The sequence below is a fragment of the Pseudomonas sp. FP1742 genome (assembly GCF_030687145.1).
Lineage (GTDB): Bacteria > Pseudomonadota > Gammaproteobacteria > Pseudomonadales > Pseudomonadaceae > Aquipseudomonas > Aquipseudomonas frederiksbergensis_D.
The window spans coordinates 2,928,806-2,986,476 of sequence record NZ_CP117460.1 but is presented as its reverse complement, the minus strand read 5'-3'; the positions used below and the strand labels follow the sequence as shown (position 1 = coordinate 2,986,476).

Here is a 57,671-nt window from a genome sequence, read left to right as displayed (position 1 = left end):
GGTCAGCCCGGTCAGCGTGCCGGCCGAACCGACACCGACCACGATGGCATCCACATCATGCTGAGTCTGCGCCCAGATCTCCGGCGCGGTGCTGCACTCGTGGGCCAGAGGATTGGCCGGGTTGTTGAACTGATCGGCGAAGAAGGCGTCGGGAATGTCCTTGGCCAGCCGCGCAGCGACGTCCTGGTAATAATCCGGATGCCCCTTGCCGACGTCGGAGCGGGTGATATGCACCTCGGCGCCCATCGCCTTGAGGTGCAGGACTTTCTCGGTGGACATCTTGTCCGGCACCACCAGCACCACCCGGTAACCCTTGGCGCGACCGACCAGGGCCAGCCCCAGGCCGGTGTTGCCGGCCGTGGCCTCGACGATGGTGCCGCCGGGGCGCAGGCGACCGTCGCGCTCGGCGGCGTCGATCATCGCCAGGCCGATGCGATCCTTGATCGAACCACCGGGGTTCTGCGATTCAAGCTTGAGGAACAGTGTGCACGGGCCGGTATCGAAGCGGCTGATACGCACCAGCGGCGTATTGCCGATCAGTTCGAGCACGGCGGGACGGGAGTTGTTCGGCATGTCGTCACCTCGTTGCGGTAATCCGCCTTTGGATGGACAGCAACCGGCGCCCAGTCAAACGCGCCAGTCGCAAGCAAACCTTCGCTTGGACCATAGGCCGGGATTGCGCCCCTCGCAACTTTTCGCAGCCCATCGGTAGCGTCGTTGCCTGAACGCCACTGCCGAGGGCTTATCGGTTTCAGGCGGAAACTTTTCCCTGACGGTGATCGGCAAAAAACGCCTTGCCCTTGCCGATCCGGTCGGAGGCCTTGGGCATATTCGCCGACTGGGTATCCTGGCCATCGACATACCAGTAGCAATGGCTCACCGCCCGAGTGATGCCCACATAGGCCAGTCGCAGGATCTCGTCCTTCTGTGCGCTGTCGTAGGGCTCGCTGTCACCGGCCTTGCCGAGTCCGGCCATGCGATAGACCTGATTTTTATAAGGCGAACTGGTCAGATGCTGGCAATCGCCCAGCAGAAACACCGCGTCGGCCTGCAGGCCCTTGGCGCTGTGATAGGTCAGTTGCTTGAGCCGCCGTGCGTCGTACGGCAAGCTAGAATCTACATTAACTACTGACTGAATATGTTCTTCAATCAATGACTTATCGCTGCTTTTTCGATAAAGCATCAAGATCGAATCGCCTTTTCTGTAGTGTTCGATCAAACGCTGGGCCATGCCCTGGTCATCCCGATCGAGCACATTCACCGGCAGCAAGGCCTTGGGTTCACCGCTGGCCTTGGCTTTCTTGCCGGCGATCGCCGGTGCCGCACGGACGATATGTTCCGCCGCGTCGATGATGTGCTGATGGCTGCGGTAATTGTCGCTGAGCATCACCTTGGTCGTGCTCGGTGACGGGAACTCCTTGTTGAACTCCATGAAGTAGCTCGGCGAACTGCCACGCCAGCCGTAGATCGATTGCCAGTCGTCCCCCACACACAGCAATGACGAACGTTGCGCCCCGCGCCCTACGTGCATGGCCGGGCCACGACTGCGGATCTCGGCCAGGCTGGCGCGAATCCAGGAAACGATCTGCGGCGACACGTCCTGGAACTCATCGATCATCAAGTGCGACATCGGCCTGAGCAGTTCATCGCTGAGCAACTTGAGATTCTCCGGTGAATGCTCGCTGAACAGGGCAAACATCCGGTTGTAGGTCATCACGGGTGGCGATTGATCCAGCAGATGATCTTCCAGCGCTCGCCAGAACAGACTCAAGGCCTCGAAGAAGAACCGGTCCGGGTCGTCCTTGGCGAAACTCATCTGGCCCACGGCATTGGGTACATCCAGGCCGAGGTTTTCGATGAACCCGGCGGCCGCGACGAAACAGTCCAGCAACGGCGCGGAAGCCAGCTCGCCCTTGACCTTGTAATCGAAACCCGGCCCGGCGCTGGCGTCGCCGGCAAGAGACGCCAAAACACGCCTTGAAGATTCATAACTATCCAGCCATATCAATGGCTTACGACAGAAAGCTTGAAACAAGGTGCGCTTTACAGCCCATTCCGCACGCACGGTCAGCTTGGCATTCGGGCGACTGACCTGCGGGTTTTCCCAAGGGTCGAAACCCAGCACCACCCAGGCATCCAGTGCCGGAATGTAGCCATGGCAATGGAAGGTCGAGCCGTTGATATCGAAAGTCTGGCGATTCGGCTCGATGCCCTTGATTGGCCAGGCGCCGGCGCGAAACCACAGGTCTTCGATGGTGTCGCACAGCTCTTCATCGCGCTTGGCGGCCAGTTCGGTCACCGCCATGCGCTTTTGCACGTCCGGGTGATCGCGTTCCAGTTCCTTGAGTTGCAAGGCGTGACGAGACAACGGCTTGATCAATTCACGGAAACGTTCATCGCGAGTGTGCAAGTTGTGATAGCAGGCGTTGAGCTGCTGGCGCTGGGCGTCGTTGATTCGCAGGTCGAAGGGATTGCTGTCGACCTCCTCATCGGCGCCCTGCACACGCAAACTGAGGTTTTCGAAAGCTTGCAGGCGTTCGAAACCCGGCAGGCTGCGCACCATCGGCAGGATCCGCGAATGGAAGGTGCGTACCAGGTCCCGGGCTTCTTTGAAGCTAAGCGCCCGGCCCCACACACCAAACAGTTCGATCAGCTTATTGATGAAGTCCTTGCGCGACTCGCGGGTGAAGGTCACCACGGTCATCGAGCTCAGCTCAAACCCTAGGTAATGACTGAGCAGCAGGATACGCAACACCAGGGTGGTCGACTTGCCCGCGCCCGCGCCGGCGATCACCGAAGTCGACGGTGTGTCACTGAAAATCATCTTCCACTGGGCAGCGCTCGGCTGGGCATGCGCGGGCAGCAGTCGCGCCACGTCGGCCTTCATGCGCTTTTTCAGCTCGGCGCTCAATGGCAGGCGCCAATCGTCGAACAGGTTGTTATCGACGTTGGGCGGTCGATGCTCGGTGGAGCGCGAGTCACGGATCAGCAGCACTTGTCGGCCTTCTTCCAGGCCCTCGAGCTTTCCTTCCTTATAGCCGTATTCCACGCCAGCGCTGTGACCGCTGCGAAAACCGTCGGCTTGCCCGTGCAGCCAGGACGCACGGTGTTGCGCGCGCAGGCGGGTCAGGCCGTGGCCAAAGAATCGGGCGGCCAGGCGCTTGAGCAAAGGCATCTCGGCCAAGGGACGAAGTTCGGGCGGAAGATCGGGTGTGTGTTGCGGCACGCAGGCGGACTCCAGTGTGTGAGGCTGTCGGGGGCTATGGTGTCTGCATTTGCCGTTGAGTTCTAGTGAAATGCTTACAGGTCATTGGCTTATGCGATGAAGTGAAGGCTGGATGAGAAAAATTCGAGGTTGTTAGATATCAAATAATTCGATTGTATTGAGGCATTTTTTACGCTTTTTATCGATAAGTACCTGATAGATGATGCTCTCCATCAACCACCGGTTCTCGTTTGTGGCTCAGGCGTTCTGCCCCATGACGAACCTTTTTCAGGAGACGATCATGCTTGAACTCAGACCTTTCAACTCCCTGGGCGGCGCGCACCATGGCTGGCTGGATGCCCATCACCACTTTTCGTTCGCCGAGTACTACGACCCCAAACGCATGAACTGGGGCAACCTGCGGGTGTGGAACGATGATGTGATTGCCCCCGGCACCGGGTTCCCGCAACACCCGCACCGGGACATGGAAATCATCACCTACGTTCGTGAAGGCGCGATTACCCACCAGGACAACCTGGGCAACAAGGGCCGTACCGAAGCCGGTGATGTGCAGGTCATGAGCGCGGGCACCGGGATCGCCCATAGCGAATACAACCTGGAAGCGACCGAGACCCGGATCTTTCAGATCTGGATCATCCCCAACGAAACCGGTCTGGCACCGTCGTGGGGCGCCAAGCCCTTCCCCAAAGGCCAGCGCGAAGGCTTCGTGACCCTGGCCAGCGGCAAGGCCGGCGACGATCAAAGCCTGCGGATTCGCGCCGATGCGCGTCTGGTGGCGGCCAACCTGAAAGCCGGGGAAACGGCTGAATATCGTCTGGACAGTGGCCGTCGCGCTTATCTGGTGCCAGCGACGGGAGCGATTGAAGTCAATGGCTTACGTGCACAAGCTCGAGACGGCGTTGCGATTGCCGATGAGCAGGTGTTGCGCGTGACCGCAATCGAGGACAGTGAAATCGTGTTGGTGGATGTGGCTTGAGGCGGTAAATCCGTGTGCAAAAAAAGGGGCGACCGTTGATGGTCGCCCCTTTTTTCTGAAATGTTGGTGACTGTACTGACGCCATCGCGGGCAAGCCCGCTCCCACAGGTTTAGCGCAAATCCTTGGGGGAGCGGGCTTGCCCGCGATGGGCCTTCAATCACTTCGCAGAGATTGCGCCATCCACCAATGTCTGAGCCTCGGCCACCAATTGCTTGAGGTGATCGTCACTGACAAAGCTTTCGGCGTAGATCTTGTAGATATCCTCGGTGCCCGACGGCCGCGCCGCGAACCAGCCGTTCTCGGTCATGACTTTCAGGCCGCCGATGGCCTGGTCATTACCCGGGGCGTGGCTGAGGATGCTCTGGATCGCTTCGCCCGCCAGTTGAGTGGAGGTGACCTGGTCCGGCGACAATTTGCTCAGCAGTGCTTTCTGCTCAGGATTGGCCTTGGCATCAACGCGCACCGAGAACGGCTCACCCAGTTCATCGGTCAACGCGCGATAGGCCTGGCTTGGATCACGGCCCGTGCGAGCGGTCATTTCAGCGGCCAGCAGCGCCGGAATCAAACCGTCCTTGTCGGTACTCCAGACACCGCCGTCCTTGCGCAGGAACGATGCGCCGGCACTTTCCTCACCGCCAAAACCCAGGGAGCCGTCGAACAGACCGTCGGCAAACCATTTGAAGCCGACCGGCACTTCGTACAGACGACGGCCCAGACGTTTGGCCACGCGATCGATCAGGCCACTGCTGACCACGGTTTTACCCACGGCCGCATCGGCGCGCCACAGTGGACGGTTCTGGAACAGGTAGTCGATCGACACCGCGAGGTAGTTGTTCGGCGCCAGCAAACCACCGGACGGCGTCACGATGCCGTGGCGGTCGTGGTCCGGGTCGCAGGCAAACGCCACGTCGAAACGCTCTTTCAGGCCGATCAGGCCTTGCATGGCGTGGCTGGACGATGGGTCCATGCGGATCTGCCCGTCCCAGTCGACGGTCATGAAACGGAACGTCGCATCGACCTGTTTATTCACCACTTCCAGGTCCAGGCGGTAGTGCTCGGCAATCGCCGACCAGTAGCGCACCCCTGCTCCACCCAGCGGATCGACACCCAGGCGCAGCTTCGCATCGCGGATGGCGTCGAAGTCGATCACGTTGACCAGGTCGGCGACATAGGTGTTGAGGTAATCGTGACGATGGGTAGTGCCGGCCTTCAGGGCCTGCTCGTAGCTGATGCGTTTGACGCCGGCGAGTTTGGCCGCCAGCAACTCGTTGGCCTTGGCTTCGATCCACTTGGTGATGTGGGTATCGGCCGGGCCGCCGTTGGTTGGATTGTACTTGTAGCCCCCGCTTTGCGGCGGGTTGTGGGACGGCGTGATGACGATGCCGTCCGCCAGGCCCGAAGTGCGCCCACGGTTGTAGCAAAGAATCGCATGGGAAATGGCCGGCGTCGGTGTGTACTCGTCGCCTTCGGCGATCATCACCGTCACACCGTTCGCCGCCAGCACTTCCAGGGCACTGGCACCGGCCGGCGTGGACAGCGCGTGGGTGTCGATCCCGACGAACAGCGGGCCGTCGATACCCTGGGCTTCACGGTACAGGCAGATCGCCTGGCTGATGGCCAGAACGTGCCATTCGTTGAAACTCAGATCGAACGAGCTACCTCGGTGTCCGGACGTGCCGAAGGCGACGCGCTGGGTAGAAATGGCTGCATCGGGCTGGCCGGTGTAATAGGCCGTCACCAGTCGCGGGATGTCGACCAACAGTTCTGCCGGTGCCGGTTTGCCCGCAAAAGGACTGAGTGTCATGCAAAACCTCTGAAATAGAGTGGTTCGGGATAGGGACGCAGTTTACTGACAGTTTGACCATCGCGCGACGTTATCGATTGTCAGGTTCCGCAGGATGCCTGGCGCCCGGGCTCAATCGATCGATTCCAGACGCAAGGCATCTCCCAGCCGTCCCAGTGCGGCGACGAGCTCGTGGTCGCCGCCGAACGTATGACTCAGGCGCAAGTGCTGGGCGTGCAGCCCCTGCAGGCTGAACAACTCCCCCGGCGCGATGACCACTTGCTGCTTGAGCAGGCGCTGGAACACTCGATGGATGTTGACCTGACGCAACGAGCGAATCCAGACCGTCGCCCCGCCCCGGGGCTCGACGAAATGCAGCGCATCCGGCAAACGCTCTTGAAGCAGTTGGGTCATCAGCACCATGCGTTCCTTGAGCAGCCGACGCAACACCAGCAGGTGTTGATCGATGCGTCCATTGCTGTACAGCCGTGCGATGGCCTTCTGACGAATCAGTGACAAACGGAACGCCCGCAGCAGAAAGTGCCGCTGCAGGTCGGCGCGCAGCTGCCGCGAAAGCAGATAACCATAGGGTGCCTCCGAACCGATGATTTTCTCGAACGTGGAAAACACGATCAGCCGATCGGGGTCCAGCAGATCGCGAAACCGCAGGCCGTTCGGCTCGAATTCGAGCTCGCCGTAACAATCGTTTTCCAATACCCAACAGCCATGCTGCTCCAACAGCTGCGCGGTAGATTTTTTGTTGTGGTCAGGCGCCACACTCCCCCGTGGCATGTTCAACCCCGATGAAAGCATCACCAGCTGCACCGGTTCGGTTTCGAGCAGCGCTCTGAGCTGCTCAAGATCCAGACCACCACAGGCTTGCAGCGGCAGCTCGACAACCTGCACATCGGCATCCTGGAACAAGCGCAGAATGACCCAGTCGCATGGCGATTCGACCACGACCACCGCATCTTTGAGGCCAAGGACGGCGATCAATATTTCCAGTACACCGCGCAGGTCGGCACCGATGTAGACATCGTCGGCATGCCAGCAGCGTGTCGGCGAAGTGGTGTAGCGCGCCGCGAGCGCTGTGCGCAATTCCAGCTCGCCGCAGGGCTGTGAAGACGGCTGTGGCTGGCGCGGGTATTGGCGCAGCAGTTCTCGCTCCAGCAACAACAACGGGCTGTCCAGGGGTTGCAACAACGCTGGCTCATCGGCGCTCAGCACCAGCATGCCAGGACGCCTGGCGTTGACATAGACGGTTTCGAGCAGGTCCTTGCCACTGCCAGGCATACCGATAGAGGACACTGGCAATGCGTAATAACCCGACTTGGCGACTGAATAGACGCGTCCCTCCTTCTCCAACAGCGAATAGGCGTATTGAATGGTCGAGATCGACACATTCAAACGATCCGCCAATTGTCGCAATGAGGGCAGGCGCACTCTCGTGTCATTACCCGGCTCATTGATCAGACTATTGAGGTAACGGTACACCGCCTGGTACGCAAAATCGGAATCTCGTGGTCCTTTCATGGGTGATGACCAAACACACTACGAACGTCGTGACGCATCCTCGATGAATCCGTCAAACCAGGCACGTTCACCGCCCCGTCGACCATTCGCCAGTCACGGCCGTTTCATTTTCGGGGTCCATGACTGCTGCTTGCTCATCCACATCGCCGCTTTCCGTGCCAGGCACCCTGCCCTTATCCCGGACAAACGGCTCCATGCGGTACAGCGTACCGATCAGATTGACCGGCAACCCACTGACATCAACCATCCACTGCAGGACCTGCTCGGGTGCCGGGCCGCCCTGCATCGCCCGATGCAAATCCGGTAGCGCCACCAGCATGCCGGGGTGGCACTGACGGAGAAAGTGCTCAAGCGCCGCGCCGCGATCGACAAAAGGTGCGAACAGCAGACACACCAATTGGGCTTCACTCAAACCGAGGTTCTTTTGCGCCTCGGCCGTTGCCATTGCGCGCTGATCGGCCATCGTCAGCGGATTGCCGAAAGTCTCCATCGCCTGCTCGCAAAAACGCTCGGGCAACTGCTTGCGACGCATCATCACCAACGCCCGCTGCAGGTACTCATTGACCCCTGCCTCGTAGGTGCGACCTAGCACAAAGCATGCTTGCAGACCGCGAAGGTGCGCGGAGATCGACAGACTCACGTAGTCGTTCTCGCTGAGTTGAGCCGTCAATTCATCAGGCTGAAATCCGAGAAAGTCGGTGAGCAGCGGCCAGCGTTCTTCGAGATTGCTGACCAGCATGTCGTGAATGTCGATGAAGGTCGTACGGCGGCAGGCCTCAAAGCAGTCGGCCGGACGCCATTGAGCCTGGGCGGCATCGGGATAAAACGCGCGGTAGCAGTCGCTGCCCAGCTCATCGAGCCGCGCGAACAATCCCTCGTAACCCGCTTCATGAGAGTCCGGCGCTTTTAGCCCGGCCTTGGCTGCGGCACGGTTCAAACCGTCGAGAAACTGCGCCTGTCGACGGGGCGGATCGCTACTGACCAGTACATCGACGCCTGTGTTCCAGCGGGCGATTTGTCCATAAAACTCGCCGGTAGCCAGGTATCCGTCATCCCATAGCTCAAGCGGCCCGTCCCAGGCGCGACGGTGCCCGACCATCAGCTGGTTGCGCCGATTCCACTCGCGACCGGCTTCGGAGATCGGCATCAGGTGATTGAACGGCAGGACTTCACGATGATCAACCATCAACACTTCGACCCGGGGATCGTCGTAGAGAAACAGCGCGCTGCAGCTGCGATGAATGTTTTCCAGGGCCATCGGTGCCGTGCCATTCAGGCGCAAAGTGGCCACTCGCAGCTGAAACGTCGCCGGAGCCCGGCTGGCGATACTCAGTTGCGCGGCACGCAGCAGCGCCAGGGTGTAGCAGCTGTCGCGGGAGCCGGACTGGATCGCCAATACCTTGTAATTACCGATACGCTCCATACCTCCAGCAGACACCACCAGGCGCTGAATCATCAGTTGCAATGCCGTGCGCTCGGCGCGCGAGAAAAAACTCAGCAAGCGCTGCAGTATTTGTTGATAAACATAATTCATTGCCTGTTCATGGGTATGGGTCATCATTGTTTACCTGTTACTTATAAGTTCGACGCCACGCAAACAATTACATGTACCGCGCGACGGATTGCCTGTCATGAATGGAGTGCCGGGAACATTTTTAAATGCTAGCACTTAAGTTTCATGTAATTATTTGAAATGATTCCGCGTCGCGCGCCCTCCAGGCAAGGCAAGACCGCCGCAATGCCCTGCAGGCTGGGCCCCTCGGGCTTTTGTGAAGTTTCCTAGGAAATTTCCGACAGCATCCCACAGACATTTAACACAAGAAATAAAGAAAGAAGTTGCCAATAATTGTATGGCAACCGAACGTCGTCGCCTTATTTGTTGAGCATGTATTGCCAATGCGCGTTGAAAAGTTTCAACCTGATACCCAGCCATGACTCTTTCCTTGAGATGAAATAATCATTCAATTATCAGGGCTTACATAATGATTAGAAGATACAGATCGAGAGCAAAAACCAGTTCAGTTGCTGAACCGACCCACAGAAGGACCCATGGGATGTCTCGTTGAGGAGGTGTCGACCGCAGAAAAGTCCGTGGTTGCACGGACTTTTCCAGAACGGGTTATACAAAGAGGCTCATGCGAGGAGCTCAGGCAGGTTCGACCTTCAGGGCGACCCGTTCGCGACATGGGCATTCATCCATATAGCGATGCGCTTGGACAAACTCGGAAAACGGGAAGACCCGAGTCTTGAGCGGTAGCAGCACACGGTCCGCGGTCAACTGGTTGATGTCGCGCAGGGCGCGTTGCAACGCAGCCTGATCCTGGAGGATGCCCAGTTCCGGCTTGCCGGTGAAGTTGCCGATGCAGTGCACGAAGAACTGAATGTTTTTCTGGAACGCCGCACAGGCCGGGAATGGGGTCTGGTTACCGCCTTGCAGGCCATAGAGCACCAGGCTGCCGCGAGGTGCGAGCACATCGCCGAGCAGTGACATCTGCGGACCACCCAGGCCATCGAACACCACATCCACACCGCGGTTGTCGGTAATTTTGTTGATCCGCATCAGCAGATCTTCTTCTTCAGTGACGATGACTTTCTCGGCACCCAGCGACAGCAGATACTCACGCTCGTCCGCGGTTTTGGTCGCAGCGATCACTCGCACGCCGAGGGCTTTGCCCAACTGCACGAACGACGGCCCGGCGCAGTGACTGGCGTCGGTTACCAGAGCGAATTGCCCGGGCTTGACGCGAGCCAGATCGGCATAAGCAAAATAGGCAATCAACAACGGTGTGTAGTGCACGCTGGCTTCGACCGGACTGAGCACGTCCGGGTAGCGGGTCAGAGCCGAACGCGGCAGAACGATCTGTTCACCGTAGACCGGATAGTCGTTGGGGCTTTCGGCCGGGAAGCTGGCGACCTTGTCACCGATGGCCAGGTCATCGACGCCCTCGCCGAGCGCCGTGACCACGCCGGCCATTTCATGACCCAGGCCTGAAGGCAGGCGAGCATGGGACGAAGCCAGGTTCTGGCGCCAGAGAATGTCGTACCAGCTGATGCCAATCGCCTCGACACGCACCTGCACTTCGCCCGGCGCAGGCAGAGCGGTCGCATGCTCTTCGCATTTGAGCACCTCGGCCGGACCAAACTTGTGAAAACGGATCGTGCGGGACATCGCAAACCTCGTCAAAGTAACCTCTAATGCCCTGAACTCTATCTGGGCTTTCTACCCAAGACCATCAGTGGCTATTAATAGTCGACATGCCTGTCATTGATTCCGCAGCGACGGCGACATCATCAAATGCCGTTAAAACCGAAGCAGCCTTTCAGGAAAAACTGAATTACCCTGTGCAGAGTACCAGTCTTTCCCCGTAAGATTCATGCCGGCCATTGTTCTCATATGGTCGCTCACGTCAAGTTTGCTGAATCTGCCAGGACTCCAGATGAATCGTAATGACCTGCGTCGTGTCGACCTGAACCTGTTGATCGTCTTCGAAACACTGATGCACGAACGCAGCGTGACCCGCGCTGCGGAGAAACTGTTCCTCGGCCAGCCGGCCATCAGCGCGGCGCTCTCGCGCCTGCGCGGGCTGTTCGATGACCCGCTGTTCGTGCGCACCGGCCGCAGCATGGAGCCTTCCGCCCGGGCGGTGGAAATCTTCGCCCTGCTCTCGCCGGCCCTGGATTCGATTTCCACCGCAGTCAGTCGCGCGGCAGAGTTCGACCCGGCGACCAGCACCGCGGTGTTTCGCATCGGCCTGTCGGACGATGTCGAGTTCGCGCTGCTGCCGATGCTGCTCAAGCGGCTGCGCGCCGAGGCACCGGGTATCGTGCTGGTGGTGCGTCGGGCCAACTACATTCTGATGCCGAGCCTGCTGGCCTCGGGCGAAATTTCCATCGGCGTCAGCTACACCGCCGACCTGCCGGCCAACGCCAAGCGCAAGGTATTGCGCCGCAGCATGCCGAAACTGTTGCGCGCCGACACGGTGCCGGGGCCGTTGAGTCTGGATGACTTCTGCGCCCGCCCCCACGCGCTGGTGTCGTTCGCGGGCGACCTGAGCGGCTTTATAGATGAAGAGCTGGAGAAGCTGGGGCGCAAACGGCATGTCGTGCTGGCAGTGCCGCAGTTCAACGGGTTGAGCACACTGATCAGCGGCACCGATATCGTGGCCACCGTCCCGGACTATACCGCCGAAGCGTTGACCGCGGCCGGTGGTGTTCGGGCAGAGGACCCGCCGTTGCCGGTGCGCAGCTTTGAATTGCACATGGCCTGGCGCGGGTCGCAGGACAATGATCCGGGTGAGCGGTGGTTACGGTCGCGGATTCAGATGTTTTTCGGGGATCCGGATAGCCTGGCTTGATCCGGATTTTGTATTGAGGCTGATGACCTCTTCGCGGGCAAGCCCGCTCCCACAGGGATTCGTGGTGTTAATGAAATCTCCCGTGGAGCGAGCCTGCTCGCGATGGCCGCGACACAGCTTCAAGCCAGACCTTTGCACTCCCCGCAACACACAATTGTCATCATTTCATTTGATAGCCCACTAACGGAAGGTGCATGCTAGAGGGCTCGCCTTGAGCTTATATCATTCCGAATGATAGTTACCTTCGCCCCATTCGATTCGTGCGATACCACCCCGCCAAGCATTATCCGCCCATCTCAATACATTGGCGGATGCATCCATGGAACAGTCATTCAAACATTTGCGCTTCCCCTTGGCCCTGTTGGCCGTGATGGTGATGAGCGCCTGCGGCAAGACTCCGGACGCTGCCGCCACCATGCCCGCGGCGAAAGTCAGTGTGGCCAAGGTGCTGGAGCAACCGGTCAACGAGTGGGACGAATTCACCGGGCGCCTTGAAGCGCCGGAAACGGTTGAGATTCGTCCACGGGTCTCCGGCCAGATCGATGACGTAACCTTCACCGAAGGCGCATTGGTCAAGAAAGGCGATCTGTTGTTCCAGATCGACCCGCGTCCGTTCCAGGCTGAGGTCCGCCGCCTCGAAGCCCTGGTTGCGCAAGCTCGCGCCACAGCCACCCGCAGCGAAAACGAAGCCCAACGCGGCGAACGTCTGCGCACCAGCAACGCGATTTCCGCCGAACTCGCCGACTCGCGCACCAGCGCTGCTCAAGAAGCTCGCGCCGCCGTCGGCGCGCTTCAGGCACAACTGGACCTGGCCAAACTGAACCTGAGCTTCACCCGCGTGACTGCGCCTATCAGCGGTCGCGTCAGCCGGGCGGAAATCACCGCCGGCAACCTTGTGACCGCCGATACCACCGCCCTGACCAGCGTGGTGTCCACCGACAAGGTCTACGCCTACTTCGATGCCGACGAGCGCGTGTTCCTCAAGTACAACCAGCTCGCCCGCCAGGGTCAACGCGGCGCCACCACCCCGGTTTACATGGGTCTGTCCAATGAAGACGGCAACCCGCACCAGGGCCAGATGAACTTCGTCGACAACCAGGTCAACCCGAAGACCGGCACCATCCGCGGTCGTGCGGTGTTCGACAACAGCGATGGCAGCTACACCCCGGGCCTTTATGCACGCCTGAAACTGGTGGGCAGCGGCACTTACTCCGCGGTACTGATCAACGACGAAGCAGTGGGTACCGACCTGGGTAAAAAGTTCGTGCTGGTGATGGATGCCGACAACAAAACGGCTTACCGCCCCGTCGAACTGGGTCCGAAGATCGAAGGTTTGCGCATCGTGCGCAGCGGCCTGAACAAGGACGACACCATCATCGTCAAGGGCTTGCAACGGGTTCGTCCTGGCTCACCGGTCACCCCTGAGGTGATTCCGATGGCCAGCAAGGAAACCCTCGCGGCCCTCGCACAACAACGACAAGCGCTGGAAGCCAGCAACCTGCCCCAAGTCGCACCTGCCAAGGTTGCGCCGGGTACGGTTGTGAAAGTGGCTGCTGCGACTCCACGCGGTTAAGGGGCAATTACTCCGATGAATTTCTCCCAATTCTTCATTTCACGGCCGATCTTCGCAGCGGTGCTGTCGCTGCTGATCCTGATCGCCGGCGCGATCTCGCTGTTCCAGTTGCCGATCAGCGAATACCCGGAAGTGGTGCCACCGACTGTGGTGGTCCGCGCCAACTTCCCGGGCGCCAACCCTAAGGTCATCGGTGAAACCGTGGCCGCTCCGCTGGAGCAAGCCATCACCGGCGTCGAGAACATGCTGTACATGTCCTCGCAGTCCACTGCTGACGGCAAGATCACCCTGACCATCACCTTCGCCCTGGGCACCGACCTGGACAACGCGCAGGTACAAGTGCAGAACCGCGTGACCCGGTCCGAGCCGAAACTTCCCGAGGAAGTGACGCGCATCGGTATCACCGTCGACAAGGCATCGCCCGACCTGACCATGGTTGTGCACTTGACCTCGCCGGACAAACGCTACGACATGCTCTACCTGTCCAACTACGCCTTGCTCAACATCAAGGATGAGCTGGCGCGTCTGGGCGGTGTCGGTGATGTGCAGCTGTTCGGCATGGGCGATTACTCGCTGCGGGTGTGGCTCGATCCGAACAAGACCGCTTCGCGCAACCTGACCGCCACCGATGTGGTCACCGCGATTCGTGAACAGAACCGTCAAGTGGCGGCCGGTGCCCTGGGTGCTCCGCCTGCGCCGAATGCCACGGCATTCCAGCTGTCGGTCAATACCCAAGGCCGTCTGGTGTCCGAGGAAGAGTTCGAGAACATCATCATTCGCTCTGGCGAAAATGGTGAAATCACTCGCCTCAAAGACATCGCTCGTGTCGAACTCGGCTCCAGCCAATACGCCCTGCGCTCCTTGCTGAACAACCAACCGGCGGTGGCGATCCCGATCTTCCAGCGCCCGGGCTCCAACGCAATTCAGATCTCCAACGACGTTCGGGCGAAAATGGCCGAACTGAAGAAGAACTTCCCGGAAGGCATGGACTTCAGCATTGTTTATGACCCGACGATCTTCGTGCGCGGCTCCATCGAGGCGGTGGTTCACACCCTCTTCGAAGCACTGATCCTGGTTGTGCTGGTGGTGATCCTGTTCCTGCAAACCTGGCGCGCCTCGATCATCCCGTTGGTGGCGGTGCCGGTTTCGCTGATCGGTACGTTTGCCGTGATGCACCTGTTCGGCTTCTCGCTGAACGCCCTGTCGCTGTTCGGACTGGTACTGGCCATCGGTATCGTGGTCGACGATGCGATTGTGGTGGTGGAGAACGTCGAGCGAAACATCGGGCTCGGGTTAACCCCTGTGGAAGCCACCAAGCGTGCGATGCGTGAAGTGACCGGTCCGATCATCGCGACGGCGCTGGTGCTGTGTGCGGTGTTTATCCCGGCCGCGTTCATCTCCGGCTTGACCGGGCAGTTCTACAAACAGTTTGCCCTGACGATTGCGATTTCGACCGTGATCTCGGCTTTCAACTCGCTGACCTTGTCGCCAGCACTGGCCGCCGTGTTGCTCAAGAGCCATGACGCGCCAAAGGACCGCTTCTCCAAGGTGCTGGACAAGATCTTCGGTGGCTGGCTGTTCCGTCCGTTCAACCGTTTCTTTGACAAGGCCAGCCACGGCTATGTCGGCACCGTGGGCCGGGTTATCCGCAGCAGCGGTATTGCCCTGCTGCTGTACGCAGGCCTGATGGTGTTGACCTTCTTCGGGTTCTCCAACACCCCGACCGGTTTCGTACCCGGCCAGGACAAGCAATACCTGGTGGCCTTCGCGCAACTACCGGATGCCGCGAGCCTGGACCGTACCGAAGACGTGATCAAGCGCATGTCCGACCTGGCCCTGAAACAGCCTGGCGTGGAAAGCGCGGTGGCCTTCCCCGGCCTGTCGATCAACGGTTTCACCAACAGCCCTAACGCCGGCATCGTGTTCGTCACCCTGAAGCCTTTCGACGAGCGTAAGGATCCGAGCATGTCCGCCGGTGCGATTGCCGGTGCGTTGAACGGCCAGTACGCCGGGATTCAGGAAGCCTACATGGCGATCTTCCCGCCACCGCCGGTACAAGGCCTGGGGACCATTGGTGGTTTCCGCCTGCAGATCGAAGACCGGGGCAACCTGGGCTATGACGAGCTGTACAAAGAAACCATGAACATCATCGCCAAGAGCCGCAGCGTGCCGGAACTGGCCGGTCTGTTCACCAGTTACACCGTGAACGTGCCGCAAGTCGATGCCGCCATCGACCGGGAAAAAGCCAAGACCCACGGCGTGGCCGTCAGCGACATCTTCGACACCCTGCAGATCTACCTGGGTTCGTTGTATGCCAACGACTTCAACCGCTTCGGTCGCACCTATCAGGTCAACGTTCAGGCCGAGCAACAGTTCCGCCTCGAATCGGACCAGATCGGTCAACTGAAAGTGCGTAACAACCGCGGCGAGATGATCCCGTTGGCGACCTTCATCAAGGTCAGCGACACCTCCGGGCCAGACCGCGTGATGCACTACAACGGCTTCATCACCGCTGAAATCAACGGTGCGGCAGCCCCAGGCTACAGCTCCGGCCAAGCCCAGAAAGCCATCGAGAAACTGCTCAAGGATGAACTTCCGAACGGCATGACCTACGAGTGGACCGACCTGACCTACCAGCAGATTCTGTCCGGCAACACCGCGCTGTTCGTGTTCCCGCTCTGCGTACTGCTGGCGTTCCTGGTACTCGCGGCTCAATACGAAAGCTGGAGCCTGCCGCTGGCGGTGATCCTGATCGTACCGATGACCCTGCTGTCGGCCATTACCGGGGTGATTGCCTCGGGCGGCGACAACAACATCTTTACCCAGATCGGCTTGATCGTACTGGTGGGACTTGCATGCAAGAACGCGATTCTGATCGTCGAGTTTGCCAAGGATAAACAGCAAGAAGGCCTCGGCCCGCTGGCAGCGGTACTGGAAGCTTGCCGTCTGCGTCTGCGGCCGATCCTGATGACCTCCTTCGCGTTCATCATGGGTGTTGTGCCTCTGGTCTTCTCCAGCGGTGCCGGTGCCGAAATGCGTCATGCCATGGGTGTGGCGGTGTTCTCCGGGATGCTCGGGGTAACCTTCTTCGGTCTGCTGCTGACGCCGGTGTTCTACGTACTGATTCGCAACTTCGTGGAGCGCGGTGAGCAGCGCAAAGCGGCCAAGGCGCTGAAATTGGAAAAGCAACTGGAGGCGCAACAATGAGCCTGAAAGCCTTCCTGCCGAGCCTGCTGGTACTGGCGCTGAGCGCCTGTGCCGTCGGCCCGGACTACAAAACCCCAGCCACCGAGGCGGCCAACATCACGGCCGCCACCGATGGCAGCGCCGGTCAGAAGAACTTCGACCGCGCCCGTTTCGAAGGCATCTGGTGGCAGCAGTTCGACGATCCGACCCTCAATCAGTTGGTGACGAAATCGCTGCAAGGCAACCGTGATTTGCGCGTGGCCTTCGCCCGCTGGAAAGCGGCCCGGGCGATTCGCGATGACGCCAGCAATGACGCCATGCCGACCATCACCAGCCGCGCGAGCAGTGATCTGGCCAAGGGGCAGATTCCCGGCCAGACCACTAAACGGGTCAACAGCGAACGCTATGACCTGGGTCTGGACATGGCCTGGGAACTGGACCTGTTCGGTCGCATCCAGCGCAACCTGGAATCCAGCGACGCTGAACAGCAGGCGGTCGAAGCCGATCTCTACCAACTGCAAGTCACCATGATTGCCGAACTGGTGGACGCTTATGGCCAACTGCGCGGCGCACAACTGCGGGAAAAGATCGCCCTGGCCAACCTGAACAACCAGCAAGAGTCACGCAAGATCACCGAAAGCCTGCGTGATGCAGGTGTCGGCGATCAACTGGACGTGGTGCGAGCCGATGCGCGCCTGGCGTCTGTCGAAGCCAGCGTGCCGCAACTGCAGGCGGAGCAAGTGCGTCAGCGCAACCGCATCGCCACCCTGTTGGGTGAACGTCCGGACAAACTGAGCGTCGACCTCAGTCCAAAAGACTTGCCGGCGATCGCCAAGGCACTGCCCATTGGTGATCCGGGCGAGCTGTTGCAACGGCGTCCGGACATCCGCAGCGCCGAACGCAAATTGGCGGCTGCCACCGCCCGCATCGGCGTGGCCAAGGCTGATTTGTTCCCTCGGGTGAGCCTCAGCGGTTTTCTTGGCTGGACTGCCGGGCGCGGTTCGCAAATCGGCTCGTCGGCAGCCAACGCCTGGGCGCTGGGCCCAAGCATTACCTGGGCGGCGTTCGACCTGGGCAGCGTGCGGGCCCGTTTGCGCGGCGCCGATGCTGAAGCCGAAGGTGCCCTGGCGACCTATGAGCAGCACGTATTGCTGGCCCTGGAAGAGTCGGAGAACGCCTTCAGTGATTACGGCAAACGTCAGCAGCGCCTGATCTCGCTGATACGCCAAAGCGAATCAAGCCGCGCCGCTGCGGACCTGGCCCAAATTCGTTACCGCGAAGGCACCGTGGACTTCCTCGTCCTGCTCGATGCCCAGCGTGAGCGCCTGGCCGCCGAAGACACCCAGGCCCAGGCCGAAGTCGATTTGTATCGCGGCATCGTCGCGATCTACAAAGCCCTCGGCGGCGGCTGGCAGCCAGAGACAGTCGCCAGCAAGTAATGCTGTAAAGAGCCCCTTTGGTTGGCCGCAACCCAACCAATTTTTTGCCCCGCGCCTCGTTCGGTCGCGGGGCTTTTTTTTGTCGGTATTTAATTCAACACATTCCCTGTGGGAGCGGGCCTTTGTGGGGTTAGTGGGTTGCCTGATTATCCCGGTTTTCCATGACGGTCACCGTGGCCGTGGTCCCGGCACGCAGGCGGTTTTTGGCGATAAAGTCGGCGTCGATCTGAATCCGCACCGGCACCCGTTGCGCCAGTTTGACCCAGGTGTAACTGGGGTTGATGTTGGCCAGCAGACGACTGCCCGGTGAGTTCTCGCGGTCGGCGATAGCAAAAGCGATGCTTTGTACGGTGCCACCGAAGGTTTCACCGCTCATCAACTCGACCCTGACCCGATCGCCCTCCGCGATTCGCGGCAGCTTGGTTTCTTCAAAGTAGCCGCTGATATAAAACGAGTCGCTGTCCACCAGAGCCAACAACGCCCCTCCGGCCGTGGCGTAATCCCCCTGACGCGTCAACAGGTTGGTCACATAACCGCTGACAGGCGCTGCGACCCGTGTGCGCTGCAAGTCCAGTTCGGCCTGGGTCAATGCCGCGATCGCCAACTGCACGTTGGCTTGTGCCAGGCCCAGATTGGCCTGATTGCGCAACACCTCCGCCTGCGCCACCGCCACTTCGGTGCTGGATTTTTCCCACTCTTCGCCGGAGATCGCGAAGCGCTGTTTAAGGGTTCGACGGCGCTGCTCTTCGCTTTGGCGCTGCCTGAGCAGCGCTTCGCTGGAGACAATCGTCGCTTGCGACTGGCCCAGCGTGGCTTTTGCGACTTCCACCGCACGCCTGGCATGCTCCACCGCCAGCGTATAGCGGGCCGGGTCGATCTCCAGCAGCAACTGGCCCTTCTCGACATGCTGGTTGTCTTGAACATTCAGGCTGACGATGCGCCCCGAGACATCGGCGGACAACGTCACCACATCGGCGCGCACCCGTGCATCGCGAGTCCAGGGGGCACGGGTGTAATGCTCCCAGGCGAACCAGCCGAGGATGATGGCCAGCAGGACCACCGCCAGGGTCGCGAGTCGGGCAAGGATGGTCTTCAAGGCATCAGGCTCCCATCACCAGGATCAGTGTTGCGCATACGCAGGCATACAACGCGCCTTCGAACAGGGCTTCATGCCAGACAAAACGCAGTACCCCAATGCGGCGCAAGATCCAGTCCAACAGCAGAAAAATCGGCAAGGCCAGCAACAGGGCCTGGGCGATTGGCGGCAGATAGACGCCACCCACTTCCAGATCAATGGGCAAGGGCCGGCACTCCTTCCTTGTCTGCGGGTTGGAAGTATTTGCGATGACGCTCCAGAAACGACACCACGATCAACAATGCCACACGCATCCGGAACACCGACCATAGATGTTCGTGAACGTCCAAATGCAGGTCGTCCATTTCATCGCCCAGCACACGCAAGTTTCCGAGCAACCGCTCAGGGTCGATCCCGGGCCGCCCGGCAATCAATTGTCCTGTCTCACGGACAGCCGCCAGCAAACGGTTTTGTTGTTCGGTACTCAGCAACGTATTGCTTCGCCCCTGTTGCCTGAGCTGGTTCAAAGCCACCCCCAGTGCCATGCACCCGAGGCTGACTTCGAACAGCTCGCGGGAATGTTTTTCGTTGGTCGCCGGCAATAGTCCCAGCATCATGGTCAGGCGATCGACCATGCGGCTTTCAAACGCAAATTGCTGTTCATCGGTGGCCGGCGTCTTCAACAAAGCGTAGACCTGCTCGCAGCTTTCATTGAACAGCCGGCGTATCCGCAAGTCGGGCCTGAACGGGAAGATCAAGGCGTACACGCTGAGCGCCATCGCGGCTGCACTGATATACGCACCGGCAAACTCGAACCATTGAATGGCACTGTTTTGCCCGATTCCGACATTTTGCGGGCCCAGCAACAGCAGGGTGGTCAGTCCCAGGCCAATACCCGTGCCGGTGGTTGGCGGGCTGGCCAGCCCCACCGCGACGGCATACAGCAATGGGGCCAGCAGCAAAGCGAGTAACTCGAAATCACTGATCATCGGCATCAGCATGAACAGATAGAGTGCCGACACCACCAAGGCCAGACCCAACCCCCTAGCAAAGCTTTGACTGGCCAGCAACGGTCGCGGAAAAGTCGCCATCAGCGAACAGAGAATCCCCACCACGATCATCCCGCCACGGGCCCCATCCCAAGCGGTCTCGATCCAGATCAGACCGGCCACCAGCAACGCGGTAAATGCCCGGATTGCGTTCATTGCCGCCAACGTGAAGTCCAGATGCAACGGGTTTTCCTGGCCGCGGAACACGCAACTGGCTTCACGTCCGTCCTGGATCGCGTCACTCAGTTCCAGAATCTGCCCCAGTTGCTCCAACATCCGCGCCTGCTCCCAGCGCAATGCCCAGGCCAGTGAGCGCAGGGTGGCAGGCATCGTCTCAGTGAGTTGTTCGGCCTTGTAGGCCTGGTCATCGAAGCGCTGTTGCAGCGCGCCGAAATGGTGCCGCGCCTCGTTCGACAATGAGCGCCCTTGCACGGCCAATTCATCGAGAAACGCCAGTTCCTCGGCACGCAAATGTTGTATTTCTTCCGGCAACGCGCCTTTCCAGCGCTCGGTGAGCAGTTGCCGCTGGTGACGCAATGCCGTCAGCCGCGAAGTCAGCAGCACCAGTTGATTGCCGAGCAACTGCACCAGGCTATCGGCACTGCGTAACCGTGGCGCATCGAAATACAAATGCCGACGCAGCCCTTCAAGGGCGCTGATCTCACCCAACAATTGCATTTGCCGCTGGTGGAAATCGGCCTCGCTTTCCTCGGTTCGAATGACCGCTGCCGCGTGAGTCGCGAGCAGCTTGATCACTTGATCGATCTTGGCGAAGTAACCCCGGGCCACCGCCTCCGGTCGCGCGGTCAGAAGACTGACGACACACACGCAAGCCACCGCCAATAATGTTTCAGTCACACGGGTGACGGCCAGCAGGAACGTGCCCTCCTGGTCGGGTTGCGCCAGCAATGCCACCACCACCGCCGTGTAACCGCTCAGAACAAACGCCTGGGAGCTGGTGTAGCGCAACAAGGTGCCACCGGCGGTACACAGCGCCAGCCATAAGGCCAGGGTGATAATGAAGGGCAGCGGCGCCTGGGGGAAAATGGCCATGATCAATACCGCGACTGCCGCGCCCAGCGTGGTGCCGATGATCTGGCCGAAACTTCGGGCCAGAGCCATGCCGCCCAATGGCTGGCTGACGATGATCACCGCCATGATCGACCACTTGGGTTGGTCGAGGTCGAACACAAAAGCCAGGTACAGCGTCAGCAATCCGGCCACGATGGTTCTCAGGGCAAACAGCAGCACCTCCCATCCAGGATTGAGAATAGCCTTGAAGTATTGAAGCAACGGTTGCATGGGCGTGCTCATCGAGTCATCTCCTGCAAGCGTAGTCATTGCGTCAGCGCTTCGATGGGTTTCAGTGTCGACAGAACCTGTAGGCCAATTCGCCGATGGGCACTCCTATATTGATAGAGCCTGTCGATCACCCCGTCAGCCATAGCGATTGGACTGGATTCGCCCCAGCCCTTAGGCTGACAACGCCGCGAAAATTTCCTCCCTGGATAAAGCCCTGCCCATGATTGTGCGTCCCAAACCGAATCTGCTCGGCATGCTGTTCTCTCTTAAAGGCTCGATTGCCAAACGCATTGCCTTGCGCAGTTTGTTGGTGACCCTGCTGGCGTCGGTGATCGTGCTGGTGGAGACCTGGCACCCGGCGTATTTCTCCAGGGTCAACGCCACGCCGTTCACCCTGCTGGGTCTGTCGTTGTCGATCTTCATGAGCTTTCGTAACAACGCTTGCTACGACCGCTGGTGGGAGGGCCGCAAGCATCTGGGGCAGTTGATCATCGAAGTCCGCTCGTTGATTCGCCAAACCCAGGGGCTGATGACGGCGGCCGAACGTGAGCTTGTGCTGCGTGAACTCTGCGGTTTCGCCCATGGCCTGATCGCCCGCCTGCGTTTTGAAAACGAGGTGAACGCCATCACACCGTGGACGCAGGACGCCCCGGACGCAGCGCACCCGAATATCACTGACGCGGTTTTGCAGCGGATCGGCATCCGGTGCTCGGCCCTCGCCGAACGCGGTCAGATCAGCGAGTGGCGTTATACCCAACTGGAAACGCGACTGGTCAGTCTCAGTCAGGTCCAGGCCAGTTGCGAACGCATCAAAAGCACGCCACTGCCCTTCCCCTACACCCTGTTGCTGCACCGCACCATTTATCTGTTCTGCATTCTGCTGCCGTTTGCCATGGCCGAACCCCTTGGCTGGTTGACTCCGGTGATCACCGCCATTGTCAGTTACACCTTTTTCGGCCTCGACGAAATCGGTGACGACCTGGAAGACCCGTTCGGCTTCGATGAGAACGATCTGCCGTGCAATGCGATTTTGCGCACACTGGAACGCGAAGTGCTGGCAGCGCTGGGGCAAACCGACTTGCCAGCGGCCCTTGAGCCAGACGACTACGTGCTGAACTGAGCAAGGGTTTGACTCACAGCCCGGCCTGACCGAAGCTGGCAACTTTGCAAAAGCCTGTCAGCTCCCGGATTCCTGCATGCCTCAGTCCCGCCGCTATCTGCTCATCAGCCTCTGCGCACTGCTTGCCCTCGCCCTCGCCTGGTTTTTTTTACGCAGCACGACGCCTGTCGTGCCGGAGACGATCCGACGTGGCTACAGCGAAGCGCTGACCCAGGCACGCGCGGGTCAACCGGGGGCGGCGCGGGTTCTTTACCAGCAATTAGGCCGCCCCGACCTGTCCGCCAAGCGCCGCGTCTGGCTGCATGCCGAACTGCCCAACTACCCCAGCCCGCAAGCTTTGAAACTGGCGAGTGCGGACCTGCAACATCCATCGGCGGATGTACGCATCGCGGCGATCAAGAGCATCAGCGGTTTAGTCCCCAACGGACAGCGCAGCCTGTTGCTCGGGCCCTTGCTCGATGACAGCGACCAAAACGTCCGGTTTGTGGCGGTCAACGCCTTGTTGGGCCTGTCCCCGGATGAGTTGGGGTTGTATTTCGGGCCATTGGAACAAGCCATCGATGCCTGGGAACAGGTCCTCAAGCGTCAGCCGGAAAGTGCCGACACCCAGTACCAACTGGCCCGCCTGCATTTGCACAACGCCGAACTGAAGGACGCGCAACAGGCATTGGAGCGCACGTTGCAACTGGCCCCCGGCAACTTGCCGGCCTTGGTGATGCAGATCGAAGTGCTGGATCGACAGGGCCAGAGCGATGCCGCCCAGCAATTGTTGGCCAGGCAGTTAAAGGCCCAGCCCGATTCGGCCTACCTGCAACATGCGTTGGGGCTCTGGCTGCTGCATCACGGGCAAAGTGAGTTCGCACTGCTCGGGCTGTCGAAAGCCGTGGAACTTGAGCCCGACAACAAGGATTACCGCTACGACCTGGCCACCACGCTGCATGACGAGCAGGAGCTGGAGGCCGCACAGAAACAGCTGCAGGAAATCGTCCAGCGCCACCCTGCCGATCGCAAGGCGCGCGTACTGTTGATCAACTACTGGAAGGAAAGCGGGCAGTTGCAGAACGTGCAGATCCTGCTGGCGCAGCTGGAACAGCTAAACCCCGACGATCCGGCGTTGCAGCAAGGGCTATAAACGATCTCTCGGTAGCCGCGACAAATCAGAGCAAGAAAAGGTTGAACCGCCGACTCGACGAAAGGTCAAGTGATCAGGCAGCCCATTTCAGGCACTTGAAGCCTGCTGCCTCGCTTCCCCTAGTCATGAGAGGGCATTTTTTGACTACATCTAACGAGTTGATCAGCGCAAAAGCCGGCACCGGTATCGAAGGTCTGGATGACATCCTGGCCGGTGGATTGTCCCGCAGCCATCTGTTCTTGCTGGAGGGTGAACCCGGAACCGGCAAAACCACCGTCGCGTTGCATTTTCTGTTGGCCGGCACCCGCGCCGGCGAACGCTCGTTGTACATCACGCTGTCGGAAACCGAGCGCGAGTTGCGCCAGGGCGCGTTGTCTCACGGCTGGGAGCTCGATGAGAACATCCACATCTTCGAGTTGACGCCGCCGGAAAGCCTGCTCAATGCCGAGCATCAGCAGAGCCTGCTGTACTCCTCGGACCTGGAGCTGGGTGAAGCTACCAAACAGATTTTCGAAGTAGTCGAACGGGTCAAGCCGACTCGCGTGGTGCTCGACAGCCTGTCCGAAATCCGTCTGTTGGCCCAGAGTTCTTTGCGTTATCGCCGGCAGATTCTGGCCATCAAGCATTACTTCGTGCGCTACGACGCCACGGTGCTGCTGCTCGATGACCTGACCACCGAATCCCTCGACAAAACCGTGCACAGCGTGGCCCATGGAGTGATTCGTCTCGAAGAGCTGACGCCCAACTACGGTGCCGAACGCCGGCGCATCCGCGTGGTGAAATACCGCGGCCAGAAATACCGTGGAGGTTTCCATGACTTCACCATCATGGGCGACGGCGTGCATGTGTTCCCGCGCCTGGTCGCGGCCGAACACCGCGGGCGTTATACCCGCCAGCAGCTGACCAGTGGCATCACGGAAATGGACGCCCTGCTCGGTGGCGGTATCGAGACGGGCTCCAGCACGTTGATTCTCGGTCCGGCCGGGACCGGCAAATCGCTGATCTCGATGATCTTCGCCGCTGCGGCCGTGGCCCGTGGTGAGAAGGCCGCGCTGTTCATCTTCGATGAAGAGCTGGGACTGCTGTTCGAACGGATGAAAAACATCGGCATCGACCTTCAGGCATTGCAAGACACCGGCAACCTGATGATCGAGCAAGTGGACGCCGCCGAATTGTCCCCCGGCGAGTTCTCCCACCGGGTTCGCCGTTATGTCGATGAGGGTCAGATCAAAACCGTGGTGATCGACAGCATCAACGGCTATCAGGCCGCGATGCCCGAGGAAAATGCGCTGGTGCTGCACATGCACGAGTTGCTGCTGTACCTCAATCGTCAGGGCGCCGCGACGTTCATGACCGTCGCTCAGCATGGGCTGGTCGGGGACATGCAGGCGCCCGTCGACATTACCTATCTGGCCGACACCGTCATTCTGTTGCGCTACTTCGAGGCGCTGGGCAAGGTTCGCCGGGCAATCTCGATCATCAAGAAACGCACCGGCAGCCACGAATCGACCATTCGCGAATACCGCATCAGCAGCCAGGGCATCACCATCGGTGAGCCGCTGGATGCATTCCAGGGTGTGTTGCGCGGCGTGCCGACTTACATGGGCGCGAGTAATCCGTTGCTTCAGGAAGACGCCAAGTGACCGTCATCGAGGCGATGTCCGAACGCGCAATCATTCTTGCGCCGGTGGGACGCGACAGCCAGATCGCGCTGATGATACTCAACGAAGCCGGGTTCGACGGGATCATCACCCCGAATCTTGTTGCGTTGTGCAGTGAACTTGAGCAAGGCGCCGGATTGCTGGTGATTGCGTCCGAGGCCTTGTTGGGCGCAGACCTGGAACCGCTGCTCGGTCTGATCGAGCAGCAACCGGCATGGTCCGACCTGCCGATCGTACTGCTGACCCACCACGGAGGCCCGGAGCAGAACCCGGCATCGCGGCTCGGCCCCCAGTTGGGCAATGTAACGTTTCTCGAGCGGCCGTTTCATCCGGTGACCCTGATCAGCCTGGTCACCACCGCGTTGCGCGGGCGACGACGGCAGTATGAAGCCCGGGACCGACTGATTGATCTGAGCCAAAGCGAACTGCGCCTGCAAAATACGCTGGAAACCCTCGAACAACAGGTCGAAGAACGCACGGCACAATTGCGTCACAACGAAGAAGCCCTCAGACAATCGCAGAAAATGGAAGCGGTCGGTCAACTCACCGGCGGCATTGCCCATGACTTCAACAACATGCTGACCGGCATCATCGGCAGCCTGGAGCTGCTGCGTCGACGCCTGGCCCGAGGGCGCACCGAGGACCTGGACAGCCTGATCGACCTGGGGGTGACGTCCGCCAACCGCGCGGCGGGCCTGACTCACCGACTGCTGGCGTTCTCCCGACGCCAGTCGCTGGATTCAAAACCCGTGGAGATGAACGTCCTGGTGGCATCCATGGATGAACTGTTACAGCGCAGCATCAACGAAAGCATTCACCTGGAAATGCAACTGGACGACCAGCTGTGGGTGGCCGAGGCGGACCCCAACCAACTCGAAAGCGCCCTGCTCAACCTGGTACTCAATGCCCGGGATGCCATGCCCGACGGCGGAAAACTGCTGGTCAAAACCTCCAACCAGCATCTGGATGCGCAATACACCCAAGCCCATAACAATCTCCAACCCGGTGATTACATCGTCCTGAGCGTCACCGATACCGGTTACGGCATGCCGGAAAGCACCATCAACCGGGCCTTTGACCCGTTCTTCACCACCAAACCCATCGGCCAGGGCACGGGCCTGGGGTTATCAATGATTTACGGTTTCAGCAAACAGTCCGGCGGACACGTCACCATCCACAGTGAAGTCGGAAAAGGCACCACGGTCAGTCTGTTTTTACCGCGTTTTCAGGGTGAGCTCGTTCAAGACACACAAGTCGATCTGCAACACGCGCCTTACGCCCGGGAAGGCGAAACCGTGCTGATCGTCGAGGACGATCCCGCGGTACGAGTCCTGGTCAGCGCCGTATTGAGTGAATTGGGCTACGCCTTCGTTGAAGCGGGCGATGCCGACAGCGCGCTGCCGATTCTCGATTCCGGGCAGCGTATCGACCTGTTGATCAGCGATGTGGGATTGCCCGGGATGAACGGCCGACAATTGGCGGAAATCGGCCGCCAATACCGGCCCGACCTCAAAGTGTTGTTCATCACCGGGTATGCCGAACACGCTGCCGTGCGCGGTGGTTTTCTTGACCCCGGCATGCAGATGATCACCAAGCCGTTCACGTTCGACCTGCTGACGGCGAAGGTGCGGGAAATGATCAGAATCTGAAGCACTCTTGCATAGGAGCTGCCACAGCTTCAGGACAGCATGTCCTGCATGATCTGTTGCAACACATCCAGATCGAATGGCTTGGCCAGGATCGGTGCTTTGCGGGTGATCGGGCTGTCGGTCTCGCGGATCTCCTGCGGGTAACCACTGATGAAGATCACCTTGAGCTCCGGTCGCAATTTCACTGCAGGCTCGGCAATCTGCACACCGGAAATCCCGCCAGGCAGGCGGAAGTCGGTGATCATCATGTCCAGGTGCGGTTTACTCGCCAGAATTTCAAAGGCCTGCTCGCCGTTTTCGGCTTGCAGCACCCGGTAACCTTCACCAGACAAATAAGCTGACAACACCATCAGGATCGAAGGGTCATCCTCGACGATCAATACCACGTCTTGTGCATCTTCACTCATGGAAAACCTTTGTTCGGTCAATAGCTGCTGATACGACCGTATGGTCACTCAGAGGTTGCGTTCATTTGGCTGTTTTCCTGCAGCGGCAGACAAACGCGAAATAAGGCGCCTTCGCCAATCCGGCTCTCGACGGTGATGGAGCCACCATGGGCGGCGACAATCTGCTCCGAAATAAACAGCCCCAGGCCCAGCCCCGCCACAACCGCCCTGGCGGAAACTCGCTCGAACTGCTGAAAAATGCGCTGCTGATTCTCATCACTGATCCCGATACCACGATCCTGAACCTCAACCCGCGCTTGCCCGGCATGATTGTACACGCGTACGTCGATCGGGCTCTTGGCGCCATAGCGCAAGGCATTGGTCAGCAGGTTGGAAATCACTTGCTCGATACGGAACTCGTCCCAACTGCCCAACACGGACTGGTCGGCGGTCAGGGTGACCGAGGACTCTGCCGCCTCGACCTGCGGTGCAAAGTTTTGCAAAAGATTGCGTACCAGTTGCACCAGGTCAAACCGACTGGGGCGAATCGACAGCTTGCCGGTGCGGATGCGCGAGACATCCAGCATGTCTTCAATCAGGCGGATCAGGCTTTTGATCTGCCGCTCATCGCGGTCGACCATGGCGTGCATCTTATCGAGGGTGAACGCCGCGGCGTTATCCCGGGCCAGGTGCATTTTGCGCAACTGGGTTTCGAGGATCAGGCCATTGAGCGGCGTACGGACTTCGTGCGCGACGATGGACATGAAGTCATCGCGCATGCGCACCGCTTGCTCAAGCTCATTGCGGGTGTGCTGCAACTGCTCGAACAGGGCCTCCTGCTCCCGGCGACTTTGCTCCAGGGCCTCGACTTGTCGCTTCATCGCCTTGCTCTGACGATACAGGTCGACGAAGACATTGACCTTGCTCTTGACCGCCAGAACATCCAGTGGCTTGTGCAGAAAGTCCACGGCCCCGCTTTCGTAGCCCTTGAACGCGTAATTGAGCTCGCGGCCGGCAGCGCTGACGAACACGATCGGAATGTTTTTGGTTTTTTCCGTGCCGCGCATCAATTCGGCCAGTTCGAAGCCGTTCATGCCGGGCATCTGCACATCGAGAATGGCCATGGCGAATTCGTGCTGCAACAACAACGACAAGGCTTCGTCGGCGGACAAGGCCTTGTAGACGAGGCGGTCTTCACGCCTGATCAGCGCCTCAAGCGCCAGAAGATTCTCCGGCAGGTCGTCGACGATCAGTAATTTGGCCTGGATATTACTTGGCATGCGATACGTTCCAGTTCGACAAGCAGACGGCCGAAGCACCGATGACGATAGCTCCTGTACACGGAAAACCTGCACTGTTCATGATTTTCGGTAGATCCGTTCTTGCTTGACCAACGGTTCGAACTGATTGCCGTAGGCCGAAAAATCCAGGGTTTCCTTACTGCCCAGCGCCAGAAAGCCCCGATGACACAGGGATTCATGAAACAAGCCGAACGTTCGATCCTGAAGATTTTTATTAAAGTAAATCAATACATTACGACACGAAATTAATTGTGTTTCCGAGAATACGCTGTCGGTAGCCAGGCTGTGATCGGCGAAGGTCACGTTGTCGCACAGGCTCTTGTCGAAAATGGCGTAGTCATAGGCTGCCGTGTAGTAATCAGCAAACGAACGCTGACCACCGGCCTGCTGGTAATTGTGAGTGTAGGCCCGAACATTCTGCAGGGAGAAAATCCCTTGCCTGGCTTTATCCAGCGAGCGCGGATTGATATCGGTGGCATAGATGATGGTGCGCTCCAGCAGGCCTTCTTCGCGCAACAGAATCGCCATCGAATAGACCTCTTCACCGGTGCTGCAACCGGCAATCCAGACCTTGATCGACGGATAGGTCTTGAGCAGTGGCACCACTTCCTGACGCAGCGCCAGGAAGTGTGAAGGGTCGCGAAACATTTCGCTGACCGGGATCGTCAGCAGCTGCAGCAGTTGCATGAATGCCGTCGGGTCGTGCAGCACCTTCTCTTGCAGCGCCGAGATGGTATTGCACTCGAATTGGCTCAATGCATGGTTGACCCGACGCTTGATCGACGCGCCGGAGTAATCGCGAAAATCGTAGCTGTATTTGAGGTAGATCGCTTCGATCAGCAACCTCAATTCGATTTCGCTGCGCTCCACTAGATCCGTTCCATCTTCGGCAACCACACTCGAATCAACGAAAACAGGCGATCCAGGTCGATGGGCTTGGCCAGATAGTCGTTGGAACCGGCCTGCAAGCAGCGCTCCTGATCGTCCTTCATCGCCTTGGCCGTCACCGCAATGATCGGCAGCTTGCGCCAGCGCGGGTCTTTACGGATTTCGAGGGTGACTTCAAAACCATCCATTTCCGGCATCATCACGTCCATCAGCACCAGGTCGATGTCCTCGACTTCATTCAATCGCTCGATCGCTTCACGACCGTTACGGCCAATCACCACGACGGCGCCCTTCTGCTCCAGCGCACTGGTCAGGGCGAAAATGTTACGAACATCGTCGTCCACCAGCAGCACTTTACGCCCCTCGAAGATCTTGTCACGGCTACGGGCGGTCTTGAGCATGGTCTGGCGTTCATCGGACAGACGGGATTCGACCTTGTGCAGGAAGAGTGTCACTTCATCCAGCAAACGCTCGGGCGAACGCGCGCCCTTGATGATGATCGAGCGCGAATATTTGCGCAGCTCGGCCTCTTCATCCCGGGTCAGGTTGCGTCCGGTGTAGACGATCACCGGTGGAAACGAGCAGATATCCTCGCGGGACATGCGCTTGAGCAAGTCGTTGCCGAGCATGTCCGGCAGCTTCAGGTCGATGATCATGCAGTCGAATATCGTGGTGCGCAGCAGGTCGAGCGCATCCTGCGCCAGCCCGACGGCCGTGATCTCGATGTCTTCGTCGCCGATCAGTCGGGCAATGCTGTCGCGCTGCACATCGTCGTCTTCGACCAGCAATATGCGTTTGACCTTCTGGGTCAGCTTGGCTTCGAGGCGGGCAAACACATCCTTGAGTTCCTCGCGCGTGGTCGGCTTGAGCGCATAACCGATGGCGCCCATGTGCATCGCCGCCTCAACGCGGTCTTCGACAGAAATCACATGCACGGGAATGTGCCGGGTTTCGGCGTGCTCCTTAAGACGCTGCAATACCGTGAGCCCGGAATGATCCGGCAGGCGCATGTCCAAAAGAATCGCATCAGGCGTGAATTGCCTGGCCAACTCATAGCCTTCGTCGGCACCGTGGGCCACCAGGCACTGATAACCCAGTTCATGCGCCAGATCGTAGAGAATCTGCGCAAAGTTCGGCTCATCTTCCACCACCAGGATGCTGCGGGTGGCGAATGGCGCCTTATTGCGATCATCGTCGAAACGCGGAATCTCGACTTCGGCCATCAGCGGCACAGCTGGGGCTGCGACTGCGGCTTTGGGCATGGCAACCGGCGTGGCTTTCATCGTCTCGACGGGAGTATCGCCCGGTTCGACGTACTGCTGCGGCAAGACCAGGGTGAACACACTGCCCTGCCCCGGCGTGCTGGTCAGGCTGATGGAGCCGCCCAGCAAGGTGGCCAGATCACGGGAAATCGACAGACCCAGGCCAGTGCCGCCGTAACGACGGTTGGTGGCGCCATCGACCTGACGGAAGGCTTCGAAAATGCTTTCCTGTTGATCCGGCGCGATGCCGATCCCGGAATCACGGACGATAAAGGCAATGCCCTCGGCTGGCTGAGCCGCGACGATCAGGCTGACCGTGCCCTTTTCGGTGAACTTCACCGCGTTGGACAGCAGGTTCTTGATCACTTGCTCCAGACGCTGGCGGTCGGTGAATAACGTCTGTGGCGCGTCAGCCCGCACTTCGACTTCAAAATCCAGTTGCTTGTCCGTGGCCAACGGCTGGAACATCCCCTGCAGGCCCTCCACCAGACGCGCAACGCTGGTGTTCTCCGGGCGCACCTCAAGTTTGCCGGCTTCCACCTTGGAAATGTCGAGAATGTCGTTGATCAGGTTGAGCAAGTCATTACCGGCGCAATAGATCGACTCGGCAAACCTGACCTGCTCGGCGCTGAGGTTTTCCTGCGGGTTTTCCGCCAACAGTTTCGCCAGAATCAACGAACTGTTCAGCGGCGTGCGCAGTTCATGGGACATGTTCGCGAGGAATTCGGACTTGTATTTGCTGGAGCGCTGCAATTCTTCAGCACGCGCCTCGAGCTCAACCTGGGCCTGATTCAGCTGGGTGTTCTTCAGGTCCATGGCATCTCGCTGTTCGGCGAGTTGCTCGTTGGTTTGCTCCAGCTCGACTTGCTGGGCTTCCAGGTGAGCCTGAGACTGCTTGAGAATCCGCGACTGCTCTTCCAGTTCTTCGTTGGCGGTCTTGAGTTCTTCTTGCTGAACCTGCAGCTCTTCGTTGAGTTGCTGGGTTTGGGCCAAAACTTCCTGCAAACGCTGGCGATAGCGAGCAGCCTCGATCGAGGTGCCGATGTTGCCGGCGATCAACTCCAGCAACTCGACGTCACGATCTGTCAGCGGCCGCAGGAAACCCAGTTCGATCACCCCATTGACTCGATCATCGTCGCTGGTCGGCACCACCAGTACGCTTTGGGGCAGGCCCTCGCCAAGGCCGGAGCTGACCTTGAAGTAATCGCCCGGAACCAGATCGAGACGGATCAGGCGCGCCTGTTGCGCCACCTGACCGACAATCCCTTCGCCACTGTGAATCTGCTGTTCAAGCGCCTCCTGTTCTCGGGAGAAGCCGTAAGATGCGATGCGTTTCAGGCCACCATGCTCCTCGCGAACATAAATCGCCGCCACGGCAGAGCCCAGATAGTGCGCGCAGAACTGCAGAATGCTGCGCCCCAACAGATTGAGAGATAGCTGCCCCAAGACTTGCTCGGCCAGTTCGGTCTGGCCGTTGCGCAACCAGGCTTGCTGTTCCAGGCGCTGGGCACTGGCCTGTTGCGCGGCGAGGTTGGCGCTGTAGCTCTGGGAAAGGTTGAGCAGATCACGGCGGCCAATGTAGGCCAGCAACCCACTGATGCCGGCCACGAACAGCAGATAAAGGGCGATGCTCCAGATCGTGGTGCGCCGCACCTCTTCGTTGCGCGTGGCACGCAGCTGCTGCTCCATGTCGATCGCGTCTTCGAATTGCTTGCGGATCTCATCGGTCAGTCGCTTGCCCCGCCCGGCCTTGATTGCACTGAGGTAATCACCGTTTGCACGCTGCAAATCGATCATCGATTGCGCGTAATGGGTCCATTCCGTCTGCAGGGCCTGGAGTCGGTGCAGGCGGTCGGTCTGCACCGGGTTGTCGGCGGTCAGTTCGAGCAAGGTGTTGAGAGCGACCGTTATTCTTGGCTTGGCCGTCTCATAAGGCTCAAGGAAATGCTCGTCGCCACTGAGCAGGAAGCCGCGCATTCCGGTTTCCAGATCGACGGTCAGCTTTATCGCTTCATTGGCATTATTGATCACCCGGTCAGCGTGCTGAACCCATTGGATCACCGACAGCAGATAGGTGATCAGCGACACGAAGAACACCGCGCTGATAACGCCGACACCCAACGGCAGACTGACGTTGCGGCTCAGGAGCTTACGAAATCGTTGTTCATCAACCGAGGACGCAGAGGTCATGGGAAGCCTTGTCGGACTGTTGAAAACCATCGAGTCTGCCGCAAAACGGCCGAGCCGATCCATTTTTCTGACATCTTTTGCGGCAAAAAACCGCATTTAGCTGCTCTGGGACAAAGGAGCGGTTACTCTCTGCGGCTCTTGTGCGGCTATTGTTTTTTGTAGCGCGTCGGGAACTTGCCGTGATCCGTCACTTACTGATGCAAGAGCCCGGCGATTTCGATCGACGTAACCGCAATTCAACCTTTGAGTGCCCCCACTATGTCCACCACCCCCTCCACCATACTAGTCGTCGAAGACGATGCCATCGTACGCACGCTGATTGTCGATGTGCTGGAGGAACTGGAATTCCGGGTGCTTGAGGCCGATGGCTGTGAAGAGGCGCTGGAATTCATCAACGATGAGGACCAGCACATCGACTTGCTGATGACGGATGTGGGACTGCCGGTCATGGACGGTCGGGAATTGGCGAAACAGGCACGCATGCTGCGCCCCGAGTTGCCGATTCTGTTCGCCAGCGGTTATGCCGAAAGCATCGAGGTGCCTGATGACATGCATGTGATCGGCAAGCCGTTCTCGATTGATCAGCTGCGGGATAAGGTCAAGGGCATGCTTGCATAACGAACACCTAAACGCTTAATTCGCACCGAGCACCTGCTCCTGAAAAGAGCGGTGTGCTTCTTAGTTGTTCCGCAACGGAACATTCAGCACCCATAACAACTTACAACCACACCTGAAACAGGCACTAATACAATGCCAGTTGCTCAATAACTTAAACTAAAAGAGGATCCCCGCACCTTTAAGCAACAACCCGTAGAAGGAACTACTAATGAATCAACGGCACACAGCTGCGAATTATAATTTGCAACCATCAAGCCCTCAAGACATTACCCCTCGACTTAAACAAGGTATTGAGGGCGATAAAATCGAGCGAGGCAAAATTATCGCACAGCTTAAAAAGGCTATTTCCGGAAAAGAAAACAATGAGCAGATAGACTGGGAAGAGTTATTCATTACAGTGACCGAAGGTTCTTCGTTCGAACAGGCACTGCGCCCCGGCGCTGTCATGTTGCGGAACATGATCGACAAGCCCGCCTTTAAAGAAGTGCTCGCCTACTATGCCGTTCATCCCGATGCTTCGTTCTATGTTGTCGATGCCGGACACATCATCGCGTCCCATAATGGCCGCGAAATACGATTGACCGCAAAAACAAAACTTGATCCGGACCTCAATGATGATCTGGTTGCAATCGCTGATATTGCAGCAACCATCGACAGAGTGGTGTTCTTCGACAATCAACTGGGTGTTGCTCAATGGATCACCTTCCACGAATACGAACTGCCCGAAGATGTAAAACGCATTAAAAATCTGATCAAGCATCTGGAGTTTGACTACCACCCTTCCCCGGCATTGGGTAACTACTGGGAAGCCATCACAGGCAGTGAGGACAAGGCTTTGGTGTTATCGGCGGATGACAGGCAAACAATTCGTACCTTGACCGCTCAACACATCGGGGGACGCGGAAAGCTGCTGGTGGACCTGTGTAGCATTGTATTGGGAAACCGTTCGAAAACAGCAAACCGATTGAATTGCCGCGAACTGCTGCACGAATTGGGTATACACCCCTATTTCAAAAGCTGGTCCGAAAATTATTTAAAAGCGCTTGACTGGTACGGATCCAAATCAGGTGAATCTGTCTCTGAGTTGAACCTCGAACAGGCGCTCATGACTGCAATTATTCTCGACATTTACCCGGACGCGGGAGGCGACGAGCGTCGAAATCACATCGCGGGTTACAACCTTTATGCGCCTGAAAACATAGAAAAATCGGTTCCAGAGGTTTTCACTGAACTGGAACGGCATCTTGAGAATGAGCATGACATTCCTTCTAACACCAGTACTCTCGCCGCCTACTTGTTGCTGGCAGGCAGGGCACCCGAATTTCTGGTAAGAGATCTGCCCGAATCATTGCGACTGGGCACCCCCGAATGGATTACGTTCTGTCGGGGTGTTGCCATAGCAGAAGCCAACGCTTGCGGTTCCGTGCTTTCCATGACCTTTGCAAACGTCATGCAACTTGAAGCGATTGAGCCAGTCAACAAGCAGCTGGAAATTCTGCACAGCGTGCTGTCAGTCGACCCGATTATTGACTGGGCGCTGTTGAACAACGTGATTACTCTTGAGCAAGTGATCAGTGACTATAAAGGTTCTGGTGATCGTGCCATTGAGGCTTATCAGACCTTTGCGGATGTCTATTCGCAAGCAGTCGCCACGTTATCGGCCCCGCTGCCCAGTCGAAAAGCGATTTCCCGGGAGATACTTGAGCAGATCGTGCCGGACTGCGATTTCATCGACGAAAAAATACTGTTCGAGAAACAACGGGGTTGGCACGAGTTCAACAATTTCGAGCCGTTAGCCATGTCCATGGTAGAGCTCAACATGTCCAACCATCTGGGGACACTGAACTGGGACTTGAAAAAAAGCCCTGGTATCTACCAGAAATTTCCGCACCTTGTGCCTAATCTGGTCTCTACAGAGGGGATTTTCAAACGTCGTTTTGACCAGGCTTATGCGCCATTGGAAAAAGCGATGGCCAGTATTGTCAATCTGGCTTTGTCGGCGTTACCACCGACTGACCGAGTTCGTTTGCTGTGCGGTGAAGTCACTTTCTTCACTATCCGCCCCTCGGTTGCCATCATCCAGCCTCCCGATTTGTTTCCTCAGGAAAAACAGAAAGCCAAAGATGAAGCCACGGGTCGCTATGGCGTCGTGATGTGCTCGAGATATGAAGGCCGGCTGTATTGTTATGAACTGTTCACCTTGCACGGTGAATGCAGGGAGAACCCGCAACTGGCAGCACTTGTGCAAAAAGAAGGACTGCTGGCACAACCTGCGAGACTGGACTTTACCGACCACATCAACAGTTTGAGCAAAGCTGCAAAAATCCACAATTTGCCAACTGATATAGAGAGCTATACCCATGGAGTTCCACCAGGCAATACACAGTCCAGTCATGGGGTCATTGAAAAACTGGGATCATTGAACGCATCGGTAAAAACAAGACGCACTGTTAAGCCTGGCTATTATGAGAGCTATCAAAGCGAAGAATTCAGCACCCTGACAAATTTCATTTTGAAGCATCGCCCCCTCTGGACGTACGCCGAATTGATAGAAGATGCACGGGGCCGGACAGCGCTGGAGCAAAGGTACTTAAAAGAAGAACAACAATTCGAGACATTCATTAATATTATTGTGCCTTTTAAATCCTGCATCGAAGACTTCTTCTCCGACGATCCGGACCGTAACAGGGGCAGTACGCTGTCCTGCACGCTTGAACTTGCGATGACCGTTTTGCTGGTCGTTGGCGTCGCTGCAAAAGCCGTTAGCGTCGCGGCAAAGGCGGTTTCCACGGCCTCGAAGGCCAGAGCGCTAGCCAAGTTGGGCCTAGGGTTTCTCCATTCTGTGTTCAACCCGCTGGACGGTACGCCAGAGCTGATCCTGGGCGTCGGAAAGTATTTAAAGAAAGGTGTATCGGGTATCAGTCGGGCTGGCTTGAACTCTTTGGAAAATGCAACCCATCAACTTCGAAGACTGACCGGCAGCGCTGACGCTTATGACTTGATCAAAGCGGCGCAACGAACTGATATCGGACAAGGAATCTGGCGTCCGCTGGGTAGCTCTGGAGATTCTTTCGTCGTGTCGGCGGTCCGCATGCAGGATAACTGGTACGCCCTGAACCGGGTTGGGCAACCGTGGGGGAAGAAACTTATCGACTTCAAACTAAGTTTTAAATCACACTTCCTTCGGAGGTTGATGCCAGACAGCTTCGTCTTTTCTTATGTAAAGAAAAGCCTTCCGATTGCCCAAACAAAAATTGACACTGCGCTGCAGCAACTTCTGACGACCCGCGGCGACTTTGAAGTCAATTCGCTTATCAAGTATGTCTTTGGCAATGATTCCGCTGCAACTTTCGAGCATCTTGCCGAGGCGCTAAGCACGATGAAAAAAGACATCAAGCATGTAACTCTCAACAACGTGATTCTTGAAACGTTTCCCGGCGAACGTTCGTTGGCCTCAATGTACACTGATCGCTTCGAAGCTTGGAAAGCCAGCAATTATCAGCCTGATACATTCAATAGCAAATTCCTGTCGATAAACTCTGATGAGATGACTCAGTACTTTCAAGCCACAAAGTTTGACACAGGACGGGTGGCCGACGGTATTGTGCATGAAATGTCTCACGGTTCACAGCGCACGCTGGATCTGATGTATGCCGATATAGACCCAAAAAATGGTCTGAGCGGCCATATTGATGTGACCCAGTTAATGAACCTGGCCAAAAAACCGAAGGGACTGAGCACGGCCGGAATGTCGGAGGTCGTCGAACAAGGCTTTTCTAAATTCGAGAAAATAAAAGGCAGCTTGCCCAGGATCGTCGCTGAGTCACCTGCACTGCTGAATGCTGATTCTTATGCACTGGCAGTCGCATTATTGAATCAGCGGTCAGCCAATTACCCCCGCTTTCTCGACAATCTCGTCCAGATGAAGAACAAGTACAACGCTGTTGCCAAGGATAAGTACATCAAAGAAGCGGTAATTGTGAATCTGTCTTCATTCGACTAAATGCTCGGGGACTGAAACGTCTGTGAAAATGAATCCTATGATCCCATAGGATTCGAGCAAACGGCCGCAATCTCGCTGGAACCTGTTCCTGTGGTTTAATTGCGGCCTTTTTCTTCGTCCCCTTCGCCTACACCAAGGAACACTGTCATGAGTCAGCCCAACGCAACCAAAGTCCTGGTCATTGGTTACGTCTGGCCCGAGCCCCGTTCTTCAGCGGCCGGTGGGCACGTCATGCAAATCCTTGAGACATTCTTGCAGCAAGGCTGGGACGTCACCTTCAGTAGCCCGGCCGGCACCGGTGAACATCGGGCTGATCTGACGGCGTTGGGCATTCGTGAAATTCCGATTGAATTGAACAACAGCAGTTTCGACGACTTCGTCAGTGAACTTGCTCCGGACATAGTGCTGTTCGATCAGTTCATGATGGAGGAGCAGTTTGGCTGGCGGGTCGAAAAATACTGTCCCGATGCCCTGCGTGTCCTTGAGACATCGGATCTGCAAAGCTTGCGGCACGCCCGGCATCAGCGCCTCAAGGATCGCTTGAAGGCCAGTGACGACAATAATGATTTCAGCGACCTGTTCGCGCCGGCGTTGCGCGAAGAGTTCGAACTGATGGCTGATACCGATCTCGCCAAACGGGAGATTGCTGCGCTGTACCGTTGCGACTTGAACCTGATGATCTCTGAAGTGGAAATCGAATTGCTGGTCGAGCAGTTCAAGCTGCCGCGCAACTTGCTGCATTGGTGTCCGCTGATGGTTGAACCGCCGAGCGTGCCGCCGACAGCCTTTGAAGATCGGGCGCACTTTCTCAGCATCGGCAATTTTCGACATGCACCGAACTGGGATGCGGTGCTCTGGATGAAAACGGCCATCTGGCCATTGATCCGCGAGCAACTGCCCACGGCCCAGTTGCATATCTATGGCGCTTACACGCCCCCCAAAGCCACCGCGCTGCACAACCCGGCCCAGGGTTTTCATGTCATGAACTGGGCAGAAGATGCGTTGCAAGTGATGTCGGCGGCACGCATTTGCCTGGCGCCTCTACGCTTCGGTGCCGGTATCAAAGGCAAGATTGTCGACGCCATGTTATGTGGCACCCCCACGGTGACGACGCCCATCGGCGCCGAAGCCATGCATGGCAATCATCCCTGGCCTGGGGCCGTGGCCCGTACGGCACGGGAAGTGGCTGACTGTGCGGTGCGGCTGTACAAGGATGAAGCGCTTTGGGCGCAGGCCCAATCCCACGGGCAGAGGTTGCTGGCCGATCGATATAAAACGTCGGAACATGGCCCGGCATTGATCAAGAAGTTGTTGCACTGCCAACAGCACTTGCCTCAACTTAGACGCGATAACTTTACCGGTAGCATGTTGCGCCATCACCACCATAAAAGTACGCAATACATGGCACAATGGATTGAGGCGAAAAACCGAAACCCTGCCTAAGTTACGCACAACCAAATACACATATTTTGCATTATCACAACGATTGATTGCCCCGCTCTTCCCCTTTATAAATCATTGACCGAAGTGAGTAACAGCCACTCACTTCGGCCAACCGATAAGACCTATCAAACTATGCAAGGAAGCATTAAATGGACAACATTGTTCAGAACAACTACGCATTTAGAAACTGGATGGGCGCCACACCGGCGATTGATACTTTGTCGCTCGCCGAATTGACACTACCAGGCACCCATAACGCCGGCAGCGACTGGAAGTCGTCCTGGCCGCTGATCCCGGGCGCCCATTGGCTGGCGTGTCAGCACGAATCGTTTTACTCGCAACTGCGCCACGGTTCCCGAGTGCTTGACATCCGTTTGACGTATGACGCCAGTGCGCCGGGGCTCGGCAAGTTCTGCATTCATCACAACGGCTACCGTAACGGCCGCACGTTTGGGCACCTTGTCAAAGATGTAGAAATATTTCTGCAAGAAAACCCCAATGAATTCATCATCCTGGACTTTCATGAGTTGAATGGGGATACCTTTGATTACGCTTACTTCAATAAGATGATGGTCCATTTCCTTGGATACCGCTTGATCCCCACCCAAAATCACTCGTTGAGCATCGGCCAACTCAAACGTCTCAGCGACAGCCAACGCGTTGTGGTTGCTGCGCCTTGGCACTGGGCAATGGACAAGAACGTGTTCATTCAGCAAATCGAGCACAAATGGTCTGGCAACGGCCTCACCAGTGCCTCCGAGTTGGAGCAGCACATTATAAAAGTGCTGAAATTCCCGCCAGGTACATGGGCACCATGGTCCCTGTCCGCGACCAGTTATAGCGCTCTCGGTGGTCCGGTAGATATTCACGATGAGCTTAATTCGTGGTTTGACCCGAATAAAAGCGACTGGGCAACACGGTGCAACATTATCAACGTCGACTTCATTGAAGAAAGCAACATCGTTTCATATTGCCTGACCGCGAACCTGAGTAAAGCGGCCAAGCGCGCCAACTAGCGCTGTGCCATTAAAGGGTTATTTCTTGTGCAAGTATTTCCGTGACTGGCAATGCTGTCGCGCACTTCTATGCTGGGTCATGAAAGCCTTTCTACGCAGGCGAGCAATAGAGGTATGGCACGCAGCCACACCCGAAACATGGACCTCGTCCCCTCCATGGAGGGGACGAGTCTACGACAAGGAACTGTCATGACCCATAACGCAGTAATCACGCTGGATAAACAAAAGTGGATGAGTAATGCCCTCGACATCGATCGTATAAAACTGACTGATGTTATCTGGCCCGGCGCCCATAACGCCGGCATGGATAAACAGGCGCCTAATTATGAGGTGGTCGTCGGCAACTGGACGACGTGTCAAAACGGTTCATTTGCATGGCAACTGTCCAATGGCGCACGGGCATTCGATATCCGCCTGGGCTACACCGAGGGGGCTGATCAGCCGATTTTCTATTTCCATCACAATGGATATCAGTCACATCGAGTTCTCGATGAACTCATCAGCGCAGTTTCATCTTTCCTGGACCGTAATCCGGATGAATTTGTGGTTTTAGACTTTCATCAGCTAGGGGACGGTAACAAACGCTTTGACTATCAGAAACTCAATGAGCTTCTGGTCAGCCAACTCGGACAACGAGTAATACCGCCCGACAACGCCACAAAAACGATCGGCGAACTCAAACGGATCAGTGCTCGCCGCCGGGTGATATTAGCGGCGCCCACACGGCGGGAACTGGATGAGAATTATTTCTGGCCGCCCATTGCACACAAGTGGATCAACCGGCGGTTTACCGACACCGAGGATTTGAAAACCCATATTTCCAACACACTCAAAGATGCGCCTTACGAAACATTTTTATGGTCGTTATCGGCCACCAGCTATGCGTTTCTGGGAGGGCCTCAAGACATCAAAAACCACATCAATGACTGGTTCAATCCCACCCGGGACTGGGTCACGCGCTGCAGCATCATCAATACCGACTTTTTCGATGAGTCAGAGATCGTTCGTTATTGCTGGACGGCCACCAGCATGAAAGCCGTTTACGGCCATGCCTTGCATGATCGGGAGCCGGCTTGACGCCCGGAGTGCTGCACGCTGGCATTACCTGCTCGGAAAGAGGCATGATCAGGGTGCAATGACAATAAAAAGCGCCCTGACATGACCCGAACAGCCAGAGTCACCGATCCTTCCTACGAACTGATGGACGACCACAACGGGTTGTCCATCATCTATCGCCAGCACGGATTCCCCTGCCCCCTGGTGCGCTGGCATTTCCACAAGGAATACGAACTGCACCTGATCGTCGCCAGCTCCGGCAAGGTGTTCATCGGTGACTACATCGGTAACTTCTACCCGGAAACGTTGTTTCTGACCGGCCCCAACCTGCCCCACAACTGGATCAGCCAGGTGGCCGAAGACGAAGTGGTGCCCGAGCGCGACATGCTGGTCAATTTCACTGATGAACTGTTCGAAAGCGGCCATCAGGTGTTCGCCGAACTCAAGACAATTGTTCCCTTGCTGGAGCGCGCGCAGTACGGCATCGAGTTTCGCTGCAAGCGCACCATCCGCCAGGCCATGACCTTGATGCAGCGCATCGCCGACACCCGAGGCATGACCCGGCTCGGGCATTTTTTCATTCTGCTGGAGTTGCTGGCGGCGTCCGATGACTACCAGTTGCTGTCCGGTGCCACGACACCGCAATTGGCCGATGAACACAATATCGACCGTACCAACCGCGCAGTGGATTACATCTTTGCCCATTACGCCCGGGATTTGCCGCTGGAAGAGGTGGCCGAGCATTTGGGCCTCAAACCGACCTACTTCAGCCGAGTGTTCAAACAGGCCACCGGCCGCTGCTTCATCGAGTTCGTCAATCGCCTGCGCATCAGCAAATCCTGCGAGCTGCTGGCCGATGGCGACAAAACGGTGACCGATGTGTGTTTCGAATCGGGCTTCAACAATATTTCCAACTTCAATCGGCGCTTTCAACAGCTCAAGGGCATGACGCCGTCGCGTTATCGGCGGCTGGCGGTGCAGAGGTTGACTGAGCAAAACCTCGGCTGAATTTTAGATCGCCTTCGCGGGCAAGCCTCGCTTCTGCAGGAGCGAGGTTTGCCCGCGAAGAGGCCGATGAAACCTGTACAAATTCAATGACCGCTCGCCTCTGCAAAGCCTGTCCTTGTATCTCCCCCGCCAAAGCCCAGTGCAAAAAAGTATCGATCACAGTGCGATGGATGATTTGTCAGCCCATCAATTGAAGGCTGTAATCGGTACACATTCTTCCCTGCGCTGGAAGACACAAAAACAATAACTGTCCTTCTGTAACCCTCCGGGTGCAGAAAAGGAGTGCACGATGCAACCTTCTGTAAAAGCTCTGCTTGCCCTCACCTGCATGACCCTCAGCAGCGTCAGCCTCGGCGCTCAGACCTTGACCATCGCCACCGTCAACAACAGCGACATGATCCGCATGCAAAAGCTCTCGAAAACCTTCGAGGCCGAGCATCCGGACATCAAACTCAATTGGGTGGTGCTTGAAGAAAACGTCCTGCGCCAACGCCTGACCACCGACATCGCAACCCAGGGCGGACAGTTCGATGTGTTGACCATCGGCATGTACGAAGCTGCACTCTGGGGCGCCAAGGGTTGGCTGGAACCGATGAAGGACTTGCCGGCCAACTACGCCCTCGACGACGTTTTCCCTTCGGTGCGTGAAGGTCTTTCGGTCAAGGGCTCTCTCTATGCCCTGCCGTTCTACGCTGAAAGCTCCATCACCTATTACCGCACCGACCTGTTCAAGGAAGCCGGGCTGACCATGCCGGAACGCCCGACCTGGGAACAGATCGGCGAATTCGCCAGCAAACTCACCCATAAAGATAAAGAACAGTACGGCATCTGCCTGCGCGGCAAGGCTGGCTGGGGCGAAAACATGGCGCTGATCACCACTGTCGCCAACGCCTATGGCGCTCGCTGGTTCGATGAGAAATGGCAGCCGGAATTCACCGGTCCTGAGTGGAAAAATGCGCTGAACTTCTATGTCGACACCATGAAGAAGTCCGGCCCGCCTGGCGCATCGAGCAACGGCTTCAACGAAAACCTGGCGCTGTTCAACAGCGGCAAGTGCGCGATCTGGGTCGATGCCAGTGTGGCCGGCTCGTTCGTGACCGACAAAACCCAAAGCAAGGTCAGCGACCACGTCGGCTTTACTTACGCACCGCATCAGGTCACCGACAAAGGTTCGGCCTGGCTGTATTCCTGGGCGCTGGCCATCCCGACCAGTTCCAAGGCCAAGGAAGCGGCGAAAACCTTCAGCGCCTGGGCCACATCCAGGGAATACGGTGCTCTGGTCGCGGAAAAGGACGGCATCGCCAACGTACCGCCAGGCACACGCGCCTCGACCTACACCGAGGCCTATATGAACGCCGCGCCGTTCGCCAAGGTGACGCTGGAATCGCTGAAAGCCGCGGACCCGAGCAAACCGTCCCTCAAGCCCGTGCCCTACATCGGCATCCAGTTGGTGACGATTCCTGAATTCCAGGCCGTAGGCACCCAGGTCGGCAAGCTGTTCTCGGCCGCGTTGATCGGCCAGACCACGGTCGACCAGGCCCTGACCGCCGCCCAGTCAACCACCGAACGTGAGATGAAGCGCGCCGGTTATCCCAAATAACCCCGCGCCCCCTATGTGGGAGCGGGCTTGCTCGCGAAAGCGGTTCTCCAACCGCCGAAGATGTATCGGATGTACTGGCCCCTTCGCGAGCAAGCCCGCTCCCACATTTGATCTTCATTTGTCTGTTCCCAATCGGTTCTGATCGCCATGAATACTTCAACCACTGTCAAAGCTCACATGGACATCCCCCAGCCGGTGCGTAAAAGCCGGTTGAGCAACCCCGGCTGGTTTCTGGTCAGCCCCTCGGTGGCGTTGCTGCTGCTGTGGATGATCGTGCCGCTGGGCATGACCGTTTACTTTTCGATGATCCGCTACAACCTGCTCTACCCCGGTGAAAACGAATTCGTGGGGCTGGAGAACTTCAGCTATTTCCTGAGCGATTCGGGTTTCCTGCCCGGCGCTACCAACACCCTGTTGCTGGTGGGCAGTGTGTTGCTGGTCAGCGTGGTGTTCGGTGTGTTGATCAGCGCATTGCTGGAGGCCAGTGAGTTTCTCGGTCGCGGCATCGTGCGGGTGATGTTGATCTCGCCGTTCTTCATCATGCCCACCGTCGGTGCGCTGATCTGGAAGAACCTGATCTTTCATCCGGTCTCGGGGATTCTCGCCTCCATCTGGAAGCTGTTCGGCGCGCAGCCGGTGGACTGGCTGGCGCACTACCCGCTGCTGTCGATCATCATCATTGTGTCCTGGCAATGGCTGCCCTTCGCGATCCTGATCCTGATGACCGCCATGCAGTCCCTCGACCAGGAACAGAAAGAAGCCGCGCGCCTGGACGGTGCCGGCCCGATTGCCATCTTCTGGCACCTGACCCTGCCGCACCTGGCCCGGCCGATCGCGGTGGTGGTGATGATCGAAACCATCTTCCTGCTGTCGGTGTTCGCCGAAATCTTCACCACCACCAACGGCGGCCCCGGCTACGCCTCGACCAACCTCGCCTACTTGATCTACAACCAGGCGCTGGTGCAGTTCGACGTCGGCATGGCCTCCGCCGGTGGTTTGATCGCGGTGGTGATTGCCAACATCGCGGCCATCGTGCTGGTGCGCATGATCGGCAAAAACCTGACAGACAAAGCCTGAGGCCCGCGCCATGACTCTTCAACAATCCCGTCGTCTGCAAAGCCTGCTGCTCGGTACCCTGGCCTGGGCCATCGCGATCGTGATTTTCTTCCCGATCTTCTGGATGGTGCTGACCAGTTTCAAGACCGAAATCGACGCGTTCGCCACGCCGCCGCAGTTCATCTTCATGCCGACGCTGGAGAACTACCTGCACATCAACGAGCGTAGCGATTACTTCAGCTTCGCCTGGAACTCGGTGGTGATTTCCTTCAGCGCCACGGCATTGTGCCTGCTGATTGCGGTGCCGGCGGCCTACTCCATGGCGTTCTACGAAACCCAGCGCACCAAAGGCACGCTGCTGTGGATGCTCTCCACCAAGATGCTGCCGCCAGTAGGCGTGCTGATGCCGATCTACCTGTTGGCCAAGAGCTTTGGCCTGCTGGATACGCGAATCGCGCTGATCGTGATCTACACGCTGATCAACCTGCCGATCGTGGTCTGGATGGTTTACACCTACTTCAAAGACATCCCCAAGGACATCCTCGAAGCGGCACGCCTGGACGGTGCCACCCTGTGGCAGGAAATGGTCCGGGTGCTGCTGCCGATCGCCAAGGGCGGCCTGGCTTCCACGGTGTTGCTGTCGCTGATCCTGTGCTGGAACGAGGCGTTCTGGTCGCTGAACCTGACCTCGTCCAAAGCCGCGCCACTGACCGCGTTGATCGCCTCTTATTCAAGCCCCGAAGGTTTGTTCTGGGCCAAGTTGTCGGCGGTGTCGACCCTGGCTTGCGCGCCGATCCTGATCTTCGGCTGGATCAGCCAGAAACAGCTGGTCCGCGGCCTGTCGTTTGGCGCCGTGAAATAGCCCTCAAAGAATAAACATAAAGGAGCGCCATCATGGCCAACCTGAAAATCAAAAATCTGCAAAAAGGCTTCGAAGGTTTTTCCATCATCAAAGGCATCGACCTGGAAGTGAACGACAAGGAATTCGTGGTGTTCGTCGGCCCGTCGGGTTGCGGCAAGTCCACCCTGCTGCGGCTGATCGCCGGCCTTGAGGAAGTCAGCGGCGGCACCATCGAGCTCGATGGCCGCGACATCACCGAAGTCAGCCCGGCCAAGCGCGACCTGGCGATGGTGTTCCAGACCTACGCCCTGTACCCGCACATGAGCGTGCGTAAAAACATGTCGTTCGCCCTCGACCTGGCCGGTGTAGCGAAAGCCGAAGTCGAGAAGAAGGTCGGCGAAGCAGCGCGCATTCTAGAGCTCGGGCCGATGCTCGAACGCAAACCGAAACAGCTGTCCGGCGGTCAGCGTCAGCGCGTGGCCATCGGCCGGGCCATCGTGCGCAACCCGAAAATCTTCCTGTTCGACGAACCGCTGTCCAACCTCGACGCCGCCCTGCGGGTGCAAATGCGCCTGGAACTGTTGCGCCTGCACAAAGAACTGCAAGCCACCATGATCTACGTGACCCACGATCAGGTCGAAGCGATGACCATGGCCGACAAAGTCGTCGTGCTCAATGGCGGCAAGATCGAGCAGGTCGGTTCGCCACTGGACCTGTATCACCAGCCGGCCAACCTGTTTGTCGCAGGTTTTCTCGGCACACCGAAAATGGGCTTCCTCAAAGGCAAAGTCACCCGTGTCGACAGCCGGGGCTGCGAAGTGCTGCTGGACGCCGGCACCCGCATCACTCTGCCGCTGAGCGCTGCCAACCTGAGCGTCGGCGGCGCGGTGACCCTGGGCATTCGCCCGGAACACCTGGAGTTGGCGCAACCTGGCGACTGCACGTTGCAAGTCACCGCCGATGTCAGCGAACGTTTGGGCAGCGACACCTTCTGCCATGTGCTGACGTCTTCCGGTGAAGCGTTGACCATGCGCGTTCGCGGCGATCTGGCCAGCCGTTATGGCGAAACCCTGAGCCTGCACCTGGACGCCGAACACTGCCATTTATTCGATGCCGACGGCGTGGCGCTGACCCGTCCACTGCGCGCCGCAGCCTGATTTCAGAGAACATGCGATGAAACTGAATAAGTCCAACCTCAACCGCCTCGCCCCCGAGGTGGTCCTGCCCGCCTACACCCTGAGCGACACCCGCCAGGGCATCGCGCACATTGGCGTCGGCGGTTTCCACCGCGCCCATCAGGCGTACTACACCGACGCCTTGATGAACACCGGCGAAGCGCTGGACTGGGCCATCTGCGGCGTTGGCCTGCGCGCCGAAGACCGTCGCGCCCGGGACGATCTCAAAGAACAGGATTACCTGTTCACCTTGTTTGAACTGGGCGATACCGACGACACCGAAGTGCGAGTCATCGGCGCCATCCGCGACATGCTGCTGGCCGAAGACGGCGCCGAAGCGCTGATCGATAAACTGGCCAGCCCCGAGATCCGCATCGTCTCGCTGACCATCACCGAGGGCGGCTATTGCATCGACGACAGCAACGGCGAGTTCATGGCGCACTTGCCGCAGATCCAGCACGACCTGAGCAATCCGAACGCGCCGAAAACCGTGTTCGGTTTCCTCTGCGCCGCGCTGGCCAAACGACGTGCAGCCGGCACGCCCGCGTTCACGCTGATGTCCTGCGATAACCTGCCGCACAACGGCGCGGTGACCCGTAAAGCCTTGCTCGCATTCGCCAGCCTGCGCGATGCCGACCTGCGGGACTGGATCGAGCGCAACGTCAGCTTTCCAAACGCCATGGTCGACCGCATCACACCGATGACCAGCATCGAGCATCGTCTGCAACTGCACGACAAGCACAGTATCGACGACGCTTGGCCGGTGGTCTGCGAACCCTTTGTGCAGTGGGTGCTGGAAGACAAATTCGTCAACGGTCGCCCGGCCTGGGAAAAAGTCGGCGTGCAGTTCACCGACGACGTCACGCCTTACGAAGAAATGAAGATCAAACTGCTCAACGGCAGTCACCTGGCCCTGACCTACCTGGGGTTCTTGAAGGGTTACCGCTTCGTTCACGAAACCATGAACGACCCGCTGTTCGTACGCTACATGCGCGCCTACATGGACCTGGACGTGACACCGCAATTGGCGCCGGTGCCGGGCATCGATTTAACCGAATACAAAAACACCCTGGTGGCGCGCTTCTCCAATCAGGCGATTGCCGATCAGCTGGAGCGGGTGTGTTCGGACGGCTCATCGAAGTTTCCGAAATTCACCGTGCCGACCCTCAACCGCTTGATCGCCGACGGCCGCGAGACCAAACGTGCGGCGCTGGTGGTGGCGGCCTGGGCGCTGTACCTCAAAGGCGTGGATGAGAACGGCCAGACCTATGCAATTCCGGATCCGCGGGCGGCGTTCTGTCAGGCGCTGGTGGCCGATGATGCGTTGATCACCCAGCAGCTGCTGGAGGTCGAGGAGATTTTCGGCACGGCGATCCCGCGTTCGCTGGAGTTTGTGGCGGCGTTCGAGTGGTGCTGCAACAGCTTGCGGGAAGTTGGGGTGACTCGGACGTTGGAGCGGGTTTTGGCGTAAGTACGGTGGTGAAGCTACTGCCGTCTTCGCGAGCAAGCCCGCTCCCACATTGGATCGTTGTCGTACACAAAATCTACGTTCGAAGATCTACTGTGGGAGCGGGCTTGCTCGCGAATGGGCTCACCGAGATCGACTGACACACCAAGGATCTTCCATGGCAAACCAACAACTATTCCTGGGCATCGACTGCGGCACCCAAGGCACCAAAGCCGTGATCCTCGACGCGCACAGCGGTCAGGTCCTCGGCCAGGGCGCTGCTGTCCACAGCCTCATCAGCGGCCCCAATGGCCGTCGCGAGCAAGACACCACCCAGTGGCTGGAAGCCTTTACCCAGGCCACCCGTCGTGCGTTGCTCGCCGCGGATGTCGACGGTCAAAACATCCTGGGCATCGGCGTTTCCGGCCAGCAACATGGCCTGGTGCTGCTCGACGATCACGGCCAGGTACTGCGCCCGGCCAAGCTTTGGTGCGACACCGAATCCACCCCGGAGAACGAGCGCTTGCTCGCCCACCTGGGCGGTGAAAAAGGCTCACTGGAACGCCTCGGCATCGTCATTGCGCCCGGCTACACCGTGTCCAAACTGCTCTGGACCAAAGAACAGCACCCGGAAATTTTCGCCCGCATCGCCCGTATCCTGCTGCCCCATGACTACCTCAACTATTGGCTCACCGGCCGTAGTTGCAGCGAGTACGGCGATGCGTCGGGCACCGGTTATTTCAACGTGCGCACGCGTCAGTGGGACTTGCAACTGCTGCGCGACATCGACCCCAGCGGGCGCCTGCAAGCCGCGCTCCCGGAGCTGATCGATGCCCGTCAGCCGGTCGGTACGATCCTGCCAGGCATCGCCGAGCATCTGGGCATCAACCCCAAGGCCCTGGTCTCCAGCGGCGGTGGCGACAATATGATGGGCGCCATCGGCACCGGCAACATACAGCCCGGCGCAATCACCATGAGCCTCGGCTCTTCGGGGACGGTCTACGCCTATGCCGAGCAGGCGCACGTCAGTCCGGACGCCTCGGTGGCAACGTTCTGTTCCTCCAGCGGCGGCTGGTTGCCGCTGATCTGCACCATGAACCTGACCAATGCCACCGGCGCGATTCGCGAGTTGTTCGAACTGGATATCGAGCAGTTCAACGCCTTGGTCGAACACGCGCCGATTGGTGCTGAAGGCGTGTGCATGCTGCCCTTCCTCAACGGTGAACGCGTTCCCGCCCTGCCCCATGCCAGCGGCAGCCTGCTGGGGTTGACCATGACCAATCTGACCCGGGCCAATTTGTGCCGCGCCGTGGTGGAAGGCACCACCTTCGGTTTGCGTTACGGGCTGGACCTGCTGCGCCACAATGGCTTACAAAGCCGCAGCATCTGCCTGATCGGTGGCGGCTCGAAGAGCCCGGTGTGGCGGCAGATCGTCGCCGACATCATGAATACGCCAGTGATTTGTACCGAACAGAGCGAGGCCGCGGCCCTTGGCGCAGCGATTCAGGCGGCGTGGTGCACGTCTTGGACAAACGGCCACGAAGACAGCCTGGCGGATTTGTGCGAGCGCTGTGTGAAGCTCGATCCGGCCAGTGAAACCTTGCCGATTGCAGAAAATGTACTGGCCTGTCAGCAGGCCTATGAACGCTATCAACAGCATGTCGCAACCCTTTAAAGAGCGAGCAACTATGTATCTGGTGTGTGGTGAAGCGCTGTTCGATTTCTTCAGCGAAGACGATGCCAGCGGCCTGGCATCCAAAGTGAATTTCAAGGCAATTGCCGGCGGCTCACCATTCAACGTCGCGGTGGGTTTGCGCCGCTTGGGCGTGGATGCCGCGCTGTTTGCCGGACTGTCGACCGACTACCTCGGCCGCCGCTTGCAGCAAGTGCTGCAGGATGAAGGTGTGCGCCCGGATTACCTCGTGGACTTTGCCGCGCCGACCACGCTGGCGATGGTCGCGGTCGGTGCCAACGGCTCGCCTCACTACAGCTTTCGCGGCGAAGGCTGCGCGGATCGGCAACTGAGCCTGGCGCATTTGCCGCAACTGGGGCCTGAAGTGCGCGGCTTGCACATCGGCTCGTTCTCGCTGGTGGTGCAACCGGTTGCCGATACCTTGCTGGCACTGGTACAGCGTGAAAGCGGCAAACGCCTGATCAGCCTCGACCCGAACGTGCGCCTGAATCCCGAGCCGAACATCGAGTTGTGGCGTTCGCGGATCGCCACGCTGGTGGAGCTGGCGGACCTGATCAAGGTCAGCGATGAAGACTTGAGCCTGTTGTATCCCGAACAGGATCCCCAGCGCGTGATCGAAAGCTGGCTGGAGCATCGCTGTCAGCTGGTGTTCCTGACCCGTGGCGGTCAGGGCGCAACGGTGTTCAGCCGGGCTCATGGCACATGGTCGGTGCCGGCCTGCTCGGTGAAGATTGCCGACACTGTTGGGGCCGGCGATACCTTCCAGGCGGCGCTGATTACCTGGCTGACCGAGCAGCAGCTGGATTCGGTTGCGGGTGTGCAGCGGCTGAGCCGTGAGCAGATTGACGCGATGCTCAGGTTTGCGGTGAGCGCTGCAGCGTTGACCTGCAGCAAGACCGGGCCGGATTTGCCGTATCGGCGGCAGTTGAGCTGAAATACACGCCCTCATACCTCCCCTGCTATGGCAGGTCCTGATTTCAGGGCCTGTCGGCGGACATGAATAAAAGACAGCCTGCATATGTTTTTTTGGGCGTTATATCTTTTCGCCCATTATGTTTTTTAGATATATTCTTATTGCAATTTAAAACTATAAAACCAGGCAAAAGATAAGCGGCTGTTGACAGCCCTATATTTTTATATGCAAAGTAAATTTATAGCATTTTACACTTGCAACTATTCCAAAAAAATAATTACCCACAGCCAATTACAACCAAGTAGTTACTTGACCGCCACATGCCTTCAACTAGTATCTTTTCCACGCACGGCGCAGGTAAGGACAATTGCTGTGCGAATCCTTATACCACCACAACAGGAAAAGGAACTCCAACATGGAAAGTGTCGCTATCTCAGCTGCCCAAATTAACTGGAACGGCGGACAACGTATAACTCTCACCGCAGGAGATACAGCCACCTGTACCGCACTTAGCCCAGGCCAGCTTTATGGCATCTTTATCTACAACTCCGCGCAAAATGACAACAACTCGACTGTCTCCGTGAACTGGAGCAACAGCCAGCCGCCCGTACCGATCACGGTGCCTGGCACCACGGCCAATGCAGGCCTGGCATCGTTGGGTTTTGTCTCGGGCACCGATACTCAAACCGTTTCGGTCTCACTGTCCAGCAACGCCGGTAAATCACAGGTCGAAATCTGGCTGGGAAGTGTCAGCATGCCGACCAATACATCGGGGCTCAGCAACTATCCGCTGCCGGCCGATGGTGAGCAGCATCCGTTCAACAAGTACACCCGCTACTATGCAGTCCCCCCATCGAAGTGGATGAACCTGACGATCACCAGCACCATCACACAGTTCATCTCCTGCCAGTTCCGTGAGGCGCAAGCGACCGTGTTCGTCGTCAATGAGACGTCGAACGGCCTACTCTCGGGCCAGGTCACCACGATTGGGCCTACTGCAAGTGAAGTTGGGGCCGTCAAGATCAGTTACTCGCAGATTCAGAGCATTACCAATAATCTGCAAGGCGACGGTACGCAGTGGGTCTGGATGGATGCTGACAGCCAGCAAGACTCTCAGAGCGCGACCATTTCCTTGCAATCGCTTTGAATTTACTGGCTGAGTAATACGGAAGGCCCCACCCTGTGGGGCCTTCTTTTATTTGGCGTAACGGCCAATCGCCTCAGAAAATGCCTGTATTCATTGCGCAAAACCTCGGCTATAGGGGAAAGCCCGATACCCGTCAGTCCCCGGACATACGGCATTTCAACCTTGAACATGGCACTTTAATGCTGCACCATCCGCCCCTGCTTTTTCAAAGGACGGAATTCAAGGCATGCTGGACGCAAACGCAACCCATATCTCCCTCACCCTCGAAGGCGTTTCCGTCGACCTGCAAGTGCTCAGCTTCGTCGGTCGCGAAGCCCTCAACCAGCCGTTCTGTTTCGACATCGAACTGGTCAGCGCCCGCCCCGACCTGAAACTCGAAGAGCTGCTGCACAAGCCCGGTTGCCTGACCTTCGGCGCCACCGGCCAGGGCAAAATCCATGGCCTGGTGTACCGCATCGAGCAAGGCGATTCCGGCAAGAGCCTGACCCGCTACAGCATCAGCCTGGTGCCGCAACTGGCCTACCTGCGCCACAACCACGACCAGCAGATTTTCCAGCAGCTCAGCGTGCCGAAGATCATCGCCCAGGTCCTCGAGGCCCGCGGCATTCTGGCCGACGCCTACAGCTTCCAGCTCGGTGCGATCTACCCCGAGCGCGTGTACTGCGTGCAGTACGACGAATCCGACCTGCATTTCATCCAGCGCCTGTGCGAAGAAGAAGGCATCCACTTCCACTTCCAGCACTCGGCCAGCGGCCACAAGCTGGTGTTCGGCGATGACCAGACGGTGTTCCGCAAACTGGCGCCGGTGAGCTACCAGCAGGACTCCGGCATGGCCGCCGAAAAACCGGTGATCAAACGCTTCAACCTGCGCCTGGAAACCCGCACCACCCGCGTCAGCCGCCGCGACTACGACTTCGAAAAACCGCGCCTGTTGCCGGAAAGCGCAGCCAAAAGCGCGTTCGCCCCGGACCTCGAAGACTACGACTACCCCGGTCGTTTCACCGACCGCGCGCGCGGCAAGCAACTGGCAACCCGTGCCCTGGAGCGCCATCGCAGCGACTACCAACTGGCCGAAGGCAAAGGCGACGTACCGACCCTGGTCAGCGGCCACTTCCTGGCCCTCAGCGAACACCCGCGCGCCGAGTGGAACGACCTCTGGCTGCTGCTGGAAATCGTCCATGAAGGCAAACAGCCGCAAGTGCTCGGCGAGAACATCACCAGTGACGTCACCGACAGCAAGGACGATTTCCACCAGGGCTACCGCAACCGCTTCCTCGCCACCCCGTGGGACGCCCACTATCGCCCCGCCCTGGAACACCCGAAACCGCAAGTGCTGGGCAGCCAGACCGCCTTCGTCACCGGCCCGCCAGGGGAAGAAATCCACTGCGACGAATACGGCCGGGTCAAGGTGCAATTCCACTGGGACCGCGACGGCCAGGCCGACGACAAGACCAGCTGCTGGCTACGCGTCGCCAGCGGCTGGGCCGGCAATGCCTACGGCGGCATCGCCATCCCGCGGGTCGGCATGGAAGTGCTCGTCACCTTCCTCGAAGGCGACCCCGACCAACCGCTGATCACCGGCTGCCTGTACCACAAGGAAAACGTCGTCCCCTACGACCTGCCGGCGAACAAGACCCGCAGCACCTTCAAAACCCTCAGCTCGCCGGGCGGCAAGGGCTACAACGAGTTTCGCATCGAAGACAAGAAAGGCGCGGAACAGATCTACCTGCACGCCCAGCGCGACTGGGATGAAAACATCGAGCACGACCAGAAGATCCGCGTCGGCAATGAACGGCATGACACGGTCGAGGCCAATGTGTTCAGCGAGTTCAAGGTAGAAGAGCACCGGATTACCCATCTGGACCGCAAGACCGAAGCACGGGCGGATGATCACCTCACCGTGGGCGTGACCCAGCACGTGAAGATCGGCACGGCGCAGTTTGTCGAGGCGGGTCAGGAGATTCACTACCACGCTGGGGAGAAGGTAGTGGTTGAGGGTGGCATGGAGCTGACGGCCAAGGCTGGCGGGAGCTTTGTGAAGATTGATGCCGGAGGTGTGACCATCAGTGGCGCGGAGGTCAAGACCAACTCGGGCGGCTCGCCTGGAGTTGGTACTGGCATTCAGATATTGGGGCCTCTTTTGCCTGGTCTGGCTGATAAAGACAAGTTCGGGAAACTGCTCGAAAATGCACCTCGCAGTCACAAAGCACGGTATCTGCTTCAGGACGAAAAAACAGGCGAACCGTTAGTAGGAAGCCCTTACACATTGAAGCTGGGCGACGGCACACGTATCGCCGGTTACACCAACGAAGAAGGAAAGACCTTTCTGGCCCATAGCACCGACCCGACCGAAGTGGAGCTGTTGACGCCAATTCGTAAACCGGAGCCTGAAGAGCCATTGATCAGGGCAGGTGAAAGTGCGCCAAAGGAAATGACCCTGGATTTCAAAAACGCCAACACGGAGGGCTGATACATGGCAGTCATGCAACCACCTCAAACGCCGCAGGGCTGCACTAATACCAGCATTGAAGGCACGATCAAACAGGCTCCACTGCCCAACCCGGACAACAAGCCTTACTTGATGGAAAAAGCGAATTACGCTTCGCGGTTTCCGAAGTTGTCTATCAAGAAGGCAAAGGACGGTGGTGTCACAGCTCTGGAGCTCAAACAACTTGTCATGAGTGGGTTGATCCGAGCAGACGAATATCGCTGGAATTTTCTCTGGGACTATAAAGCAGAAGTCTGCTTTGACATGGCATCCCTTCCACCCAAACCATTTCTCAGCTCCTCGTGGTTCGGCGAAGATGAGAAACCCGATCCATTGCGACGCCATACTTTATTTCCGTTTCCCAAAGGTTCGGTCAAAGGATTGCTGCGGCGCCCCGATGTCATCATTGTAAAGAGCCGCAGTATCCGTTGGCCGGGACAGGCAGGTGCGGATCATCAGGGCGTTGCTCACCCCGATAATCTGGAACGGTTGGTAGAGGTGAAGTTTCCCGGGGACAAACTTTACCCCGATCAGGAACGGGCTTATTTGCTGATAGCGGGTGGACGCCGTCGATTTTCGGTTCTTGAAATCAACGACTGTCGCGATGATGGTGATCGCGAACGAGACCGGCAATACAACAGAGAGCACAAGCCAACGGGTGAATTCAATCCTCAACAATGGCCGACACTGTTACCTCCCCCTCGAAATCCGGATGAGCCCCCCAGACCTGCACCTGTTCCAGTCCCAGCCTACGGGCCAGCGTCAACACCGAGACCTGCTCATCTGGAAAGCTGGACCCAACAGGTTCAATCCGCGGTTGATAGTCTGTTGGAACAGGGCGCTCGAGGCATCAGGCAACTGTCCCAAGAAGTCCAACAGCATCTGGAAGATGCTGCGACTTGGTTGGGAGTCAAAGGTGAGTGGGTCCGTCGTGAGTCGCAAAAAGCATGGGAATGGATAAGTGAGACCGGTGCGCAGGTAATTCGCTGGACGGATGAGCAGTTACGGGCCATCTGGAAAGAGGTGCAACGATATACAGATATTACCTTGGACGTTCTGCGCGAAATTGACTGGGTACAGGTGTTGATTGACGTGGGTATCGTCGTCGCAACCGTGGTTGTGGCTATTGCAGTGGGTGCGGCAGTTGTCGCCGCAGGCATCCCAGCCAGCATCGTGGCTGGTCTGCTGGTCATTATTCGTTTGGCCCAAGTTTCCTGGGCCTTGCTGGTCACAATTTTGGGTGGCACGGCAGTCACCGCCACGGCCACTGCCGGCTAAATGAGAGAGCGCATGAACGCATTGGAAAAGCTGGACCAACAAGCACCCGACCTTGCTTTCGAACTGCCGGACGGGAAGCCCGTCGTGAGGCTAGGTCTGATCCTCACGCTATATTTCAAACAAGGCTACACAAGCGAGACCAAAGAAAACGTCCTGGAGTGTTTCCGCCGTTTTTACGAGGAGTATCAGTCCAACCTCAAATGCATGGTCTACGGCCGCCATCAAAAGTTGACCCCTGCCCATTTCGAAAAAGCTCAACATGCCATTTCAAAGAGCGGTGGCAACGAAGAGTTCAGCTTTTTTCTGGGCAGTGCCCCAGATGAAACAGAAGCAGACGAATACTCCCTTGCTGCAATGAATTCGTTTGAAATCCACGGCGACAAACTCCGCTCTTACATCAAGCTTGTGATGCCCTGGAGCCTTCTAAAAGAGCCTGGCGGTCGTTTACGGTTTCAGGAATGGGTCGTCTATTTGTGTGACCAGGTCAAGGCGGCGCACGGATACGGCGGTTTATCGAGCATCTTGCCTTATGACTACCACAGCTATATCCCCACCGAGTATCAACTGGCTCAGCAGTATTGTGGGCTAGAAGTCGACTCCATGCCCCATGCCTCGTCAATCGAACTCCTGGATGTCATCAAGGGGGTCAACTGGTTCACCGTTTTAGGCAAGGAGTTTGTGGATCATCTGGGCGGTGAATCGTCGCTTCGCCATGCGTTCAGCGGGCGCGGCGATATTGAGGTATTGACCTACAGCAATGGTCTTATCATTCGAGCGGGTGAGTATCCGGAGCTCGGAAAGCTGGAGGATGGCCCTCCTCCGTCTTACGTAGCAGTGAATAAGGTGATCAAACCGATCCGCATTCAAAACCCTGATCAATTGCATCCATATTCACCCTATGGAGACGGCTTCGAAGAGGACAGTACTGCTCGCTGGTATGCGCGGTTCGACCAGGAAGATACTCAGTCAAACACTTCCGCACGCCTCGAAGCCGGTCAGCCATGCAGTGTGGCGGGTTATTGGTTCAGTCCCGCTCAAGCGAACTCCCGACGCTACTTCAATCAAGGTGAAATCCTACCGAGTTTCAGTGGCTCCAATTGGGGTGATACGCTTTGGTACTGGTCGGGAGAGAAGTAAATTATTCGAGATCGGTCAATGAACGTCTTGGAAAGACTGGGCTCAGGGATACCATTAAGTGAAGAACGCATGGCTGTATTTAATCACTGTCCTGTCAATAGGGACCGCCTATGCAGAGCCGCCCAAGTCAATTCTCGGTTGCCCTTTTTCTGATGGAACACAGGTGTCTTTACTGGTCGAGTCAACTGCAGAGGGTCAGCGCTTATTTCTTGAGCTCGATCAGAAAACACAAACTGTATTTACGGACATGCCTGATACCGACTTTGTCGGGCAGGTGGTCCTGGCGAAGTGTGTTTCCTCCAGTTTTATTTTTGCGCTCAACTACGGCTCGCCGTATTTGAAAGGTGCTGTTTTACGCAAAAACCCCGTCAGTCATTCAATCGAACGAATCGATTTTGCAGAGAAGGCCCTGCCCCGCTGGCTTTATCTTGGACAAGAGCAAATGCGGTTGGTCATTCCAAATATCGGGAACGAGGTCGCTGGAATGTTCCGGGTCTATGACTATTTCGCAGGAAAAGGGCAACCAGAGGAAGCAGGTAGTGTTGATGTTCGGCCAGATACCCATGGGTTCAAGGTTTTACGCCTGGAATAAGCGCTTCATCCCATCGAATACGGACATCTAGCTTCAAAGCCTACCCCACAGGAGGCAGGCTTGTTTTTGAAGG

At 57.9% G+C, this 57,671-nt stretch carries 40 protein-coding genes (1 of these 40 cut by a window edge); 27 read left to right on the top strand and 13 right to left on the bottom strand.

What is annotated here, in order from left to right; all coding sequences use genetic code 11:
- Positions 1-573, bottom strand: partial view of a cystathionine beta-synthase gene (locus tag PSH64_RS13230; protein ID WP_105341757.1) — the start only. It extends 804 nt beyond the left edge of the window; only the first 573 of its 1,377 coding nucleotides appear in the window; the start codon lies at positions 571-573; its stop codon lies off the left edge, out of view.
- Positions 574-751: 178 nt separating this feature from the next.
- Complete coding sequence (locus PSH64_RS13225; RefSeq protein ID WP_305480902.1) at positions 752-3,226, bottom strand: UvrD-helicase domain-containing protein; 2,475 nt, start codon at positions 3,224-3,226, stop codon at positions 752-754.
- A gap of 280 nt (positions 3,227-3,506) precedes the next feature.
- Here PSH64_RS13225 and PSH64_RS13220 point away from each other — a divergent pair, with 280 nt between their 5' ends.
- A complete protein-coding gene (locus PSH64_RS13220) occupies positions 3,507-4,202 on the top strand; it encodes a pirin family protein (protein WP_026345906.1) in 696 nt (231 codons plus the stop codon).
- 158 nt (positions 4,203-4,360) lie between these two features.
- Here PSH64_RS13220 and pgm read toward each other — a convergent pair whose 3' ends face one another.
- The 4 genes from pgm to PSH64_RS13200 all read right to left on the bottom strand — a co-directional run bounded on the left by pgm (position 4,361) and on the right by PSH64_RS13200 (position 10,688).
- Complete coding sequence (gene pgm, locus PSH64_RS13215) at positions 4,361-6,007, bottom strand: phosphoglucomutase (alpha-D-glucose-1,6-bisphosphate-dependent) (protein WP_305480901.1); 1,647 nt, start codon at positions 6,005-6,007, stop codon at positions 4,361-4,363.
- 111 nt (positions 6,008-6,118) lie between these two features.
- The gene (locus tag PSH64_RS13210; protein ID WP_105341762.1) at positions 6,119-7,519 is read right to left on the bottom strand and encodes a PLP-dependent aminotransferase family protein; all 1,401 of its coding nucleotides are present in this window, start codon (positions 7,517-7,519) and stop codon (positions 6,119-6,121) included.
- 67 nt (positions 7,520-7,586) lie between these two features.
- Positions 7,587-9,077 carry a hypothetical protein gene (locus PSH64_RS13205; RefSeq protein WP_305480900.1) on the bottom strand — a complete coding sequence of 497 codons (1,491 nt, stop codon included), beginning with the start codon at positions 9,075-9,077 and terminating at the stop codon, positions 7,587-7,589.
- Between the two features lie 588 nt (positions 9,078-9,665).
- Entirely contained in the window at positions 9,666-10,688 is a 1,023-nt protein-coding gene (locus tag PSH64_RS13200; RefSeq protein ID WP_105341766.1) for a zinc-dependent alcohol dehydrogenase family protein, read from the bottom strand.
- A gap of 268 nt (positions 10,689-10,956) precedes the next feature.
- On the opposite strand from PSH64_RS13200, the gene PSH64_RS13195 reads away from it, so the two are divergent.
- The 4 genes from PSH64_RS13195 to PSH64_RS13180 all read left to right on the top strand — a co-directional run bounded on the left by PSH64_RS13195 (position 10,957) and on the right by PSH64_RS13180 (position 18,072).
- A complete protein-coding gene (locus PSH64_RS13195; protein WP_305480899.1) occupies positions 10,957-11,874 on the top strand; it encodes a LysR family transcriptional regulator in 918 nt (305 codons plus the stop codon).
- Positions 11,875-12,193: 319 nt separating this feature from the next.
- Positions 12,194-13,447, top strand: coding sequence for a multidrug efflux RND transporter periplasmic adaptor subunit MexE (gene mexE, locus PSH64_RS13190; protein WP_305480898.1), 1,254 nt, complete (start codon positions 12,194-12,196; stop codon positions 13,445-13,447).
- Between the two features lie 15 nt (positions 13,448-13,462).
- Positions 13,463-16,654, top strand: coding sequence for an efflux RND transporter permease subunit (locus tag PSH64_RS13185; RefSeq protein ID WP_305480897.1), 3,192 nt, complete (start codon positions 13,463-13,465; stop codon positions 16,652-16,654).
- A complete protein-coding gene (locus PSH64_RS13180; RefSeq protein ID WP_105341807.1) occupies positions 16,651-18,072 on the top strand; it encodes an efflux transporter outer membrane subunit in 1,422 nt (473 codons plus the stop codon). Before PSH64_RS13185 ends, PSH64_RS13180 begins: the two co-directional genes overlap by 4 nt.
- A 130-nt stretch (positions 18,073-18,202) precedes the next feature.
- Here the strand turns inward: PSH64_RS13180 and PSH64_RS13175 are convergent, their stop codons facing one another.
- The 3 genes from PSH64_RS13175 to PSH64_RS13165 are packed head-to-tail and all read right to left on the bottom strand — an operon-like array spanning position 18,203 to position 21,510.
- Complete coding sequence (locus PSH64_RS13175) at positions 18,203-19,168, bottom strand: HlyD family secretion protein (RefSeq protein WP_305480896.1); 966 nt, start codon at positions 19,166-19,168, stop codon at positions 18,203-18,205.
- A gap of 4 nt (positions 19,169-19,172) precedes the next feature.
- A complete protein-coding gene (locus PSH64_RS13170) occupies positions 19,173-19,373 on the bottom strand; it encodes a DUF1656 domain-containing protein (RefSeq protein WP_105341827.1) in 201 nt (66 codons plus the stop codon).
- Positions 19,363-21,510, bottom strand: coding sequence for an FUSC family protein (locus tag PSH64_RS13165; RefSeq protein WP_305480895.1), 2,148 nt, complete (start codon positions 21,508-21,510; stop codon positions 19,363-19,365). Before PSH64_RS13165 ends, PSH64_RS13170 begins: the two co-directional genes overlap by 11 nt.
- 208 nt (positions 21,511-21,718) lie before the next feature.
- Between PSH64_RS13165 and PSH64_RS13160 the strand changes: the two genes are divergently transcribed.
- The 4 genes from PSH64_RS13160 (at position 21,719) to PSH64_RS13145 (ending at position 27,060) form a co-directional block, all read left to right on the top strand.
- Positions 21,719-22,618, top strand: coding sequence for a bestrophin family protein (locus PSH64_RS13160; protein ID WP_305480894.1), 900 nt, complete (start codon positions 21,719-21,721; stop codon positions 22,616-22,618).
- A 76-nt stretch (positions 22,619-22,694) separates the two neighbouring features.
- A complete protein-coding gene (locus PSH64_RS13155; RefSeq protein ID WP_305480893.1) occupies positions 22,695-23,750 on the top strand; it encodes a lipopolysaccharide assembly protein LapB in 1,056 nt (351 codons plus the stop codon).
- Positions 23,751-23,890: 140 nt separating this feature from the next.
- Positions 23,891-25,393 (top strand): ATPase domain-containing protein, encoded by a 1,503-nt coding sequence (locus tag PSH64_RS13150; RefSeq protein WP_305480892.1) that lies wholly within the window; start codon positions 23,891-23,893, stop codon positions 25,391-25,393.
- Positions 25,390-27,060, top strand: a complete 1,671-nt coding sequence (locus PSH64_RS13145; protein WP_305480891.1) for an ATP-binding protein — start codon at positions 25,390-25,392, stop codon at positions 27,058-27,060. Before PSH64_RS13150 ends, PSH64_RS13145 begins: the two co-directional genes overlap by 4 nt.
- Before the next feature lie 29 nt (positions 27,061-27,089).
- On the opposite strand, the gene PSH64_RS13140 is transcribed toward PSH64_RS13145, so the two are convergent.
- From PSH64_RS13140 to PSH64_RS13125, 4 genes are all read right to left on the bottom strand, one after another.
- The gene (locus tag PSH64_RS13140) at positions 27,090-27,467 is read right to left on the bottom strand and encodes a response regulator (RefSeq protein WP_038983388.1); all 378 of its coding nucleotides are present in this window, start codon (positions 27,465-27,467) and stop codon (positions 27,090-27,092) included.
- Between the two features lie 44 nt (positions 27,468-27,511).
- Positions 27,512-28,726, bottom strand: a complete 1,215-nt coding sequence (locus PSH64_RS13135) for a hybrid sensor histidine kinase/response regulator (protein ID WP_305480890.1) — start codon at positions 28,724-28,726, stop codon at positions 27,512-27,514.
- 78 nt (positions 28,727-28,804) lie between these two features.
- Entirely contained in the window at positions 28,805-29,617 is an 813-nt protein-coding gene (locus tag PSH64_RS13130) for a protein-glutamate O-methyltransferase CheR (RefSeq protein ID WP_105341841.1), read from the bottom strand.
- Positions 29,617-33,087, bottom strand: coding sequence for a response regulator (locus tag PSH64_RS13125; RefSeq protein ID WP_305480889.1), 3,471 nt, complete (start codon positions 33,085-33,087; stop codon positions 29,617-29,619). The genes PSH64_RS13130 and PSH64_RS13125 overlap by 1 nt, the downstream gene beginning before the upstream one ends.
- A 258-nt stretch (positions 33,088-33,345) precedes the next feature.
- Between PSH64_RS13125 and PSH64_RS13120 the strand changes: the two genes are divergently transcribed.
- The 18 genes from PSH64_RS13120 (at position 33,346) to PSH64_RS13035 (ending at position 57,598) form a co-directional block, all read left to right on the top strand.
- Positions 33,346-33,705 (top strand): response regulator, encoded by a 360-nt coding sequence (locus tag PSH64_RS13120; RefSeq protein ID WP_105341843.1) that lies wholly within the window; start codon positions 33,346-33,348, stop codon positions 33,703-33,705.
- A 208-nt stretch (positions 33,706-33,913) separates the two neighbouring features.
- Complete coding sequence (locus PSH64_RS13115; protein WP_305480888.1) at positions 33,914-37,708, top strand: hypothetical protein; 3,795 nt, start codon at positions 33,914-33,916, stop codon at positions 37,706-37,708.
- A 147-nt stretch (positions 37,709-37,855) separates the two neighbouring features.
- Positions 37,856-39,151 (top strand): glycosyltransferase, encoded by a 1,296-nt coding sequence (locus tag PSH64_RS13110; protein ID WP_305480887.1) that lies wholly within the window; start codon positions 37,856-37,858, stop codon positions 39,149-39,151.
- 149 nt (positions 39,152-39,300) lie between these two features.
- Complete coding sequence (locus PSH64_RS13105; RefSeq protein WP_305480886.1) at positions 39,301-40,167, top strand: phospholipase; 867 nt, start codon at positions 39,301-39,303, stop codon at positions 40,165-40,167.
- Between the two features lie 189 nt (positions 40,168-40,356).
- Positions 40,357-41,244, top strand: a complete 888-nt coding sequence (locus tag PSH64_RS13100) for a phospholipase (RefSeq protein ID WP_305480885.1) — start codon at positions 40,357-40,359, stop codon at positions 41,242-41,244.
- An 81-nt stretch (positions 41,245-41,325) separates the two neighbouring features.
- The gene (locus PSH64_RS13095) at positions 41,326-42,231 is read left to right on the top strand and encodes an AraC family transcriptional regulator (RefSeq protein WP_105341854.1); all 906 of its coding nucleotides are present in this window, start codon (positions 41,326-41,328) and stop codon (positions 42,229-42,231) included.
- Between the two features lie 289 nt (positions 42,232-42,520).
- Positions 42,521-43,831, top strand: a complete 1,311-nt coding sequence (locus PSH64_RS13090; RefSeq protein ID WP_305480884.1) for a sugar ABC transporter substrate-binding protein — start codon at positions 42,521-42,523, stop codon at positions 43,829-43,831.
- Between the two features lie 147 nt (positions 43,832-43,978).
- Positions 43,979-44,908, top strand: coding sequence for a carbohydrate ABC transporter permease (locus PSH64_RS13085; RefSeq protein WP_105341859.1), 930 nt, complete (start codon positions 43,979-43,981; stop codon positions 44,906-44,908).
- Between the two features lie 10 nt (positions 44,909-44,918).
- Positions 44,919-45,749: a carbohydrate ABC transporter permease gene (locus PSH64_RS13080; RefSeq protein WP_105341861.1), complete on the top strand. Its 831-nt coding sequence runs from the start codon at positions 44,919-44,921 to the stop codon at positions 45,747-45,749.
- 32 nt (positions 45,750-45,781) lie between these two features.
- On the top strand, positions 45,782-46,885 hold the full coding sequence (locus tag PSH64_RS13075) for an ABC transporter ATP-binding protein (RefSeq protein WP_064618056.1): 1,104 nt from the start codon (positions 45,782-45,784) through the stop codon (positions 46,883-46,885).
- A gap of 16 nt (positions 46,886-46,901) precedes the next feature.
- The gene (locus tag PSH64_RS13070) at positions 46,902-48,374 is read left to right on the top strand and encodes a mannitol dehydrogenase family protein (protein ID WP_305480883.1); all 1,473 of its coding nucleotides are present in this window, start codon (positions 46,902-46,904) and stop codon (positions 48,372-48,374) included.
- Between the two features lie 154 nt (positions 48,375-48,528).
- Positions 48,529-50,025 carry a xylulokinase gene (gene xylB, locus PSH64_RS13065; RefSeq protein ID WP_305480882.1) on the top strand — a complete coding sequence of 499 codons (1,497 nt, stop codon included), beginning with the start codon at positions 48,529-48,531 and terminating at the stop codon, positions 50,023-50,025.
- A 13-nt stretch (positions 50,026-50,038) separates the two neighbouring features.
- The gene (locus PSH64_RS13060) at positions 50,039-50,977 is read left to right on the top strand and encodes a carbohydrate kinase (RefSeq protein ID WP_305412665.1); all 939 of its coding nucleotides are present in this window, start codon (positions 50,039-50,041) and stop codon (positions 50,975-50,977) included.
- A gap of 394 nt (positions 50,978-51,371) precedes the next feature.
- Positions 51,372-52,103, top strand: coding sequence for a hypothetical protein (locus PSH64_RS13055; RefSeq protein ID WP_105341871.1), 732 nt, complete (start codon positions 51,372-51,374; stop codon positions 52,101-52,103).
- A 226-nt stretch (positions 52,104-52,329) separates the two neighbouring features.
- Positions 52,330-54,573, top strand: a complete 2,244-nt coding sequence (locus PSH64_RS13050; protein ID WP_305480881.1) for a type VI secretion system tip protein VgrG — start codon at positions 52,330-52,332, stop codon at positions 54,571-54,573.
- 3 nt (positions 54,574-54,576) lie between these two features.
- Entirely contained in the window at positions 54,577-55,869 is a 1,293-nt protein-coding gene (locus PSH64_RS13045) for a VRR-NUC domain-containing protein (protein ID WP_007939148.1), read from the top strand.
- A 12-nt stretch (positions 55,870-55,881) separates the two neighbouring features.
- Entirely contained in the window at positions 55,882-57,006 is a 1,125-nt protein-coding gene (locus PSH64_RS13040) for a DUF3396 domain-containing protein (RefSeq protein ID WP_305480880.1), read from the top strand.
- Between the two features lie 58 nt (positions 57,007-57,064).
- A complete protein-coding gene (locus tag PSH64_RS13035; RefSeq protein WP_033064044.1) occupies positions 57,065-57,598 on the top strand; it encodes a hypothetical protein in 534 nt (177 codons plus the stop codon).
- Positions 57,599-57,671: the final 73 nt, after the last annotated feature.

Bases quoted from the DNA above. Each gene is read 5' to 3' on its own strand.
- PSH64_RS13060 (WP_305412665.1), top strand. From the start codon at position 50,039: ATGTATCTGGTGTGTGGTGAAGCGCTGTTCGATTTCTTCAGCGAAGAC.
- PSH64_RS13105 (WP_305480886.1), top strand. From the start codon at position 39,301: ATGGACAACATTGTTCAGAACAACTACGCATTTAGAAACTGGATGGGC.
- PSH64_RS13140 (WP_038983388.1), bottom strand. From the start codon at position 27,467: ATGAGTGAAGATGCACAAGACGTGGTATTGATCGTCGAGGATGACCCT.
- PSH64_RS13180 (WP_105341807.1), top strand. From the start codon at position 16,651: ATGAGCCTGAAAGCCTTCCTGCCGAGCCTGCTGGTACTGGCGCTGAGC.
- PSH64_RS13075 (WP_064618056.1), top strand. From the start codon at position 45,782: ATGGCCAACCTGAAAATCAAAAATCTGCAAAAAGGCTTCGAAGGTTTT.
- xylB (WP_305480882.1), top strand. From the start codon at position 48,529: ATGGCAAACCAACAACTATTCCTGGGCATCGACTGCGGCACCCAAGGC.
- PSH64_RS13160 (WP_305480894.1), top strand. From the start codon at position 21,719: ATGATTGTGCGTCCCAAACCGAATCTGCTCGGCATGCTGTTCTCTCTT.
- PSH64_RS13220 (WP_026345906.1), top strand. From the start codon at position 3,507: ATGCTTGAACTCAGACCTTTCAACTCCCTGGGCGGCGCGCACCATGGC.
- PSH64_RS13070 (WP_305480883.1), top strand. From the start codon at position 46,902: ATGAAACTGAATAAGTCCAACCTCAACCGCCTCGCCCCCGAGGTGGTC.
- PSH64_RS13135 (WP_305480890.1), bottom strand. From the start codon at position 28,726: ATGCCAAGTAATATCCAGGCCAAATTACTGATCGTCGACGACCTGCCG.
- PSH64_RS13155 (WP_305480893.1), top strand. From the start codon at position 22,695: ATGCCTCAGTCCCGCCGCTATCTGCTCATCAGCCTCTGCGCACTGCTT.
- mexE (WP_305480898.1), top strand. From the start codon at position 12,194: ATGGAACAGTCATTCAAACATTTGCGCTTCCCCTTGGCCCTGTTGGCC.
- PSH64_RS13055 (WP_105341871.1), top strand. From the start codon at position 51,372: ATGGAAAGTGTCGCTATCTCAGCTGCCCAAATTAACTGGAACGGCGGA.
- PSH64_RS13210 (WP_105341762.1), bottom strand. From the start codon at position 7,519: ATGAAAGGACCACGAGATTCCGATTTTGCGTACCAGGCGGTGTACCGT.
- PSH64_RS13185 (WP_305480897.1), top strand. From the start codon at position 13,463: ATGAATTTCTCCCAATTCTTCATTTCACGGCCGATCTTCGCAGCGGTG.
- PSH64_RS13110 (WP_305480887.1), top strand. From the start codon at position 37,856: ATGAGTCAGCCCAACGCAACCAAAGTCCTGGTCATTGGTTACGTCTGG.
- PSH64_RS13125 (WP_305480889.1), bottom strand. From the start codon at position 33,087: ATGACCTCTGCGTCCTCGGTTGATGAACAACGATTTCGTAAGCTCCTG.
- PSH64_RS13200 (WP_105341766.1), bottom strand. From the start codon at position 10,688: ATGTCCCGCACGATCCGTTTTCACAAGTTTGGTCCGGCCGAGGTGCTC.
- PSH64_RS13095 (WP_105341854.1), top strand. From the start codon at position 41,326: ATGACCCGAACAGCCAGAGTCACCGATCCTTCCTACGAACTGATGGAC.
- PSH64_RS13085 (WP_105341859.1), top strand. From the start codon at position 43,979: ATGAATACTTCAACCACTGTCAAAGCTCACATGGACATCCCCCAGCCG.
- PSH64_RS13045 (WP_007939148.1), top strand. From the start codon at position 54,577: ATGGCAGTCATGCAACCACCTCAAACGCCGCAGGGCTGCACTAATACC.
- PSH64_RS13090 (WP_305480884.1), top strand. From the start codon at position 42,521: ATGCAACCTTCTGTAAAAGCTCTGCTTGCCCTCACCTGCATGACCCTC.
- PSH64_RS13040 (WP_305480880.1), top strand. From the start codon at position 55,882: ATGAACGCATTGGAAAAGCTGGACCAACAAGCACCCGACCTTGCTTTC.
- PSH64_RS13195 (WP_305480899.1), top strand. From the start codon at position 10,957: ATGAATCGTAATGACCTGCGTCGTGTCGACCTGAACCTGTTGATCGTC.
- PSH64_RS13205 (WP_305480900.1), bottom strand. From the start codon at position 9,077: ATGACCCATACCCATGAACAGGCAATGAATTATGTTTATCAACAAATA.
- PSH64_RS13165 (WP_305480895.1), bottom strand. From the start codon at position 21,510: ATGAGCACGCCCATGCAACCGTTGCTTCAATACTTCAAGGCTATTCTC.
- PSH64_RS13050 (WP_305480881.1), top strand. From the start codon at position 52,330: ATGCTGGACGCAAACGCAACCCATATCTCCCTCACCCTCGAAGGCGTT.
- PSH64_RS13100 (WP_305480885.1), top strand. From the start codon at position 40,357: ATGACCCATAACGCAGTAATCACGCTGGATAAACAAAAGTGGATGAGT.
- PSH64_RS13080 (WP_105341861.1), top strand. From the start codon at position 44,919: ATGACTCTTCAACAATCCCGTCGTCTGCAAAGCCTGCTGCTCGGTACC.
- PSH64_RS13115 (WP_305480888.1), top strand. From the start codon at position 33,914: ATGAATCAACGGCACACAGCTGCGAATTATAATTTGCAACCATCAAGC.
- pgm (WP_305480901.1), bottom strand. From the start codon at position 6,007: ATGACACTCAGTCCTTTTGCGGGCAAACCGGCACCGGCAGAACTGTTG.
- PSH64_RS13120 (WP_105341843.1), top strand. From the start codon at position 33,346: ATGTCCACCACCCCCTCCACCATACTAGTCGTCGAAGACGATGCCATC.